Origin of the sequence: Phascolarctobacterium succinatutens (genome assembly GCF_958453765.1) — a bacterium.
GTDB lineage: Bacteria > Bacillota > Negativicutes > Acidaminococcales > Acidaminococcaceae > Phascolarctobacterium_A > Phascolarctobacterium_A succinatutens_B.
In genome coordinates, this window is the sequence record NZ_CAUDZA010000015.1 from 1 (window position 1) to 48,248 (window position 48,248).

The window sequence follows — 48,248 nt, forward strand, 5'->3', positions numbered from 1 at the left end:
TCGAGCACAAAAATTGGACTAGGTCGACCCAACCACAAGTAATGGACTAATGCACTTTTATTTTGTTATTACTGCCTTCAATAAAGCCATTTGAAATATTCTCACTAACAATGTTAGCTATTTCTGTGCTCCAATTAGTGAAAGTAATAATACAATGTTTGAATTCGGGAACAGAAAGTTCGGCAGCCAATAACAGCCAATCTCTTAACTGACGTTTAGCTGCTTTGCGCTCCTTTTCTTTAAAAATTTCATGGAATAATTCTTTCAACAACCAAGCTTTTTCAAGCTCGCGTGAAGAATTTAACATTCTATTTAATTCTATTTTATCCTCGTCTGTCAATTTATATTCAGGTTTAAGAAGCAGTCGGCGGCTTCTCTTAAACCATTTCCTCTTAGCATTATGAAATTCTTTCTGAATACGTTTTCTAGTGTTTTCGAGGCTGTTTGTTACTACCCTGATAACATGGAACTTATCCGCTATTATCTTGGCTTCAGGGAAGATCTTTTTAGCTACAGAACGAAATAATGTACTTAGATCCATAACCACTTTCTTAACTTTAGCTCGTTTTTCATAAGGATAGTCCAAGAAATATTTACACAAATCTGCTGAATCTCTGTTGGGTAATATATCTATGATTTTATGTTCAACGGGGTTAGAAAGATTGCATTGAAATTTTTTGCCGCCAGTATTACCTTTAAACTCGTCGATAGCTATACAGCTTGGTAATTCTGCTTTAGGATAATTGATATTGTCGAACCATCTGATAATGCTTGTTACAGATGTTCCAAACCTTCTGGCTATAGCAGAAAAGCTTTGTAGATTGAAGGTTTCTTTGATGGCTTCAAAATAAAACCTTTGAGGGAAATGACAGTATCTTTTGATATACGGATTGTTTTCTGTAAAAGTAGAGTTACAGTTTTTACAGATGTAGCGGCGTTTGCTGATAGTAACTTTTAACGGCTTTCCAGCTAGAGATAAATCTTTGACTTTCTGTAACCTGTAATCTTTGATATAAGTAGTTATATAACCGCAATGAGGGCAATGATGTTCTTTTACCGGCATTTCGATAAAAGCCTCGTAGCTATTATTGTCCTCACTTTCTCTAAAATATTTTACAGTAACCCCTTTAAAAATCGGTAAATCTTGTGTATAATTGTCTTGAAGCATAAGCTGACTGGTTCTCCTTTGTAGTTGTGATTATTTTAGCCAATGATTATTTTACTACATTTCCAGCACTTATGCTTTATTTTTTTGTCTTTAATAAAAAATAAGTGCTGGTGGTCTCAATCTTATTTTAGACCAAGACCCCAACACTTATTATAGAACCGATAAACAGGTGCTTTGAAATTTATGTTAGATTAGCTTACTCGCCCTCTTCGAGGATAGCGCGCTCAACAAATTCTCACTTCGCAAAGCTCGTGACAAATTGGAGCTTACTTGCCCTCTTTCTTGCTCCCTATTCGGTCGCAAGCGAGGACAGCGCGGCCATTTCGATTTCTCGCTTCGTTACACTCGCGACAAATCGGGTGTCATTTATCCTCTTTCTTGCTCCCTGTTCGGTCGCAAGCGAGGATAATTCGACATTCAGTTTCTCGCGTCGCTACGCTTGCGACAAACTGTGTCTCATTTACCAGTTCTGCCACGTTTGGTGAACGGTATGCCTTTAGCGCACAGCGGGCAGGTTGCCGGATCAAAGGTTTCTACGTTCAGGTGCAGCAGAGCTTCGGTGCGAACGCCGAAGTCTACCTTGCCGCCGCTGCGGTCAACCAGCAGGCCAACGCCTACGAGCTCGCCGCCATGCTCTTTAACTACTTCCATAACCTCTTTAACACTGCCGCCAGTGGTTACGATATCTTCAACAACCAGTACGCGGGTGCCTGCCGGAATTTGGAAGCCACGACGCAGAGTCATTTTGCCGTTTTCACGCTCGGTGAAGATAGCACGGGTGCCCAGAGCCTTGCCAACCTCGTGAGCCAGCAGGATACCGCCGGTCATCGGGCCAACTACCAGTTCAACATTGTCGTTTTCATAACGACGTGCGATTTCCTGGCACAGGCGCTCGGTATATTTAGGATGCTGCAGTACGTTGAATTTTTCAACATACATAGGGCTGTGCAGACCGCTGGTCAGCAAAAAGTGACCATGGAGAACTGCTTCGGTTTCCTCGAGCATTTTCATAACATCTTTTTCTTCTAAAACTGCCATTTGCTTACACTCCTTTAATCTCTTCTACAATTGCCAATGCTGCTGCTTGTCTTGCTTCAGCCTTAGTAATAGGTCTGCCTACTACGATGTGACTGCTGCCGTTTTGCAGAGCGCCTGCCGGTGTTGCTACGCGCTTCTGGTCATCCAAAGAGCTGCCCGCAGGACGCACGCCCGGGGTAACAATCAGGAACTCGGGGCCGCAAGCCTCACGGATAGCTGCAGCTTCCTTAGGAGAAGCAACAACGCCGTCCATGCCTGCTTCCTTAGCCAGCTTAGCCAGGCTGATAACTTGCTCGGCAATGGTATTTTTATAATTCAAATCAGCAAACTGTTCATCATCCATGCTGGTAAGAATGGTTACAGCAATCAGCTTCGGTGCCGGACGGCCTGCTGCCTCAGCAGCCTCATGCACAGCCTTAACAGCCTCTGCCATCATCTTTTTGCCGCCGACAGCATGAACGTTCATCATGTCTGCACCCAAATCGCTGAGTACGGTAAGTGCATGAGCAACAGTGTTAGGAATATCCTGCAGCTTGAGGTCCAGGAAAACATGCTTGCCCTGTTCCTTCAAGAAGCGGATAATTTCGCTGCCTACTGCATAATAAAGCTCCATGCCAACCTTGTAGTAGCTTACTGCGTCACCCAATTCGACAACGCAAGCCTTAGCCTGTTCCAATGTAGGAAAGTCGAGTGCGACTATTAATCTATCATCATGTTGCATGAGAAAATCTCCCTATCAAATATATTTTTTCAGGACGCCGGAGAATAACGTTATAAATCGTCGTTATTCAGCTTCGTTAAACAACGGCATGCTTGCCTTGCCATTCGGTAATGCCAACCCGACAATTTCAGAAATATTCTGCGCGTTGTGTCTGTCCAGATATGCCAGCATACCATGAGCAATGGTTTCAGCGATATCAGGCTGTACAAAGTTTGCGGTGCCAACTGCTACCGCACTTGCGCCTGCCAGCATGAACTCAATTGCATCCTCGGCACACATGATGCCGCCCATGCCAATGATGGGGATATGCACAGCCTGCGCCACCTGGTAAACCAGGCGCACTGCTACCGGACGTACAGCAGGACCGCTGAGGCCGCCGGTTACGTTGCCGAGTACAGGACGCTGACGCTCAATATCAATCTTGGTACCGAGCAGCGTGTTAATCATGGAAATTGCATCCGCACCTGCTGCTTCTACAGCCTTCGCCATCACCACAATATCAGTTACGTTCGGAGAAAGCTTGGCGATAACCATTTTGCCGGTGTTGGCCTTAACAGCACGTACAACCTCAGCAGCTGCTTCCGGCACAGTGCCGAAAACAATACCGCCCTCTTTTACGTTCGGACAGGAGATGTTGATTTCTACTGCATCAACACCGTCTACATCCAGCTTTTTGGCAACAGCGCCGTATTCCTCGGGGGTATGGCCGTAGATGTTGACAATCACAGGTACGTTATATTTTTTCAGCTCAGGCAGAGTGTGCTCCAAGAAGTACTCGCTGCCGGGGTTTTCCAGACCGATGCAGTTCAGCATACCTGACGGGGTTTCTACCGCACGCTGGCCCTTATTGCCTGCCGCAGGCTCTAAGGAAGTACCCTTTACGGTAACAGCGCCAACCTTTTCCAGGTCAAGAAAATCGGTAAATTCCAGGCCAAAGCCAAAGGTGCCGGAGCCGGTAGTAACAGGAGTAGCCATTTTCAGTCCGGCAATATCAACTGCCAGACGGCCATCATACAATGCTTTTACCATTCTCCTACCTCCTCTGCCCAGAATACCGGGCCGTCCTTGCAGACCTTGATGCGCTTGCCGATGCCTTCGCAGGCACAGGACAGGCACGCACCAAGACCGCAGGCCATGTATTTTTCCAGAGATACCTGACATTTTACGCCAGCTTCTAAGCAGGCATTAGCAACTGCGCGCATCATCGGTACAGGACCGCAAACGTATACGCAGTCATAGCCACCCTCTTTCAACAGCTGCGGCAGCAGGGCCATTACAGTACCCTTAGTGCCGACACTGCCGTCATCGGTGGTCAGGTAAATATTTTTGCTGAGGCTTTCATAAAGCTTGGTCCAGAACAATTCCTCGGCACTGCGGCCGCCCATCAGGATATCGGTATTGCCCTCACCGAAGCCCTCTGCCAAAAACAGCAGCGGAGCCAGGCCCAAGCCGCCACCAACCAGCAGCGGTTTTTTGGCGCTCATATCAAAGCCGTGTCCCAGCGGACCGACGATGCTCAGCTCGTCGCCGCTGCAAACGTCAGCCAGAATATGAGTAGCTTCACCAATGATACGGTAGATCATGGTGATGCTGCCTTCAGCCTTGTTAACTCCTGCTACGCCGAAGGGACGGCGCAGCAGCGGAGCAGTATTCTTGCACACCTTCACGTTGACGAACTGTCCGGGGACAGCCTCGGCAGCGATTTCCGGTGCATAAACATTTATTAATTTTGTCGTACTATTTAAAACTCGTTGACCAATTACCTTGGCACTCGCAATAGTTTTAGACATAATCAATCCTCCCAGGTCAGGTCCTGCAGAGCGGTAACGCGTACAACGCTGCGACGACGCATTGCGCTCATAACGTTCAGCAGCTCACGTGCAGTATCCATAGAGGTCAGGCAGGCAATTGCATGCTCTACGGTAGAACGGCGGATTTTGAAGCCGTCACGTTCAGCGTCACGGCCGTGGTTGGTGGTGTTGATAACCATACCGATGCGGCCGCTCTTGATATCATCAATCAGGTTCGGATGACCTTCGCTTACTTTGGTAGCAACCTCAACAGTTACACCGTATTGCTGCAGATATTCCGCAGTCCCGTCGGTTGCGATAACAGTGTAGCCCAGCTCTTCAAAGCCACGGGCAATAGCAACTGCCTCAGGCTTATCCATATCAGCAACGGTAATCAGGATGGCACCCTCGTGCGGTACATTGATACCGGAAGCGATGCAGGCCTTATACAGCGCACGGCTATACTGATAGTCGCAGGCCATAACCTCACCGGTGGATTTCATTTCAGGTCCAAGGGTGATATCTACGTTGCTCATCTTATTGAAGCTGAATACAGGAGCTTTAACAGCATAGTAGTCCGGGAAGAAGCGCAGGCCTGCTTGCAGTCCCTGCTCTTTGAGGCTCATGCCCATTGCGCATCTGGTAGCAACATCTACCATGGATATGCCGGTAATCTTGCTCAGGAACGGTACAGTTCTGGAGGAACGCGGGTTAACCTCGATTACATAGACATGCTCGTCACGAACGATGTACTGAATGTTGATCATGCCCTTAACTTCCAGACCCAAAGCCATCTTGTTGGTGTATTCGATAATGGTACGGATAACACTCTCGCTCAGGCTACGCGGCGGATATACGGCGATGGAGTCACCGCTGTGTACACCTGCACGTTCAACGTGTTCCATGATGCCGGGGATTAATACTTCCTTACCGTCACAGATAGCGTCAACCTCTACCTCAGTGCCCTGCAGGTAATGGTCAACCAGTACCGGATGCTCATGAGAAGCCTTAACGGCATAGGTCATGTAGTTGCGCAGCTCGTCATCGTTATAAACGATTTCCATAGCACGGCCGCCCAGTACGTAGGAAGGACGAACCATGGTCGGATAGCCAACCTTGTGGGCAGCAACCAGCGCACCCTCGGTATCGAATACGGTGTGGCCCTGCGGACGCGGAATATTGCAGCTTGTCAGCAGCTCATCGAAACGTTCACGGTCCTCAGCGCGGTCGATGCTGTCAACGGAGGAGCCCAGAATCTTCACGCCTGCGCGGGAGAGCGGGCCTGCCAGGTTGATAGCGGTCTGACCACCGAATTGAACGATAACACCTTCCGGTTTTTCTTTGTCGATAACGTTGAGAACATCCTCAACAGTCAGCGGCTCAAAGTACAGCTTATCGGAAATATCGAAGTCAGTGGAAACGGTTTCCGGGTTGTTGTTGATGATAATGGTTTCATAGCCCATTTCCTTCAACGCCCATACGCAGTGTACGGAGCAGTAGTCAAATTCTACGCCCTGACCGATACGGATAGGACCGGAGCCGAGTACAACTACTCTCTTTCTGTCGCTTACTTCAACCTCATCCTCGGTTTCGTAGCAGGAATAGTAGTACGGGGTTGCAGCTTCAAATTCCGCAGCGCAGGTATCAACCATTTTGTAGGTCGGCAGAATGCCGTTAGCCTTACGCATATCGCGGATTTCAAATTCAGTCTTGCCTACGCGTTTACCGATAACAGCATCGGCAAAACCCATTCTCTTAGCCTTACGCAGCAGGCTCGGAGTCAGCTCGTGAGTTTCCAAAGCTTTTTCCATTTTAATGATGTTTTGGATTTTGGAAAGGAACCACAGGTCAATCTTGGTGATATCGTGAATCTCTTCCAGAGTAATACCGCGGCGGATAGCCTCAGCAACAACGAAGCAGCGCTCGTCATCAATGCGTTTGATGCGGTCATGGATCTCTTCATCGCTCAAAGCCTTCAGCTCAGGCATTTCCAGATGATTGAGACCGATTTCCAGGCAACGAACTGCTTTCAGCATGGAAGCTTCAAAGCTGCGCTCAATTGCCATAACCTCACCGGTAGCCTTCATCTGAGTACCCAGGGTGCGGTCAGCGGTTACGAATTTATCGAACGGCCAACGCGGGAATTTCAGTACGATATAGTCAATGGTAGGCTCGAAGCAAGCCTTAGTCTTTTTGGTAACAGCGTTTTCGATTTCGTCCAGGTTGTAGCCGACAGCAATTTTGCTGGTAACCTTAGCAATCGGATAACCGGTAGCTTTGGAAGCCAGTGCGGAAGAACGGCTTACACGCGGGTTAACTTCGATTACATAATAGTTTTCGGAGTACGGGTCGAGAGCCAGCTGTACGTTACAGCCGCCAACTACGCCCAGCTCACGCACGATATCGATAGAAGCCTGACGCAGCAGCTGTACTTCTTTATCGCTCAGAGTCTGTGCTGGAGCCACAACGATGGAGTCACCGGTGTGTACGCCAACAGGATCCAGGTTTTCCATAGAGCAGACAGTGATGCAGTTATCAGCAGCGTCGCGGATTACTTCGTATTCGATTTCCTTCCAGCCGGCGATGCTGCGTTCAATCAGGCATTGACCGATAGGGCTGTAGCCCAGGCCCTTTTGCACGATGTCAATCAGCTCTTCCTCGTTTTCAGCAATGCCGCCGCCGGTACCGCCGAGGGTATACGCAGGACGGACAATCAGCGGATAACCGATTTCCTTGCCGAAGTCGCAAGCATCCTTAATGGTTTCTACGATAGTGCTTTCAGGAATCGGCTGATGGATTTTCTCCATAGTTTCCTTGAACATTTCGCGGTCTTCACCACGTTTGATAGCGCTGATCTGAGTGCCCAGCAGACGAACGTTGTATTTGCTCAGAATGCCTTGCTCTTCCAGTTTCATAGCCATGTTCAGGCCAACCTGACCGCCAAGTGTTGCCAACAGGGAATCAGGATGCTCACGTTTGATAATTTTTTCAATGAATTCAACGCTGATAGGTTCAACATATACACGGTCAGCCACATGCACATCAGTCATAATGGTTGCAGGGTTACTGTTAATCAGTACAACCTCCAGGCCTTCTTCCTTCAGAGCACGGCAAGCCTGGGTGCCTGCATAGTCAAACTCTGCTGCCTGACCGATAATAATAGGGCCGGAGCCGATAACGAGAACCTTTTTAACATCTTTAAGTTTCGGCATAATTAACGACCCTCCATCATATCAACAAAATGTTTAAACAAATAATCATGATCACCAGGGCCAGGGCAGGCTTCCGGATGATATTGAACGGTGAATGTAGGATGCTTGGTGTATTCCAGGCCTTCGATAGTACCGTCGTTCATGGAAATGTGGCTGATGTTGATGCCCTTGCCTTCCAGAGATTTTTCATCTACAGCATAACCGTGGTTTTGGGCGCTGATGTAGATGCGGCCGGTTGTCAGGTATTTTACCGGTTGGTTGATACCGCGATGGCCGAATTTCATTTTATAGGTATCAGCACCGTTAGCCAAAGCCATGAGCTGATGACCGAGGCAGATACCGAAAATCGGTTTCTTGCCGATTAATTTCTTAATGTTTTCAATAACCTCAGGCAAATCCTTCGGGTCGCCGGGGCCGTTGGACAGGAAGATACCGTCCGGATCACATGCCAGTACCTCTTCTGCGGTAGCGGAAGCAGGGAATACTGTCAGGCGGCAGCCAAAAGCTTCAATGGATTTCAGGATATTGCGTTTAATACCGAAGTCCATAACAGCTACATGGAGCTTGCCCTCGCCCATAGTGTAAACCTCGTGAGTAGTAACCTGCTCAACCTGGTTGTGTACTGCCGGTAAATCCAGCAGCTTCTGTACTTCATCATCAGGCATTTCTGCCGGAACGATTACGCCCTGCAGTACGCCGTGATTACGGATTTTACGGGTGATAGCACGTGTATCTACACCTGCTAAGGTCGGGATATCCTGTTCAATCAGGAAGTCCTCCAGGCTCTGCTCATTGCGCCAGTTGCTGGGGCAATCGCACAGCTCGCCGATAACGAATCCCTGGAAGAAGCATTTCTTGCCTTGGTTAAACAGCGGGTTGCAGCCATAGTTGCCTACCAGCGGATAGGTCATTACTACAATCTGACCGCAGAAGGACGGGTCGGTCAAGGTCTCCTGGTAACCGCTCATGCCGGTGGTGAATACAACCTCACCTACAGCATTGCGTTTGCCACCATACAGAGTGCCTTCAAAAACGCTGCCATCTTTTAAAACTAATTTTCCTTTCCTTACTTTTTCGTGCATACTACACCATCCCTCATTACAAAATTACCGTGCAGCATAGTGGCAACAGCCTTGCCGGTGCAAGCCTTACCTTCGTACGGGGTGAATTTGCCGCGGGTATAGAATTTGGAGCTGTCAACAGTCCATTTTTTATTCAGGTCCATAATAGTGATATCAGCAACACTGCCCTCTTTCAGAGTACCGCCGGCAAGCTTGAACAGCTTAGCAGGCTCGCAGCTCATTTTGCTGATAATAGTATTCAAATCAAATACATGGGTGTGATATAAGTCAGTCAGCATTACTGCCAGAGAGGTTTCCAGACCGCAGAAGCCGTTCGGAGCATAACGGAATTCAACATCCTTTTCTTCCGGAGCGTGCGGGGAGTGGTCGGTAACGATTGCGTCAACAGTGCCGTCCAGAACAGCCTCACGCATAGCCTGTACGTGGTCTGCACTGCGCAGCGGCGGGTTAACGCGGGTTGCGGAATTGTAATCAGCGCAAGCCTCATCAGTCAGAGTCAGATGATGTACGGTTACTTCACTGGTAACATTTACGCCGCGTTTTTTAGCCTGGCGGATGATGTCGATTGCACCCTTGGAGGCAACGTGGCAGATATGTACATGTGCGCCGGTGTATTCAGCGATGATGCAGTCACGTGCAACAGCGATATCCTCGCTGATTGCCGGTACGCCCGGTACGCCGATACGTGCGGAAACAGCGCCTTCATGCATGTAGCCTTCGGAATCCAGCTCAGGATCAATTGCATGGCACAGCAGCGGTTTGTCAAAAGCAGTTACATATTTGGCAGCCAGCACCATCAGGCGGGAGCTCTTTACATAGTGGCCGTCATCAGAGAAGCCCATAGCGCCTTTTTCTGCCATGTCGCCCATCTCTGCCAGCTCTTCGCCCTTTTCGCCCTTACTGATTGCGCCGATAACTTCAACGTTAGCGTAGCTTTCCTCGCGAGCGCGTTCTTTAATACCGCTTACTACGATGGAGGTATCAATAACAGGCTTGGTATTCGGCATGCAGGCAACGGTGGTTACACCGCCGGCAGCAGCAGCCTTGGTACCGCTGATAATATCTTCCTTAGCTTCCAGGCCGGGCTCACGCATATGAGTGTGTACGTCAATCAGACCGGGAGTTACTACGAGGCCGGTTGCATCAAAAACCTCGTCAGCAGCTTCGGCAATATTCTTGCCCAAAGCTTTAATTTTGCCATCCTCAACGAGGATATCCATTACAGCATCTAATTTTTGGCTGGGATCTACTACCCTGCCGTTTTTAATCAACGTTTTCAATGTGTTTACCTCCTGTCAAAGTCAAGAATAAGAGTGCCATACGTACAGCTACGCCGTTTTGTACCTCAGTACGGATTGCGGCGTTATCGCAGTAACCAACCTCCCAGGAGATTTCCAGACCACGGTTCATCGGGCCGGGATGCAGCACGGTTACGTCAGGCTTAGCCAGCTTCAGGCGGTTTTCGTTAATACCGAAGATACGTGCATATTCACGCGGAGACGGGAACAGGCCCTTTTGCTGACGCTCCAGCTGAATACGCAGGATATCGATTACGTCAGCGCCTTCGATTGCTTCTTCAACGCGTTTGTGTACGGTAACGCCCAGAGAAGCGATGTCATGCGGCAGCAGAGTCATAGGACCTGCAACGTGTACCTCAGCGCCCATTTTAGTCCAGGCAGCAATATTGGTGCGGGCAACACGGCTGTAGAGAATATCGCCGATAATTGCCATTTTCAAGCCCTTCAGGTTTTTGCCCTGCTCACGGATAGTAAACATATCCAGGAAGCCTTGAGAAGGATGTGCGTGTGCGCCATCGCCGGCGTTGATGATTACAGGGTCTGCAACCTTAGCAGCATAAGCTGCAGCGCCTTCAATGGGGTGACGCATAACAATCGCATCACAAGCCATGGATTGTACAGTCAGGATGGTGTCGCGCAGGCATTCACCTTTGACAACACTGGAAGAGGATGTAGTGATGTTTACTACATCGGCACCCAGATATTTGCCTGCCAGCTCGAAGGATGTACGGGTACGTGTACTGGGCTCATAGAACAGATTGATGATAGATTTACCGCGCAGTGAGGGCACCTTTTTGATATCCCTCTTCATAATCTTCTTCATTTCCTCAGCTGTTTTCAAAACCAGCTCGATTTCCTCAACGCTGAGGCTTTCCAGATCCAGTATATCTCTGCCACCCAGAGATACATTTGATTTAGCCATTAGCTTTACCTCCTGTTTTTTATAATAAAATTGCATAATAAAAGGCCTTCTCATCCCATGATGGTGCAAAAAGGCCTTAGGTTTCATAATAACTTATACCTTGCAGTCTCACAGGACCAATTTAAAGGTGCAAATTGATTGTATATATTTTACACCTTAATGAAGAATACGTCAAATATTTCGAGGTAAAATCTTGGCAGGATTTTTTTACTTATAGTATAATAAAGAAGATTAAAAATTAGCGAGGTAATTATGCGAAACACCATTATAGATAATCTGCGTGGCATCTGCATGCTTGGCGTCATCGGTATTCATATCGGCAGCCTGGCACTTGCCCCCAACAACTTTACTCTTTACTTATTACTGGAGATTTTAAGCCGTTACAGTGTCCCCTCCTTTTTCTTTATCTCCGGCTACGGTCTGGCCTGTACGGATAAAGGCCTTTTAAGCGGCAGCCGGCTGAACTATATCGACTTTATGAAGAAGCGTCTGCGGGGAGCAGGCCTGCCCTATCTCAGCTGGTCGTTTTTTTACATGCTCTACTTCTGGCTGATTCTGCCACCGGGCTTCGTCAGCTGGAATCCGCTGCATGTGGCCTATGTTTTATTCTTCGGCCTGGGCTGCTACCATTTGTATTTTATGGTCATCCTGCTGTGGTTTTATGCAAGCTATCCGCTCTGGCGCCGGCTTCTGCGTATAATTATACATCAAAGCATGCCGTTCATGCTAGTGCTTTTATTCATTTTCCAGCTTGCTTTCAACTGGTGGACAACGCATCCGGGCTTGAATACAGCGGGTTGGAGCGTCTTGGCTAAAAATTTCTTTGATTATCGCCTCAACTATCTTCCCTTGCATTATTTACTTATTTTTATAAGCGGCGGCCTGGCAGCCTGCTATTGGGAAAAATTCATCGCCCTCCTGCGCAGATACAGCGCCATGGTATGCATAATTTTTGCTGCAAGCGTTGCCTGGGACGTACAAAGCTGTTACGAAGCAGTTACGGTCAAAGGCTACACGCTGATTGATCTGGCCAACACCTATCACCAGCTCAGCCCGCAGGGACTCTGCTACACCGTAGGCTCACTGCTCTTCTTCTGCCTGGCACTGGATTGGCTGGAGCGCAAGGCGCAGGCAAAAGCACATACAGAGGCTCCCAATGCACTAGATATACATCAAGCAACATCGCATACTGAGGCTCCCCTTGTCGTCGCAAGCGACATTAGCACGACCAACAGCTTGTCGCCGCGCAAGCTCACGACAAGCTGGGTCTTAGCGTCGGGGAGCTGTCACCGCAAGGTGACTGAGAGGGGTTCCCTCGCCAACCTCCTCTATAAAGCCATCAGCATCCTCTCCGCTTATTCTATGCTCATCTACTTTGTGCATCCGTTGCTTTTGGACTGGCTCAGCAGCGCCTATAACCATTTCGGCATCATCATGACCGTTAAAAAGGTAGCCCTTTCCTACGTATTGCTGGTGCTCGGCTCGCTGGCCCTCAGCATCCTGCTGACAAAGGTGTTTGCTAATGCAAGTACCTTAAAGCTGCTGTTTACTGGCAAACGGTGAGTTTAATACAAAGCAAAAAGACGTTGCGTGCTTTTTCAAGCATACAACGTCTACTTTTTTTGCCATTTTAAATTTTACAGCTGAGCCTTCATTAATTTCTTATATACCTCAACGCCGGGCTGGTCAAATGCATCCACATCCGCCAGCTCGCCCTCATAGGCAATCGTCAGCATCAAAAAGTACATCAGCTGACCAAGATAATACTCATTCAGCTTCGGCAGTGTAAAGCGCGCATTGTAACGGTTATCACCCGTCAGCGCCGCTTCATTGGCATTCAGTGCCGCCTTGAGCGCCTTCGCCATATCCATGCCCTCGTATTTATCAAAGAACGGTACATCGGCAAAAGGATTGTGCAAAACTGCCTCAACCTCAGGATTGGCAACCTCCAGGAACTGCACCACCTTATTCAGACGGCCGTCCTGATGCTGCTGTGTCTGTGCATGCATATCCGTTGTGCCGACAGCAACAATCGGCGTTCTTCCGTAGTAAACAGTTGCACCCTCACGGTTACGGCGCTTGCCAAGCGATTCCGCCAGCAGCTGCACATACCATTCGCTCAACGATTTCAGGCGCATGCTGTACGGCATGAACACTTCAATATCACGTCCGCGCTCATAGGCCATGAATTTCAGCAAAGCGTTGAGCAGCGCAGGATTCTCCGCAAGCTCTGCCTGCTGGCAATAGATATCCATATCACGCGCACCGCGCAAAAACTCTTCGATATCTCCGCCCAAGGCAGCCATCGTTACGAGTCCCGGGTCAGTCATAATGCAGAAGCGTCCTCCAATGCCCTCCTTGATGTCAAAGCGCTCCCAGCCAAATTTTTCCGCCAGCTGCAAAAGCGGCGCATTTTCCACCGGAGCCTTTAAATCAGTAACTACCGTGCAGTCAAGGTCGATATCTGCGTTTTTAGACAGATTATCATAGAAATACGTAAAGGCAGAAATTGTTTCCAGCGTAGTACCGGATTTAGAAATCGGCACCAGCATAATCTTTAGCTTCTTGCCTTCTTGCGCACTTACTCCAGCCATACGGCGCATCTTGAACAGCAAGCTGTTGCAGTCCACCGGATCAAGATTATTGCCGGAAAAATAAATGCAGGGCTGGCCTTGGCGCAGTGTTGCACTGGTATTCCAATGATAACCGCCAAAGGCATCAAACAGCACCTTGTTGCCCAAGTAGGAGCCGCCAACGCCCAAAAAGATTACGACATCTTTACTGCGCAGATGCTTGCTGTAGCGCATCAGCTTAATAATCGACTGCTCCGTATTGGGGTTGCCGTCAGCAATATATGGCATCCGCGGAAAGTAAACATGCTCCGGCGTGCCGTCCTTAGATAAATGCTTCTTGGAAAAACCGGTACGGCGCAGCTCGCACACAGCCTTCTCGGCTACGGCTCCCTGCTGCTGCAGTGCCTGCTCCACTTCCTGCGCTTGCAGTCTGCCCGCTCCAACCATATTGCTGAAGTCAAAAACAATACCACTGGGCATAACAATTTTATAATCCAAAATATACACTCCCAAATATTAGTTGCACCTATAATATGCTATTGTACATATGTTATTATAATATATTCATATAGCAAGTTCCATAGACCATAAGAGCAAGTAATATTTTATTGTAAACAAGGCTAAAGCTTTATTTTACCTCTACCAGCTCAATATGGAAGTTCAGTTCCTTACCAGCCATTTCATGGTTAGCATCAAAGGTGATATTGGTATCATCCTTTTCGGTTACCAGTACAGGTACGGGCTGACCAAATTGGTTCTGCAGGTAAACTCTCTGGCCAACGGTCAGGTTTTCGGAACCCGGCAGCTGGGTAATCGGCATGGTGAAGATAGCCTTCGGGTCAGCCTCGCCATATGCTTCTGCCGGCAGCAGATGGATGTCAACCTCAGCGCCGACCTCCAGGTCAGCAACAGCTGCATCAAAGCCTTTAATCATCTGGCCTGCGCCGCAAACAAATTCCAGCGGCTCGCCGCGGTCATAAGAAGAATCAAATTGCTTGCCGTCATTAAAGGTACCTTTATAGTGTACGCGACAGGTTTTTCCTACATTACGTCCGGTTAATTCATTGCTCATTATTAAATCACCTCATAAAAATTTTTGATATAAAGCCTGCATAAGCGTATATCAGTAACAGTTATGTATATTATACTATATATTTCGCCTTATTTCACCTCTAAAAAATGGCAGCCGGTTAAATTCCGACTGCCATAATTATTTTCGGCTCTGCGCAGCAGCGCTTTTATTCACCTTCCTGCAGAAAGATACTGCCTCATCAGACCCTTAAAGCCCTGCTTTTTGAAGTCCTTCAACGGCAAAAATTCAATCTCAACACTGTGATTAGCATATTCAGACCTCATTTCATTGAACTCTTCCACAGTCATGTCCGTTTCCTGCGAAGCATCTGCCTCGCTTCTGCAGGTCATGTTGCGGTAAACGCCAAGACCGTCATCCTTCGGCCAGGTAAAATAAAGCTCATAGCATCCAAGGTTGCCGCCAGGCTGCAAATGCTCAACAGCAAGCACCTGATGCGAAATGCCGGTGCCGCCTCGTGTCACCAGATTGTTATTTGCCATAAGCTGCAGACTGCTGCGGCTCCAGCCCTCCGCAACGTATTTCACTCTGCTATCCGCAAAGGTGTAAATCGCATAAATCTCCTTACCGTAATGCCCCGCGCCGCGTTTTTGGCTAATCCAACCGATAAGCAGCTCCGGAACACCGTCGCCGCTGATATCCTGCAGCGTGTAGCCAAGCTGCTGCAGGGCCGCCTCACGCTTGGCGAAATCCCGCACCTCACAGATGCCTGTTCTGCCCTGCTCAGGCAGGTTATCACTATTACCATTGGCGATAAATTCATAAACGCTGTCCACAACATTCGCATATTCCTGCTCGTAGAATGGTACAGCTTTGGCAGCGGCCTCCGTCTTAGGCAGATTCATCTGCGGTACTACGGCATTTTTCTCTGTGCCGTAACCGGCAAACGCCACCAGAAGCATTGCCAGACACATGCTCTTAAACAGCTTCCGCTTCATTACGCCACCTCCTGTCAAAAGATGTTTTAGCAAAAATTTCTTTGTCCTTTACTTTGCTTAATGAACGTCATGCTCGCAGTAAATAATTTCCGAAATCACCTCTTTAGAATCCAATTTCACATAAAAGCTCTTGTGCAGGAATTTTTGCCCTCTTGCGTTATAGGCATATTTCAACCAGCCGATCATATAATGCGTATCAGAACGGCCTCTGCTCATATAATCATACTCCCAGCCGTTCATTTTCAGGTACCCGTCCAAACGAATCTGGCTGTCAGTATTAAGCAGCTGGCCGACAGCATAGCCTGCCATCATGCCATGAAGCTTATTGATTTTCACCTCACTAACTCTGTTTTTTGACGAATCTATATAGAACAAGCGCGGTCCGACCTGCAGCTTTTTATCAGCATAGGTGATAGTATCATCCGTATTCTTTTCCATACGCCCCAAGTAATAGGCATTCGAAGCAAAAATTTCCGGATCCATAATCCAATCTGCTTCGAGGGCAGCATTAAAGCGTCCTTCTGCGCTGGCAGCTTTCGGTGTTACATCAAGATATTTGCTTGCCATAAAACCAACATGGCCCTTTTCAGTAGTACCAAGAAGCCATTTGTATTCACTGTTTACTACATCCACAACTCTGCTTACATAAAATTTATCTCCCCTTTGCAGCATGGTGATAACATCACAATCGGTGTTAGGCTGTGTTCTGACATTAACATCGGTTGTGTTGCAATATACCTCCAGCGGCCATCCGGGATAAGACCTGAGCTCGTTGGCCAAATAATCTGTATTAACCTCGGCAAAGGCAGTGTTGGCAAATATTGCCAGACCAAGCGCTGCGCTTAAGAATATTTTCTTTTGCATATCCATCCCTCCTATTCCTGCCATCTGCGTTACGGGCAGTTGTTTTCCTGATTATATTTTAACTTGAAAATAAGAAAAGCGCCCCACCCGAAAGCGTGAATTCGGGTAGGGCGAGAGGGAATTGGGGGGAGGAAGGATATATTTTTATGCCTCATCAAGCTCCTGCAAGCGTTTCAGCCATCTTGCAACAGCGCCACTTTCGATAAATTCTAATAACGCACCATCACAAAAGCGCTCTGCCCTAAGAGAAGCTATCAGTAAAGCCAATATGCATTGAGCATCTAATCCAGAAGCATCGGCTTTCATCATGGAATCATAACCCCATTCTATGCCATTAGCATTAAGAATATCTGCATATTTACTCGGTACTATCTCATCACTTTCTTTGGCAAATTTATAGATATCATCTGCCAACTTCTTAACCGTTATAGAATAAATGACGAAAGGAAGGTGCATCGGTCTTTCCGAAGAACCATCATTTTCCTTATCACAACTCCATTCACCAACAATATCATTTTTCAAAAGGTTGATATATTTTGTCAACACAGAGTATTTTTTCATCACACTTCATCCCTCTTCCAATCTCTCCACACTATCATAACACGACAATTCATTTTCATTATCTCTATTATATCATTAAAACCCGAAAACTTTCTTGCCTCATATACCATTTTCAATAATTCAGTGTATAATTAAAGCATAAATAATTTTTCAGAAACGGAGAATCCTCACATGAAATGCTTACTCATTAAAAACGCGGACATATACGCTCCGCAGCCCCTCGGAATAGTCGACATCCTGATCATCAATGACAAAATCGCCAAAATAGGCCCACAGCTTACAGCTCCGCAAGGCTTAAACTGCCAAATTCTTGATGCCCAAAAGCGCAAGGTTGTCCCCGGTTATGTTGACCAGCACGTGCACATCATCGGTGGCGGCGGTGAATCAGGCCCCTACAGCCGTACTCCGGAAATCAACCTGAGCGAGCTGACCAAGGTCGGCATTACTACCGTAGTTGGCGTTTTGGGTACAGACGGCACCTCCAGACACAACGAAAGCCTGCTGGCGAAGGCCAGAGGCCTGACGCATGAAGGCATCACCGCGTACATGCTCACCGGCTCCTACGAAATCCCCCTGCACAACATGACCGGCGATGTGCGCCGCGACATCATCCTGATTAACGAATGCCTTGGCATCGGCGAGGTTGCCTTATCCGACCACAGAAGCTCGCAGCCTACACGCGAGGAGCTGGAAAAGGTGCTTACGCAGGCTCGCCTGGGCGGTATGCTTTCCGGCAAGGCCGGCGTTGTACAGTTCCACATGGGCGTAGGCAAGCGTGGCATGGATGTCCTTCTGGCGATTGTACGCGAAACGGAAATCCCCGCCCGTCATTTTATCCCTACCCATGTTAATCGTGCCTTTCATCTTTTTGAACAGGCCAAGGAATTTGCCCGTCTGGGCGGCTATATAGACATCACCTCCGGCATCAGGGAGCAGGACGGCTTCCCAGCCTGCGTCAAGCCCAGTGACGCCATTAAAATCCTTTATGAAGAAGGCGTGCCGATGGACAGAGTCACCATGAGCTCGGATGCCAACGGCTGCATGAGCGTAACGCTTCCCGACGGCAGCCAAAAGCAACTTGCCGTTTCGCCGGATTCCTTCCAGGAGGAGGTTAAGGATGCTCTGCTTGCAGGCGTTCCCCCGGAGGTTGTGGCAAAGGTTGTCAGCAGCAATCCGGCGCAGGCCAACGGTCTGTATCCGCAAAAGGGCTGCCTGCAGGCCGACAGTGATGCCGATCTGATTATTTACAGCAACAGCTATGACGTAGATACCGTAATCGCCAAAGGCCAAATCATGGTGGCAGCAGGCGAAGCGCTTGTCAAAGGCACCTTTGAAAAATAAACAGTGTAACGAAAAATCCCCTGCACAAGCCTCTGCTTATGTAGGGGATTAATTTTTTATGATATTTTCGTTATAGCTTGACGCACTCAGGCCGTCGCTTATCTGGCAACAGAAAGCTGCTGCTGCATCAGCGGAATCATATCCTCTATGGTTTCATATGCCAGCTCATGATTTACATACTGCGGCTGAACGCACTGCAGAATCTGCTTGGCTGCCGTGGTAGTAAAAGGCTTATGCCGGTCAATCGCCGCAATATGGCGCCAAATAAGCTCCGAATCACAATTAGCCGGCACCTTGCGTTCAAAGCTGCGCAAATACTTGCCGGAAAGCGAGCAGGAAAGATGCACGCCCTTTATCAGCTCAGCATACGGACCGAGCTTGTCCACCGTGCGGCAGACAAAATCCGCTGCCTCCGCCTCTGTGCGCAGACGCGGATTTGTATTCATCAGGTGACCGGTATCAAGCATAATGCCGACGTTTTTGCGTTCAATGCGCTCAAAGAAAAACTTCACCTTGCGCGCATCCGTCAGGCGCAGACCGGGCCACCACAAATTCTCAAACAGCACCGTAACATTGGCAGGAATCTCATCTGCCACAGCATTAAAAACATCTGCCGAAGCAGCCAATACCTCACGGTCATCATAATGGAAATCAAAGGTAAATATTGTTTCTGTATCAGCCTCTGCTACATGCCACACCAGATATTCCGGCTTCTGCGAAATAGCAGCGCAGATATTACGGCGGATTACAGCCAGCCATTCATCACAGCTCATGGCTGTCTTAAAATATGTCTGGCGTTCGTGGATACTGCGGAATTGCTGCTGCAGACGTTTAGCCTTTCTCAGCCAGAAATCCATCCAGTACGGCCAATAATTCAAATGTGCGCCAATAGTCAGCTCCTTGTAATCAGGGAATGTTTCCGGATCTCTGTAAACAAACTGTTCAATACCGTCAACCCCCAGCTGCTGCACTAAACCGGCTAAGGTCATCCCCTTACGCTTCAATTCATCTTCATACCAATCAATCGGACAATAGTTAATAAGATGCTTAGTCATTTCTCACCCTTCTTTGCTACATACTGAACGCTCTTAGCGTAAACCTTGCTTTAAATGTGCTACCGGCAAATAGCTTGAAATTCTTGTTTCTTGTTTCATAAAAAAACTGCGGCGGTAACGCTGCAGTCATAATTTAGCTCACGCAAGCAGCACTACTGAAATACTAAAGATGGTTTTACCATCCTTCCTTTCACCTGTACATCGCAAGCTTGCGGAAAAAACTTTTGGGCATAGGCACTCTGACTAAGCTCATCGCCAGGGCAGCATCTTGTGAGGATATGCGCTGCCAAGCTCACATTACAGTTGCGGTACAGTACCAGATTTGCACTGGTTTTCCTTCTGCTCAAAGCATATTAAGTTTTTATTGTCTTGCTTTCTTTATCTGACGAAAGCTGTGTAATAGTAATCTCTACTATTTATAGTATAATTAGTATATCATCAATCAAAAATTTTGGCAAGAAAGATATGAAAATTTTTCCGTATCCATACTGCAGAAATAATAAACTCCCGCAAGCACTATGCTTTCGGGAGTTTGTTGTTGAATATGCGCCATGACGCAGACAAGGCTTTAGCGACAGTTTTAATAAAACAGGACTTTAGCGACAGACTGTAATTGGTACAAGTGCAGGAAGTCCATTACTGCACGCAAACTCATCCGCCTGCACGCGGAACACATCCGCCAGCAGCTTGGACGTAACAATTTTCTTCGGCTCACCGCTGACTACGAGGCGTCCCGCCTTGATAACGGCAACGTAATCGGCGTATTGAATAGCATGGTTCAAATCATGGATAACCATTACTACAGTCAGTCCCAGCTCTTTGTTGAGCTTATCAAGCAGCTGCATAACCTCCAGCTGGTGACAGATATCAAGATAGGTCGTGGGCTCATCGAGCAGCAGCACCTGCGGTCTTTGCGCAAGCGCCATCGCTATCCAGGCGCGCTGACGCTCGCCGCCGCTCAACGTGTGCAAAAGGCGGTGGCTCATCGACGTCATATTGGTCTGCTCCAGTGCCCAGGCAACGTGCTGTGCATCATCCTTATCACCGCGGCCCAAAAAGCTGCGATGCGGAAAGCGTCCCATTTCAACCAAATCCTGCACCGTCAAATCCGTAGGCGCAACCGGTGACTGCGTCAAAATTGCCAGGCAGCGGGCAAATTCACGGTGCGACAGGCTATGAATATCCTTGCCCAGGAAGCTGATGCTGCCCTTAGCGCACGGCAAGATGCGGGCAATAGCCTTAAGCGTTGTACTTTTACCGCAGCCGTTGGGGCCGATGATAGCGGTAATCTTGCCCTCGGGTATCGCCAGCGACAAATCATGGATGATTGTTTTTTTGTTAATTGCTATATCAATATGCGTTGCCTCTAAAACAGCTTTAAAGGGCGCTGCATTATTTTGTGTCATCAGATTTCCCTCCTTAACAGGAACAAGAAGAAGGGCGCGCCCAAAAAGGCCATAATAATACCAACAGGCAGTTCAATCGGCGCAAAAATTACACGCGCAAAGGTATCACTGAGCGTAACAATGGCAATGCCCAAAAGTGCGGAAGCAGGCAGCAGAAAGCGGTAGTCGCTGCCTATCAGCAGTCGCGCCGCATGCGGCACCACAAGGCCGACAAAGCCAAGCAGGCCGACAACGCTGACAGCGCTGGCTGCGAGCAAGGCTGCAATAGCCGTAAGAATAATGCGCGTTACCTCAACATTGACGCCAAGACCGCGCGCCATCTCATCGCCCAGCTGCAGGATATTCAAATAAGCGGCACTGGCAAGCGCCAGAATCAGGCCGATAACAGCATACGGCAAAATAATATTTACATGCGGCCAGCTGCGTGCGGCAAGACCGCCTACCATCCACATTAAAGCGCCATGCACTCTGTCGCTGTAAAAAATCATCAGGCCGCTGATACCTGCACCCAAAAAGGCAGATACCGCAACACCGGCCAAAATAATACGCACCGGCTTGATGCCGTTTTTCCACGCCAGAATATAAATGCAGACAGCAGCCAGCATTGCACCGATGAAGGCAACAGGCGTAATCAGATATTCCATCGCCGGGAACAAAATCATAATTACAACACCTGCCAGTCCTGCGCCGGAGCTGATGCCGATAATATGCGGGTCTGCCAGCGGATTACGCATAATCGCCTGCAGAATTGCACCGGAAAGCGACAGGTTGATGCCGACCAAGGCACCGACGATGGTGCGCGGCATACGGATGTTCCAGATAATCTGACTGCGCGGATCATTACCGGGATTAAGCAGAATATCGGTAATCTCCTTAATGTTGATAATGCTGGAGCCTTTTGTTAAGCTCAAAAAGCTGCCCAATACTGCCAAGAACAAAAATATTACAAGAATAGTAATACGCCATTTAGTACGGCCGATACCAAAATGCTCCGTCTGCTCTGCAGACTGCTTATTTTCCATTAGTAAAGACCTCCGGATAAACCTGCTGTGCCATAAACTTTACAGCCTCAGGATAGCGCAGGCCTGGGTTAATCAAGAACAGTTTTTCCGGCAGCACATATACTCTGCCTGCTTTTACAGCCGGCAGACTGTTCCATGCGGGGTTATTTTTAAAGTCGGTGCGCAGACGGTTTTCAATTTCCTCAGGCTTACCCATAGAGGTAATAAAGATAATTTCCGGGTTCTGCTCAACCAGTGTTTCCATGCTGTAAGGAGTTTTATTGGATTTTCCCTTGAGCGCTGCGGCTGCAACATTTTCAAAGCCCAGGATGTCGCTTACACAGCCGGCAATGCTGTGCGAGCCTTCTACCGTAACGGCGCTGGCTGTTGCATGCATAATAACGATGCGTTTCTTTTCCTTAGGCAGCTTACCGGTAACGGCGGCAACCTGTTTATCCAACAGCTCATTTTCCTTTTTGGCCTTATCCTGCGTACCATAAATATCGCCCAATGTTTTGATGGTACCCTTTACATCCTCAAAGGTTTGGGTATCAAACTCCACTACGTTGATTTTGTTGGATTGCAGCATGGGAATAAATTTATCATGCTGATTTTTGCTGGCCAGAACCAGATCAGGCTTCAGGCCCACAAGCGCTTCCATATTAATATTGTAGACCATGCCTACCTCCGGCACAGACTTCATAGATTCGGGAATTTTGCCTACCTTGGAGCTGGCGCGACCGACTACGGTGCCGCCGACAGCCTCAATCATACTCAAATATGAAGGGCTGAGGCTTACCACTCTTTCAGGCTTTTTGGCAAGCGAAACCTGTCTGCCTGCAGCATCGGTAAGCTGCAGATAAGCCTTGTCACCGCCAGTCTGCGTTCCTACACCGCCGCAACCGGCAGCAAGCAGCATAGCCGCACATAATAGACCACAAGCAATTTTTTTCAAGATCATGTTAATCACCTCATACTCAACTTACATTGCCCAAGTCCCAAGCTTTGGCAATATATATAACTCTCTGATAAAAAAAGCTTAATAATATCGCCCTCATAATAGCACAAATCAGAAGTGTAGTCAATGAAAGTTGCTAAGAAGCGCTCATAATAGTATAATAAAATGAATAAGCATGTTATAAAAAAAGGAGTAATATATTATGGAAATCAATGCAATGATTAACCGCATAAATGCATTAGCCAAAAAGAAGAAAACTTCCGGTCTGACCCCGGAGGAGCTGGCAGAACAAAAGGAGCTGTACAAGGAATATCTTTCCAACATCCGCAGCCAGCTGAAGGCACAGCTCGATAACATCGAGGTAGTCGACGAGCTGCCGGATAAAAATCAGCTGCACTGATGGCTGCTATCCTATCGCCATCCATGCTGGCCTACGAGGACGATTTTCTGCTGATTATCGATAAGCCTGCAGGCATGCTGGTACACCCCACTGTCAGCGAGCGCGGTACTACGCTTTACGATTACGTAAAGGCGTATTATGAAGCCAACGGCATTAATGCCGGTATACATCCCGTGTCGCGTCTGGACCGCAACACCTCCGGCCTCGTCATTTTCGCCAAGGAGCCTGTAGTCCAACACTGGCTGAGCCAGCAGCAGGTTGAAAAGGAATATCTGGCACTGGCCTGCGGACGCTTTGAAAACAGCAAAGGTATTATCGAAGCGCCTATCGCCCGCAAGGAGGGCAGCATCATCGAACGCTGCGTTGATTACGAACGCGGCAAATACGCCAAAACAGCCTATGAAGTTTTAGCAGCCTACAGCAGCTGCACGCTGCTCAAGGTTCGTCTTTTTACCGGACGCACGCACCAGATACGCGTGCACCTTGCCTCCATCGGCCATCCGCTCGTAAACGACAACCTTTACGGCACTCCCGGCCCCCAAGCGCGCCATGCGCTGCATGCCTATCGTCTGGCCTTTAAGCATCCGGTAAGCGATGTATTTTTAGAAATTACCCGCGCTTTGCCGGAGGATTTACAGAAACTTCTGTACTAAATAAGCAGACCATGATATAATTAGTGTATACTAATGTAAAGACAGAGTAGCTGTAAGGCTACCCTGAATAAGGAGGAATAGACAAATGCCCTTAGTTACATCTACTGAAATGTTCAAAAAAGCTTACGAAGGCCACTATGCTGTTGGTGCCTTCAACGTCAACAACATGGAAATCATCCAAGGTATCGTTGCCGCAGCACAACAGGAAAAATCCCCGCTGATTCTGCAGGTAAGTGCCGGCGCCCGCAAATACGCTAACCACATCTACCTGATGAAGCTGGTTGAAGCAGCAATCGAAGACACCGGTCTGCCTATCTGCCTGCATCTGGACCACGGCGAAGATTTTGACATCTGCAAAGCCTGCGTCGACGGCGGCTTCACCTCCGTTATGATTGACGGCAGCAAGCATCCTTTTGAAGAAAATATCGAAATGACTCGTCGTGTTGTTGAATATGCACACGAAAGAGGCGTTGTAGTTGAGGCAGAGCTTGGCCGACTGGCAGGTGTAGAAGACGCTGTTAAGGTTAACACCAAGGACGCTACCTACACCGATCCCGATCAGGCTGTAGAATTCGTTGAACGCACCGGCTGCGACAGCCTGGCAATCGCTATCGGCACCAGTCATGGCGCTTACAAATTCAAAGGCAAACCGGAACTGGACTTCGCACGTCTGGAAAAAATCACCAACTTGCTGCCTGGTTATCCTCTGGTTCTGCACGGTGCTTCCACCGTTATCCCGTCCTTTGTTGAAGAATGCAACAAGTACGGCGGCAAGCTGGACGGCGCTCAGGGCGTACCTGAAGACATGCTGCTGCAAGCAGGCAAATTTGGTGTTTGCAAAATCAACATCGATACCGACCTGCGCCTGGCAATGACCGCTTCCATCCGTAAGCACCTGGTAGAAAACCCCGGCGACTTCGATCCTCGCCAATACCTGAAACCCGCACGTCAGGCTATCCAAGATATGGTTGCTCACAAAATGCGTGACGTACTCAACAGCAGCAACAGACTGTAAGCTATAACGATTTAAAAACTAAAATGCACCATTCCCTACTGTCAAGGAATGGTGCATTTTTTATTTATGCAAAGCGTATATCATTTTTTCTTACAAATCCTTCAGGATATCATCCATGTACTTATGCAGCTTTTCCAGCTTCTTGCGTACCATAACCGCCTTATCCGGGTTACGCGCCACAATCTGTTCGATTTTGCTGCGCTGCAGCAGATAATCGTGTTCCATACCACGCATGTAAGCACGCAGGTCGATAGCAGCAGGCTCAACCTGAACCATTTCGGATTCATGCATCTGCCACTCGGTACCATTGATTTCGGCGCAGTCACCAAAGTGCGGGATGTAGGTTGCCGTTCCCAGATTGCGTCCCAAAGAATCTGCCAGCTCCATAGCTGCATCAAGCTCGCCGTGTGTAACGAAAAAGGCCTTGGGCACCTCCTTCATGCTGCTATACCAGGCTAACAGCTGCTGCTTATCCGCATGAGCGGAAAAACCCTTCATATTGTAAATTTTGGCGTTGACTCTGATATCCTCGCCCATAATCTTAATGCGCTTAATACCTTCTATCAGCCTGCGTCCGATAGTGCCCTCCGCCTGATAGCCGGCAAAAACTATGCTGCTGTCCTCACGCCACAGATTATGCTTCAGGTGATGCAGAATACGACCGGCATCTGCCATGCCACTGGCCGAAATAACAATCTTGCTGCCCGGAATTTCGTTAATCGCCATGGATTCCTGCACCGTGGCGGTAAAGCGCAAATTATGCATAGACACCAGCCTGCGTCCCTGCATTGCGTAAAGCGCCCGCGCTTCCTCATCATATTCCTCGGGATTCGTCATAGTAATCTGCGTAGCTCTGTTGGCCATAGGACTATCTACATAAATCGGAATCTCCGGAATTTTGCCTTCCGCCTGCAGCTTTTGGAAATAGTACAGCAGTACCTGCGTACGCCCTACAGCAAACGCAGGAATGATAACGTTACCGCCACGCTCGACAGTATCGTTGATAATATTCGCCAACTCGCCCTCTTTATCGTAGGCTTCATGGATGCGGTTGCCATAGGTAGATTCCGTAACAATAAAATCGGCACCGCCTGCTGCCGCCGGGTCCTCAATAATCGGCTGGTTGGGCTGGCCGATATCGCCGGTAAAAATCAAGCGCGTCTTTTTATCGCCTTCGTTAACAGACATTTCTACGAAAGCAGAACCAAGAATGTGTCCTGCAACGCTGAAGGTGACGGTAACACCGGGAACAACATTAAAGGCTTCACCAAAGCTGCGCAGCTTGAACAAATGCAAGGCTCTGGCAGCATCATCAACAGTAAACAGCGGCTCGACAATTTTTTTGCCGGCACGCATGCCCTTGCGGTTGGCGTATTCCGCCTCACCCTCCTGAATGTGCGCACTGTCCGGCAGCAAAATCGAGCACAGCTCCTCTGTCGATTTAGTGCAATAGATGGGGCCGCGGAAGCCTTCCTTGACCAGCTTCGGCAACAGACCGCTGTGGTCAACATGGGCGTGCGTCAATACAACAGCCTCAATCTCTCCCGGATGAAATAAAAAGTCCTTTTCGTTCAGCGCTTTTATCAGCTTGGAGCCTTGGAACATGCCGCAGTCTACCAAAAACTTGTGTCCGCCGACCTCCAGCAGATAGCAGGAACCGGTAACGGTGCGCGTTGCACCTAAAAAAGTTATTTTCATCGCAAAGCCTCCATTCTGCAAGTAGTATTTTCAGTTATATTTTATAATTCTACAAAACGAAGGGAAAATCCTTTTTATTGGGGAAATTAGTGGGATGAGAAAAAAGCACGCTGTTACACGTGCTTGATTAACGATGTTAAATTAGTCTAACAAAAAAGCAGCTGTTCGGATTTCCCGAATAACTGCTTAATATCGATACTATTCTTCTGCTTCAAACATACAATCATGAGGATATGGCCATTCTTTTAACTCTTTAGATTTTTCGAGTTCTTCTTGAATGTCTTTCTCTAATTGTTCAGGTGTAAGCTTTAAGTAATCAGGATTGATATAATCCTTTACATAAGTAACTGTCATTTTAATTCTCTCTACATTATACCGTGGCTTTTGCTAAAAATCTCCATTGTTTTCAAAATAGCCTTCTCACTATCTAAATTATATGGCACATCTTGATATTTTTCAACCATTTTGTCATATCCAGTAGCAGAAAACGGTAGAGCATTTTCTGTCGAATAGATATACTCTTCCATTATGGCAAGCTACAACTCCAAATTTATACCCTCGATAACCAGCTGTAGCAAAATCTGCGCTAGTCGGCGGAATGTTTGTAGCGTGATTATGAATTGATATAAGTGCATTTCTCTTATGTTTTTTGATTTCATCTTTTAGTTTATCGGTATATTTCGTTAAACCATCTTCAGAATTAGTAGTTAAGCCCACCAACTGCTTTCCATCAGCAGTCATAACACATAAATCTTCACTGTATTTTCCACTTTAATGTATAAGCATAGCCTTGCAACGCTCATATACAGCTCTATTTAGCGTCCTATCATCAGACAAAGCATCAAACTTTCTCTTATAATCGGTAGAGTTAATGTATTCTAAATTACAAACTGGGCTTCCCACTCCATGAGAATAACTTCTTTCAAATGTTTGCAGCCTGCTCTCCGCTTCCCGCAGCCCAGCATAACCACGCAACTTGCGCCAATCTTCACTGTCTTCCCACACCTTCAAGCACGCCACAGCACGAGTACCGCACTATTTTTCTCTCCGTTGTCAGCTTCTTCTTATCCACCAGTATAAAATCAATATACCACTAGCTAAACCATGAGCCCATATAACCCACTCATGTAGGCTCATTTGGGGAAAATTTCTTACAGCTTCAACTAGGATGCTAATAGTGAATAACCAAATTAGTATTTTTATTTTTGTTAAAACGTGGTAGAATATAGGCAGGAGGACGATTGCTCGTCCTACCTGCCGCCCTCTTTATTTACGCTTCTTGCTCTTGCGATTTACAGGGGGGCTTTTTTGCTGCTTTTTAATTTATACAGCAACATTCAACATTATATTTTCCAACTGAAGAATAAACTACCATGGAGTAATACGAGAATGCCATAAATAAAGCCTGCTATTTCATTGAGTTGAAAAGCAGGCTTTTTCTAATGCATTCTAAAGTGTTTTAAATAGGCAGTTGGAACAAATATTGGACAAAGCAGTATTTTTCTCATTTTCCTTTCGTCCTTTAAAGCTTCAGCATACAAAAAGAACCGCATTCTCATGCGGTTCCTGAAGTTTTAAATTTGGTCGGGGCGGCGAGATTCGAACTCACGGCCTCTTGTACCCGAAACAAGCGCGCTACCAAACTGCGCCACGCCCCGACATTTGTTGTTGCTGTTCATCAGCAACGAATGTAATTATAAAGCATCTTTAAGCTTTTGTCAACACTTTTTTTGAAAAATTTTATCCTTGGGTAACAACGCGGATGCTGGTAACCTCAAAAGCCTCAGCAATAGCCGGCAAAATCTCTCTTTCAATGTTGGTACGGTGCAGCTCGTTTTCAGCAACAAGCATGATACGGGTATCAGCATAGTTGATGTTGTGCACCTTGCTTACAAGGCGCTTGAAGGTTTCCTCACCGATAATTTCCTTCAGCTTTTGCAGACGTGCAAAAACCTCCGGTTTTTCCTTCTGCATACGTTCTTCCAAGGGAGAGAACGGTACAGTCACAACTCTGGCATCACGGGCCAGGACATAATTCTCCTCGCCTTCGCCAGGTACTACTAAATCGTCACGCATAATTCTTCCTCCATCTCTATATCTAACTAAATGAACCTGCATAACGCAGAATTTATTCCCTTTTATTATATGTCACAAGCACTTTTTCGTCAAGCAGCAGGAAATTCAGCATTAAACGAGAATACTATAAAAAATACATTTGACGAGGGGTGTTCATATATGTCTATGAAAGAAGATTTTAAAAAATTTGCTATGCGCGGTAATGTTATGGATATGGCCGTCGGCGTTATTATCGGCGGTGCTTTCGGCAAAATCGTCAGCTCTCTGGTAAACGATGTCGTTATGCCTCCATTAGGCATGGCGCTTGGCAAGATGGATTTTTCCAATCTGTTTATCAGCCTCAACGGCAAGGAATATGCTACGCTGGAGGCAGCAAAAAAGGCTGGTGCGCCTGTGCTCGCTTACGGCAGCTTCATTAATTCCGTACTTGATTTTCTGATTCTCGCTTTTGTCATCTTCCTGATGATTCGCCAGATCAACAAGCTCACTCCGGAACCGGCGCCTGCACCGGAGCCGCGTCTGTGCCCTTACTGCAAATCCGAGATTGCCGACGACGCAACCCGTTGCCCGCACTGCACATCTCATTTGGAATAACAGTTTACACTTTCGGCTGATATTCGGGATTTTTTCCTGCATATCAGCCATTTTCACTTTTATAAAGTCTTTTTCATTTGCTAAAAACAAGCTTATATTGTATAATGTAGATTATATATATCGCCTAGGCTGTTTTTTACAGCTTAAATTGTAAGGAGGTTATCTGATGTCTGTTTATGACGTGCTTATGGAACGTGGCTTTATTAAGCAAATGTCCCATGAAGACGAGATTAAAGAATTATTAGAGAAGGAAAAAATCACCTTTTATATCGGTTTTGACCCCACCGCGGACAGCCTGCATGTAGGCCATTTCATCGCCCTGATGATGATGAGCCATATGCAACGCGCAGGCCATCGTCCTATCGTACTTTTGGGCGGCGGCACCGGCATGGTAGGCGACCCGAGCGGCAAGGACGAAATGCGTAAAATGCTCACTCCGGAATTCATCGCTCACAATATTGCCTGCTTCAAAAAGCAGATGAGCCGTTTCATTGATTTCGGTGAAGACAAGGCTATCATTGTAAACAATGCCGACTGGCTGTTAGACCTTAACTATGTTCAGCTGCTGCGCGAGGTTGGCGTACACTTTACCGTTAACCGTATGCTGGCTGCCGAATGCTTCAAGAAGCGTTGGGAAAAAGGCCTGACCTTCTTTGAATTCAACTATATGATTATGCAGGGCTACGACTTCTGGAAGCTGCACCATGACCATAACTGCATTATGGAGCTGGGTGGCGACGACCAATGGTCCAACATGCTTGCCGGCGTAGAATTAATCCGCCGCAAGGATCAAAAACCTGCTTACTGCATGACCTGCAAGCTTTTGACCACCAGCGATGGCCGCAAGATGGGCAAAACCGAAAAGGGTGCTCTGTGGCTTGACCCGGAAAAAACTTCTCCGTATGATTTCTATCAATACTGGCGTAATGTTGCCGACAGCGACGTAGAAAATTGCCTGTCCCTGCTGACATTCCTGCCGATGGATGAGGTTCGCCGTCTGAGCGCACTGAAGGATGCAGCTATCAACGAAGCTAAAAAAGTACTGGCCTATGAGGTTACCAAACTTGTTCATGGCGAAGAAGCAGCGCGTCAGGCGCAGGAGGCTACCGAAGCACTCTTCGGCGGCAATGCCAAAGACATGAGCAACGTACCGGCAATCGAAATTACCCCGGAAGATATGACTGCCAAGATTATCGATGTACTGACTGCCGCTAAAGTTTTCAGCAGCAAACGCGAAGCTCGTCAGTTAATCGCCCAAGGCGGCCTGACTGTAGCAGACACTGTCCTGCAGGATGCAGAAGCATGCCTGAGCGCAGACATGTTTGATGCAGACAAGAGCCTGTTAATCCGTAAGGGTAAAAAGAAATATTTCCGTCTGCTGGTAAAATAAGCCTTTAAAAGCCATCTATGCTCCTGACGGACTAGGTGGCTTTTTCTATGATTTCGAAATACAGACTACTCTTTTAATTAAGGTAGTAATAAGGAGCTCTTAATGCAAAACGATAAAATCAATCTTTCATTAATCATCCCTATCGGCCTGATGTTATTTTCCTTCTTCTTCGGTGCCGGCAACTTAATTTTCCCGCCTGTTTTAGGCCAAATGGCAGGCGAAAACATTTCCTGGGGCATGTTCGGCTTCTGCCTGAGCGGCGTCGGCTTCCCGCTTTTGGGCGTACTCGCTATGGCTATGAAGCAAAGCGATAACCCGGACTCCATTGCTATGCCTATGCATCCCCTGTATGCCCGCGCCGTTACCATTCTCTGCGCACTGGCTATCGGCCCGCTGTTCGCTATTCCGCGTACCGCTGCCGTTTCCTTTGACACCGGTATTCACAGCCTGCTGCCTGCTTCCTGCGAAGCTATCGGCCTGCCGGTATACACCGTGTTCTTTTTCGTTCTGACCTATTTCTTTTCTATTAATCCGTCAAAAATTATCGGTCATATCGGTAAATTTTTGTCCCCCATGCTTTTGATTTGTCTGGCAGTTCTCGTGGTCTGCGTTTTCGTAAATCCTACCGGCAGCCTGAAAATGCCTAATCCGGACTTTGCTGCATCTCCGTTCTTCCGCGGCTTCCAGGAAGGCTATAATACCATGGACCTTCTGGCAGCAATTCTGTTCGGTTCTATTACTATCAAGGCTATTGAGGCTCAGGGCATTACCGATAAAAAGGTTCTGACCAAGCTCTGCTCTTATGCCGGCCTGATTGCAGCCTTCTTCCTTGCTATCATCTATGCAGCACTGGCTTACACCGGCGCACTAAGCATCAATGTTTTCGGTGTTATTCCTAACGGCGCTACTCTGCTCAGCAAAATCTGTACCTACTACATGGGCTTCGGCGGTCAGGTTGTATTGGCCTTGATTATCTTCTTCGCCTGCCTCACCACCAGCATCGGTCTGACAACTGCTATCTCCGGTTATTTCTCCGAGCTTAGCAATAATCGTATACAATACGAGCGACTGGTATTCTTCATCTCTGCTTTCAGCCTGGTAGTAGCAAACTTCGGTCTGGAAAACATCATTAAATTCTCCATTCCTGTTATCTGCATGCTCTATCCGATTATTATCGCTCTGGTAATTCTCAACATCGGTCGTGCAATTATCCATGATGATCAGCTGACCTTCCGCATCTGCCTGATACTGACAACTATTTTCGCTGTTTTCGACGGTCTGCGCGTTGCCAACATCCGCTTCATGGCCTTGGATAACTTCCTAGCGCAGAACCTGCCGCTGTTTGACATCGGCTTCGGCTGGGTTGTTCCCTGCTTCGGCGGTATCGCTGTAGGCCTGCTGCTGAAGGCTGTAAGAAAAGCTAACTAATAATTTTATTCATAATCAATTAGAGAGTAAGGTGTAATTTATGTCTAACGAACAACAATGCAGCAATGCATCTTCCTGCGGCCGCAGCAGCTGTGAAGGCTGTCCTTCCGCAGCAGCTGCTGAAAAAACACAGGCAACTGATTTCCGTGCGCAGCTCAATCCGATGAGCAGCGTCAAAAAGGTTATCGCTGTAGTCAGCGGCAAGGGCGGTGTAGGCAAGTCCCTCATCACCGGTCTTTTAGCAAGCAGCATGCAGCGCCGTGGTAAGCGCTGTGCTGTTTTGGATGCTGATATCACCGGTCCGTCCATGGGACATAACCTTGGCGTGAACGGCAAGGCCAAAGCCAACGAAATCGGTATTCTGCCTCTGACTGCTCCCTGCGGTCTGGAGGTGCTTTCTGCCAATATGTTTTTGAAGAATGATTCTGACCCTGTTGTTTGGCGCGGGCCTCTGCTCGCCGGCATGGTAAAGCAATTCTGGAGCGATGCCATCTGGACAGATATAGACTTTATGTTTGTTGATATGCCGCCGGGAACCGGTGACGTACCACTGACCGTCTTCCAATCCCTGCCTGTCGACGGCATCATCATCGTAACCTCTCCGCAGGAGCTTGTTTCCATGATTGTTGCCAAGGCAGTAAAAATGGCACGCATGATGAACATTCCGATTCTCGGTCTGATTGAAAACTACGCTTACTTCCATTGCCCTGATAACGGTAAGGATTACGAAATCTTCGGCCCCAGCCATCTGGCAGAAACTGCTGACGCCTACGGTCTGAAGGTGCTCGCCCGCCTGCCGATTAATCCGTCCCTGGCAGCAGCCTGCGACGCAGGCAAGCTGGCGGACTGCCATGTAGCAGAGCTGGATGATTGCTGTGATTTTTTAGCTGATAATTTTCAGTAAGCATTTTTAAAGGGAGGCTTTTGTCATGTCTATAGAAAAGGTTCGTACATACTTGAAACAATTTAATGCAGATAATCGTATCATAGAGTTTGCAACCTCCAGCGCTACCGTAGAGCTGGCAGCACAGGCAGCAGGCTGTGAGCCTGCGCGCATTGCCAAAACCCTTTCCTTTAAGCTGCATGATGACAGTGTTATCCTCATTGTTACTGCAGGCGATGCCAAGGTAGATAACGCCAAGTACAAGCATTTCTTCGGCTGCAAGGCCAAAATGCTGACTGCTGACGAGGTAGAACCGGATATCGGCCACGCTATCGGCGGCGTCTGCCCCTTCGGCATCAACGACGGCGTTAAGGTTTATCTTGACGTTTCCCTCAAACGCTTTGTAACCTTCTTCCCTGCCTGCGGCAGCCACAACAGCGCTATTGAGCTTACTCCGAACGAATTGGAGCAGTACAGCGCCAACTGCCAGGGCTGGGTAGATTTGTGCAAGGGCTGGCAGGAATAAGCCTTTATAACAACATCAAATTCAATCTTTAATACGCAGCAGATTCAGCGTCCGCTGCGTTTTTTACGCATAAAAAGACCTCCTGTAAGCAGATTTTTTCAACTGTTTACAGGAGGTCATTTTTCATATGCTTGTAAATTTTTCACAAGCTATTTTTTCATTTTGCAAATCATCTGCGTCATAGTACCCATCGGGCAAAAGGTACACCAGGTTCTCGGCTTGAACAGCGCCATTACTGCCAAGCCAAGCAGCATAGAGGTCAGCATTACGCTGTAAAAGCCAAAGGCATACTGCGCAACCCACGCCGAAGAGCTGCCGGCAGTGTAGGCCCACGCCCAAGGAAGCTTAAACGTCCAGAGCAGCGTCACAACCTCACGCAGAGACTGCGCCTGCGTTGCTACAAGATAAGTCTGCCACAGCATGTTGCCAAACATAGCCATAAAGAAGCACAGAAAGCCGAAGCGGAACCATTTGGCGACCAAAAGCTCCGGCGTAGCGCGATTACGTGACCACTTCCACTCGCCGCCCAGCTTTGCCAGCAGCAAGCCGCGTCCGCAGTAACGGTTGCAGAACAGCTTGTTGCCGCCAAACAGTGCCAACAAAACAGGCACCATAAAATCAATCATTCCCAGCCAGGCAAAAAGGATATTGAAAAAGCCCAGGACAAAAAAAATTATCGGCCATAGCCAAAGATAATCATACCAATGCTGCGTTTTTTTAGCCATCTGTTGCCACCCTGATGCTGCCTGCAGGACAGGTCTTGGCGCAGAGGCCGCAACCAACGCAGCGCTCCTTGTCTACCCTTGCGAAGCATCCCTTATATACACTTATCGCCTGACGCGGGCACACCTGCGTGCAGGCACCGCAGGAAACGCATCTGTCCTCGTTTACCAACGCAAATCTTTTCATAACGCCACACGTCCTTTAACGCAAATACGCAAGCGCGCTCTGAGCCGCAATAGCGCCGTCATTAGTAGCCGTCACAACCTGACGCAGCACCTTGTCGCACACGTCACCGGCGCCATACACACCGGGAATTGCAGTTGACATATCGCTGTGCACAACAAGATAGCCCTTGTCATTGGTAATACCCAAATCACGGCAGAACTCTGTAACAGGATCCGCGCCGATATACGGGAATACGCCTTTTGCAAGCATCGTTTCTGTTGCTCCCGTCTGTTTGTTGAGCACCTTGAGGCCCGCAACGCGATTATTTTCGATAATAACCTCCTGCGGTACACGCCATGTCAACACCTCAATCTTCGGATTAGCAGCCACCTTATCCTGCGTAATCTGCTCTGCGCTGATGACATCACGGCGCGCCAGAATCGTAACCTTCGATGCAAATTCCGCAAGATACAGTGATTCCTCAAAGGCAGCATTGCCTGCACCCACGATAATCACCGGCTTATTGCGGTAGAACGCCGCATCGCAGACAGCACAGAAACTGATGCCGCGGCCGATCATCTCCTGCTCACCGGGAATATTCAGCAAGCGCTCCACTGTACCGGTAGCGATAATCACAGCAGGCGCCGTAAACTCCGCACCGCTTTCACAGCGCACACGTCGTTCCGTTCCCTCAATCTCCAGCGCTGCAACCTTCTCATAAAGATAGGACGTGCCCAAAGCCATCGCCTGCTCATAAATATCGTAGGCCAGCTGTGAGCCATTGACGTTCTTGATACCGGGCCAGTTTTCAATCTCAAAGGTTTTTATCAGCTTGCCGCCGGGAGCGAAGGATTCCAGCACCAAAGTCTTCAAGCCAGCGCGGCGCGCATAAACAGCTGCCGTCAGGCCGGCAGCACCGCCGCCGATAATAATCAGATCATAGCTTCTATCGGGAGCCTGCTCCACCGGCGGCTCGTTGCCCAACAGCTTTTCCAGTCTTGCCTGCAGGCGCTCCTTCGGCAGAAAGCCGGCATAGCGCGAAGCAACCTCGCCGTTTTTAATAAAGAACAGACCGGGAATAATGGTTATGTCCATTTCCTCCGTCAGCTCCGGCTCCTTATCTATATCAATCTTGACGATGTCTATACGCTCGCCCATCTCCTTAGAAATATCCTCCAGCACGTAACTGAGCATCTTACAAGGACCACACCAGGTCGCATAAAAATCTGCCAAAAACGTTTTCTTCTCGGCCAGCATCTGCTTGAACTCTGCAGCCGTCGGGTTTACAATAATCGCCATTTAAATCAGGCCTCCTTTGCGATGAAGTTTTCGTAGTTTATCTTATATCAGTGATGTCCGCCGCAGCCATGCTCGTGACCCTCGCCGTGCTCACCGTGGTGATTGCATTTAACAGCGGGGTTGTAGTCCAAATTACCTGCCAGCAAAGCCTCTACCGCTGCGTCTGCGCTGCCGCTTACGCCGCCGTACAGCTTAATGCCTGCAGCAGCCAGCGCCATCTGCGCCCCGCCGCCGATACCGCCGCAAATCAGAACGTCTGCCTTCAGCGCGGCCAATACACCTGCCAAAGCACCATGACCTTGGCCGTTGGTATCCACAACCTCGGACGCAACAACTTTGCCGTCCTGCACATCATAAACCTTAAACTCCTCGGTATGTCCGAAATGTTGAAAAATCTCGCCGTTTTCATAGGTTACTGCAATTCTCATGATATCTTCTCCCTTTTCCTTGTATTTTTCATATAATTTTTGCTTAAAGCAATCCACGCAGCCGCAGCCTGTACTGCTGCCGTTACAGAGCCGGAAATCGCCGCCTTCGATACGCAGCGGCCGTCCTTCTACAACAAAATCCGCCAGCTTCTTGCGCGCCGTTTCGTAAATGCGCTGCACTGTCGTCCGCGCAATCTGCATAAAGGCCGCGCACTGCTCCTGACTCATGCCGCGCCTGTCAATCAGGCGAATCGTTTCATATTCGTCAACAGTAAGAACAATCGGCTCCTGCTCTGCATTATTGTTTTGCGGTAAAAACTCCAGCGTTTGCGGATAATGGCAAACCTTTCTGCATTTCACTTTTCTAGGCATCTGATTTCCTCCTCTCTAAGTCCATTATATAAGCGAAACGGGCATATGTCAATTATATTTTTGACATATGCCCATTTAAATTTTACACCAGCAAATATTCTACTCTTCTTCCAGATAAAATTCCCACGCACAGCCGTCAGGACTTTCCGTACAATCAGGGAAGCAGCTCAGGCAACGGCATTTAATGCGCGCGTCAATCGTAGCTGCAAAGCCGCTGTATTCGTAAATGCCGACCGATTTGCAAGGATGATACGGCATACCCTTGCGGCTGCGCGCCGTCTGCACACGGCAGTCGCGGTTGCGGTAAACAAGACTGTTGCCTTCACGAATGCATTCATGCTCGTTCAAATTGCCGTAAAAGCGATAGTGCAACGCCTGCTCCAAGCCCTCTAAGCCGGGATTCTCCGGCAGCTGCAAAACTCCTTGATGCGCTTGGCTTCAATCACAGTAAAGCGCTTCCATGCCTCCTCATCATGGTACATGGCCTCTGCCATGCCTGATTTGCGTTCAATCGACTGGAACCAAACGCCGTCATGCGCCAGCCAGTTTTTCGCATAAAGCTCAATCAGCTCCAAAAGCTGTTCTTTGCTCAGCTCTGCAAGATATTTATTGTACATGATGAATAACCTCCTTTGTGGGGGGATTGTAATTTTAAAACAACGGTTTCATCTTTCCTTCTTTATCATCCAAGCACCTCTCCGCCATCTCTTTCAACGTATACTCTTCAAGATGCTCAAAGAAAAATGCCCGCTTAGGATTTAGCGGTAGCGACTTGCTCACCGCCACGTTATATTCTGCTCCCTTGGCAAAGTCTGTTGTCAAAAGCTCCGCCTTGTCCTTAACCTGCGCCAGCAATTCCGCTCCGGCTTCACTGTTCACCAGCACCAGCGTAACGCCCTTATCATCATCAAATTCCGGGTACTGTTTATCAATGCCCCAATAATCGGCAATCGTGATATCCGCCAGGCTGCGCTTATTATTAAACGCGCACTCACCGCAGGACGGACGTATGCTGATATTATTCAGGAAAAGGCGCATATAGGTTTCCTGCCGCTTGCTTGCGCCAAAGCGCTGATGCTCGGTAAAGAACAAGGTCTCGCCCTGCTTCCAACCCTTCGCCTTATCGCGGAATTTCACCTGCACAACAGGCTCGCCTGCCTCCTGCGCCAGCTCCCGCAAATGCTTTTGATAAACCTTGGGACTAGGCACACCATGACAAACAACATCAACCGTCAAAAGATTCTCCGACGGCTTTACCATATATCTTTTCAGACCGGCAATCTGGCACGGCGTACCGCTGAACAGAACCTTTCTGCCTGCACGTAAAATTTGCCGTACCTCACTGTAAATCTTGCCGATTTTGCTCTGTACATACTTCGAACCGCGCAGCTTAGGCAACTCGTCAAGGCTGTTCACCAACACATGCTGCACATTAAGCTGCTCATCCAGCGCAGCGCCGACCACAACGCCTCCCTGCTGCAGGATTTCTTCGGCAAAAAGCGTAAACATTCCTCCGCTGGAGCTGGTAAAGCGCACAGCATCATCGTTATTCTTGGCGCCATACACAGCAAGCAGCTCATGCTGCTGTGGCTTGTGCAGCATAGGGCAGACATTTTCACATAAACCGCAATCCATACACATTTCTTCGTTGATCTTGGGATACAAAAAGCCTTCCTCGTCCGCAGTCATTCTTATACATCCACGCGGGCAGATATTGGCGCAGGCACTGCAGCCTGTACAGTTTTGTTTGCTGCTCAGCTCAATCATGTCTTTAACCTCCCTATTGCTATCGCTTGTTATAACGTTTATTTCGGCGTAAAGCTCCGCTTAAGTGATTTTTCTTTTATTATATCACAAAAAAGCCCTCTTGCTTGCACTATCTGCGATTCTGTCACTATGCGCTGACGCTGCTTGACAGCGTAATTTCTAGCGCACAAAAACAGAGCTGACTTTCGCAATTCGCCAAAGTCAGCTCTTATTTTTTACTATTCTCTTGCCAATCCAATCTTACTCACAAAAATCTGCCGGTAATGCTGTTTGCGTTTGCCTTAATCTCCGCCGGCGTTCCGCAAGCCACAATGCGTCCGCCTGCATCACCGCCGCCAGGTCCCATATCGATAATATAGTCAGCGTTACGAATAACGTCTAAATCATGCTCAATGACAATAACCGTTGCCCCATTATCCAAAAGTGCCTGAAAAACCTCCAGCAGCACCTGCACATTCAAAGGATGCAGACCAATCGAAGGCTCATCAAAAACAAAGACAGAATCATGCTGCGTTCTTCCGATTTCGCTGGCCAGCTTCAAGCGCTGCGCTTCACCGCCCGATAAGCCGGGAGTTTCCTCACCCAGCGTTAAATAGCCAAGACCAAGCTGACGCAGAACATTCAGCTTTTGGCTGATGCCTTTCATATTTTTACAGAACTCAAGAGCAGTATTTACGTCCATAGCCATCAACTCCGGCAGCGAAGCACTCTCCCCCGCCTCGTTCGTCAGCCTGATATCATAGGCCGCCTTCGCGTACCGCGAACCGCGGCAGTCCGGGCAGGGTATATCCACGTCCGGCAAAAATTGTACGTCCAAACTGACAACGCCTGTTCCGTCACAGCCTTGGCAGCGAAGTGAGCCTGTGTTGTATGAAAAAGCACCGGCCTTATATTCATGTGCTTTGGCTTCCGGCAATTTGGCGTAGAGCTTACGCAAATCATCATGAATGCCTGCATAGGTAGCGACAGTAGAACGGACGTTGATTCCGATAGGTGTCGCATCAATTAGCTTAACGTGCTCAATCCCCTCAGCATTAACGGCACGGATATGCTCAGGCAGCGTCTTGCCGTCAATCGCCGCAGCCAGCGCAGGCACAAGGCTTTCCAAAACCATTGTGGTTTTACCGGAACCCGATACGCCGGTAACAACTGTCAGCCTGCCCTTCGGAATATCTATTTTCAACGGTTTAACGGTATGTATCGATGCGGTAGCAAGATGAATGGTGCCGTCAGCAAACAGCTCCTGCTTACGAGCGCAGCTTTTCCGCTTTGCCGCTGCCTTTCCGGCAAGGAACGGGCCGATTTGCGAAGCAGGATTTGCTTCTATCTCCGCTATTGTTCCCTGCGCAATTACATGGCCGCCGCCGGCGCCTGCCTGCGTTCCCATTTCCACAAGCCAGTCCGCCTCCTGCAAAATCTGCGTATCATGGTCCACAAGGATTACAGAGTTACCGTCTGCCACCAGGTCATGCATTACGCCGGTCAGTCCCACGATATTGGAAGGATGCAGACCGATTGACGGCTCATCCAGCACATAAAGAACTCCGGTAGTACGATTGCGGACAGCACGCGCCAGCTGCATCCGCTGCCTCTCTCCCGTAGAGAGCGTAGCAGCGGAGCGGTCAAGCGTAAGATAACCTAATCCCAAATCCATTAACCGCTTTGCTGTGCCGGTAAATGCTTCGCAGATGCGTTCCGCCATCGGATGCATTGCCTCCGGCAGGCTTTCGGGAACACGCTGCACCCATGTCACAAGCTGTGCCAACGTCATGCTGCAGGCCTCGTCCAGCGAAATCCCCAACAGCTCCGGCGCACGCGCAGCTACGGAAAGACGCGTACCGTGGCAGTCGGGGCAGATATCTTCCTTCAAAAACTTTTCTACGCGCTTCATGCCCTTTTCATCTTTTACCTTAGGCAACGCATTTTCGACTGTATAAACAGCGTTGAAGTAGGTAAAATCAAGCTCAGCAAAATCGTTGGAGTTGCTTTTCTTCGGATGGTAGAGAATATGCTTCTTTTCAGCAGGACCGTGATAAACGATATCCTTCTCCTGCTCCGTCAGCTCGCGAAAAGGCACATCTATACGCACACCCATCTCCTTGCAGACATCCGTCATCAGTGACCACATCAGGCTGTTCCACGGCGCAACTGCGCCTTGCTCGATTGTAAGCGATTCATCCGGCACCAACGTGCTTAAATCTACCGTACGGACGCTGCCGGTACCGCCGCAGGTTTTGCAGGCGCCCTGCGAATTGAAGGCCAGTTCCTCGGCAGACGGCGCATAAAACTGTTCGCCGCACTCCGGGCAGGTCAGCTTCTTGCCTGCAGCAACCAAAAGCGTCGGCTCCAAATAATGTCCGTTGGGACAGCGATGGCTGGCAAGACGCGAATACATCAGACGCAAGCTGCTCAGCAGCTCCGTGCCTGTGCCGAAGGTACTGCGGATTCCCGGCACACCGGGGCGTTGGTGCAGCGCCAAGGCAGCAGGAACATACAGCACCTCATCTACGGAAGCCTTGGCAGCCTGCGTCATGCGTCGGCGCGTATATGTCGAAAGCGCCTCCAGATAGCGGCGTGAGCCTTCGGCGTACAGCACGCCAAGCGCCAGGGATGATTTGCCGGATCCGGATACACCCGCAATGCCGACAATTTTCCCCAAGGGAATATCTATATCAATATTTTTCAGATTGTGGACCTTCGCTCCACGAATAAGCATTTTATCAATCATTTTTTTGCTCCTGTATGAATTAAATTGCTTCTAAAATATACATGATATGTTTAATTTAGTCTAACACTATAACAATACAAGTGCAACTTGTGCGCAAGCTTTTTTATTCTTCAAATTTAAAGCGCGCAAAAAAGCATAATAAGCTGCATTATCACAGCTTATTATGCCTTTGTTATTTTTCTCATCTTATAAAACAGACTTCCGATTGCCTAAAAGTTTTATACGCAGGACTAGCGCTTTGCAAACAGCTTTCTCAAAGAAATTATATCCGTCGCAAAGGCATACGTCCCATCACTCTTGCGCAGAGGATAAATCTCCTCCTGCAGCCACTGATAAAACTCCCTGCTAAGCTCATCATTCAGCTGCCACTTGGCCTTTACAGCGCCATGACGCAGCGTAGCCTCCGCCACCCGGCGCAATCTTTTCCACTTCGAATAGTACGCCAGCTTCAGCTTCGTCATAAAATGCCTGCCGTCCTCGATAACAAAGCCTTCAATATGCTGACCGTTATACAGATAATCCTCCTGCATAATCGTTTTCAGCCACACCTGCAGTTCATCCCAAGATGCCAGCGTGCAGGCCTGCTCTTTAACCTCAACCTGCAGCTGCTCGCCCAAAGCAATCAGCTCCGCATACGGACGATGCGCAAAACTCAGCTCGTTTTCAATAATCTCCAGCAGTACGACCTGTGGCTTCCTGTATTCGATAATATGCGGGTCCATCTCCGGCTCAATGCACTCAAAGATAACCGAGCAATTATTAGTCTTAACAAAATTCTCCAAAAGCTGCATGCGTTCCTTAAGCTCCGCAGCCAAGGTATTTTTGAAAATCTTCGCATATAAGCCGTACATATCACCCTTAGAGGTTACAAGCAGCTTTTTCTGTGCGCTGTCATAACCGACAATGCCAAGAAAACCATTGACCTTCACATAGGCCTGCACCGGAAACTGCAGATTGTGCCTCAATGCGTTCAGCTTCGTTTCCGGGCGCTCATCAAGATTAAAAAATTTATCATAGCTGCGTGCGACAATTTTTTCTGTCCGCTTGTTGATGTACAAGCCTCTTGCCTTGCAGGTAACATCATCCCATGCCTTGTTGTAAAAAGCGTCACGGGTAAAGTTAAAGGAAGAAATTACACCGAAACTCTTCTCTTTAATCAACGGATTACCGGCAAAGTTGGCCAAAAGCTGCTGCACATTCTCAATCTTGGCATTTGCTTTGCTGTCCTTTGCGCCCTTCTTTTTATCAAGATACTCTAAAGCGTTACCGACAGTAACTACGGCAAAGCCATCCTCGCTAAGCTCCAGCGCCCGCAGCTGACCGCCCATTTCCACCGCTCCGTCCAGATTAAAGCAATGCTCGTTAACCTCCGCCGGCACACCCTCATAATTGCGGTGTCCGTGAACCTGATACTCGTTTGCAGCTGCGTGCTTGGCAAAAGACATATCAACATCCAAAGCATCCTCATACACGCCAGTGCCGTAAATCAGCTCCGCTGTCGCTACCAAGGATAAATTCTCCGGCATCCGCGCCAATCCGCCATGACTGACCAAAACCTTTTTTCCCTGATATGTATAGCAGAAGCACTGCGACAATTTCCTGTAAAAATTATACACTGCTTTCCTGCTCAGTCCTGCTTGCGCCAGCTCCGATGCCGTCTGCATGCGGAACTCCTTCGAAGCAACGCCATCTGCCAAACCGTAATCCCGCAAATTAGCTTCATGGTTACCTTCCAGCAACGTAACGTTATCTAATGCGGCAAGCTGCAACAGTAATTGCAGAACCTCGGCATTCTCGCTGCCCCTGTCGATATAATCGCCAAGGAAAATATAGTAGTTCTGCGGATTTATTTCCTCAAGATATTCCTTCAGCGGCTTATAACAGCCATGAATATCACCGATATGAATTACCTTTTTATAGGCAGATAAATCGCGTGGCTTGTACCAAATTTTCAAAAGCTCCTCCGGTTTAATTACGGTAATACCGGACGGAACCTTATTATCCGCCAGCTGAGCATACATTCTCTCAATAACATTTTCCGGAACCTGTTTGTATTCCTCACGCAGCATATTCCTTTTCTTTGCTTCTTCCAATGTAATATCAGTAAAATCAACCACATAAATGCGATATTTATACTCATTGGCGAGCTTTTTATACGCAGTCATATCTCTGCCACGGATGTTGGTGGCATCTACGACCGTAAAGCAGCCACGCTTCATGCGCTCCTCCAGCGTCTGCAGCAAAAAAGGCCACATCTGCTTATCAAAATGCGGGCTGATGCACCATCTGCCTGCATTATCCAGCATCGGCGAAGCATATAACAGGCGTAACCCATCTGCGCTCAATGTATAAGGCTCCAGCCCCTGCTCTTTTATAAACGTGCTCTTGCCAGAGCCAGGCACACCACGCATCAATAATAAAATTCTCATATCAATCACCTTACTTAACTAATACTTTGCAGCTAAAAAACTGCCTATAAATGCCGAATATTTTTCAGCTATGGGCAATTCATAGTCTGCCTCAAAGCTCTTTCTTTTTACGGATACTACTTTTTCTGAAACCGGATTATAGCCTTGGCGAATATACTCCTTGCTGTATACACCGATGCCTCTTTTCTGCCATTGCGGTACATCGTTGTAGTTTATATTCCTTGCAAAGAGAAGCTCATTTTTGAAGGCAACACTTTTCGCCCGCAAATACTGCGTAGCCTCATTTTTCGACTGGCCTTCCTTACGTAACGTCCAATAACACCAGGAGTTCAGCGCATTGCGATTTGCGTCCTCCTGCCGCCATAAAAAATAATCCTTTACGAGTTCAATATTAGGCAAAGGCACCACTCTGCAATCAAAGCAGACCGCCTTACCAAGTGCCAAGGAAAAGTAACCGCTAGCCTCACCTGCTAATATAGTATTTATTTTGCGTACTTTGTTAGCAAAAGCGCTGTTATCGGGACTGAACAGCAAGGATATTTCATCACTTTCTGTATAACCGTACAAAACCTTGAAACCGCAATTCATAATATGCTTTGTCGTATCAACCATCAAATCACGAAAGCGTGAGTCAAAGGGTGCCTCAATTTGCATATCTCTCGCGTTAATTTAGTAAAACTGCGTCCGTCCAGCCTTGCTGCTATATACATTCCCGGAACTATATATTGATCAATGCTCTGTTCATACACTCGCATCCGTTTATCAAAATCATCAAATTTCATTATCTAAAGCTCCTTCCATTCGCGTAAAAATTTTCTTGGTACGCATTCTGTTAACCACACACCGTTTATCGAAAGGTAAAACTTATAGCCCGCTCTCGCCATATCGCCTGCAAGGACTTCGTAGATAAACGGCTCTCCATGTCTTTTGCCTACATTATGCGCTGTTTCGACATTCGCCGATAAATGCACATACAGCCTTTGCTTGGCGATAAGTCCCTGTCTGTTGATGCTCGCAACATATTTAACGCCAGTCCCGTGATATAAAAGCTCCGGCGGCACAGCCTCCCGAAGCTCCACATCAACCCTCACGGAATGCCCTTGATTTGCTCTGATTCTCTTCTTATCCTCGCTGAATGCGAAACGTTGCTTATCATCTTCAGCAACAATATGCTCCAGCATAAGCATATTAAATGCTTCAATACGATTAAAGGCAACAAGCAGCGCCTCCACCTGCGCCCAACCATGCACATCCAGCTCAATGCCGACTGCTTGCGGTTTATGTCGCAGCACCAGCGCCAAAAATCTTCCCCATTCGTTTAAGCTTTTGCTCATAGCATTTCCCCGCCTTATAAAAAAGCAGAACTCCCGAAACTATAGCCATAGTCCCCGGAGTTCTGCTTCTTCTTACGATTATAAATTTTTGCCGAAGCCTTGACCTTAGTAATCGGCTTCACATTTCCCCAGTTGCCTCGTTTGGAGGCGTTGACTATCTTTTGCTGTTTTTTCGACATTTTCTCATAGCTTACAAATCTTTCCATATGCTTATTCCTCCATTATCTGTTCTGTTTTATAAAAATAGCTTGTTGCTATGTTAATCTTAACACAGCAGCAAGCTATAATCATGGAAAAAAACATGCGCACTTAAAATTCTGCGCTGCATTGCATTTGCTCTCTTAGCTTTTTCCTGATAAGCTCCTTAAAGTCCTCCGGCTCACGAACCTTAACCGTCGGTCCGAAGCTCAGCACACGGAAAAGCATTTCGGTTTCATCGCCCTTATCATACCTCACTGTTAAAAGGTAATGCGACTCGTCAAGCTTTTCCGTTTCCTTCGCCAGGTCGGAAAAATGCATCAATGCGCGCACCATCGTACTGCGTTCATCCTCAATTTCCAGAACAAGAGTCTGCTTGGAAAGCTCTCCCTTCTTCAAGTTTTTTATATGCTCAACTGCCTCTCCCGCTTCTACGGATATTATTCTGCCTAAATTCAGCGTCACCTGCTTACGCTCGGCTATTGCCTGCAGGCGAAACTTATCGTCCTTGGCCGAATATTCCAAAGACACCGGCACCAAATCCGTCCAGACAATAATCGTTCCCTTATTGCTCCGGTACGAAGCATTCAGATAACGCTTTTCCCGCACGGCATGAAGAATTTCCCGGAAGTTTGCTCTATATTTAGGATTGGTATAAGCATCGCCATCCACAAAGCGGTCGAAAAAGACAAACTGCTCAGGCCTGTACAAAGGCTCTACAGACTGCAAAGCAGCCTGCTGCCTCGCAATCTCCTCATCAGAAAAGAATAAGCTGATTTTTTCATCAAGGAGCAAGGTTTTCAGCCATCTTTTCTGCAGAGCAGTCAAAGGCATCGTCGGCTTATTTTTCAGCGGTGTCCCAAGTTCCGGCGTCAGCAGTTTCCATGTACCGTCAGCAAGTGCAGGCAAAAGCTGCAGCATGCTGTCACCATAAGCACCCTCGCTGACAAGCTGTTGCATGCTTGCTGCAGACAGTTTTCCGTCAAGCGCTTGTGTCAGCACCTTCGCCACAACATTATAATATGTTCCGTAAACCTCGCTGAACACTGTGCTCATCTACGCTTCACCTGCTTTCTTCACGCCATACATGGCGTACACCTCTGCCAAATCCTGCCAAAACTTTTCTTCCACAGCCTTATTGCTGCAGTAAAAGCTTTCAATACGACCGATAAAGGTACGCAGCCAGGGCAGCATTTCGCCTGCATCATGCACATCGGCAATAAAACGATAATGCTCGGCATCTGTTTTTTCCACTCGTCCGCAGCGCTTTTCCCGCTCCAGACATTGCAGAATATACGGCTCGTCACTGCTGATGCGCACGACAAGCTCTACATGCTCCAAGGCATCAGCATCGGCAGGCCCTCTGTTCATAGATACTCCCCACAAATGCTGTTCCATCTGCTCAGCCATGGCGCAAAACTTGTCGTAATCGTGCACAGGCTTCGCTTCCAGAACACGTTCCAGATTATCCAGACGGCAGAAAATAATCCTATGTGCCTTAAAGAACCAGCACATCACATAACGCCGGCCGCTTTGCGTGCTTACATAAATCTTCAGCGGCAGCACGCGAAAAGAAATGTTCTTGCCTCTGGAAGAACAGCTTTCAATACGCACGCACTGCCTGCGCTCCATTGCCGCCAGTAAATCAAGCAGCACATCACTCTCCAAAGCATGCAGCAGATAATGATGCTTATAGGAAAATACACTGCTGCCCGTAGCAAGCTTATCCTCTATAAAGCTGCCTACAACACCTATCTGATTAGTTTCGGCAAAAAAGCTCACGGCCTCACGCCAAGCATCTAAATCGACCTCATCCTTGCTGCGCTCATAATATAACTCCCGCCCGCACTTTTCATTTTCTATTAAACCAAGCTCTGCATATTCTGCCAATTTCTTGCGCACAGTGGAAATATCCAGCGCCACTGGTTCGTCAAAACAAGATAAATACGCTGCATCCAGCCTTTCCATAAGCTGACGCAGAGTAAATTTTTCACCAGGCTGCAAAATATCCAGCAGGAAAAAATGCAGCATGATATCATTAGCCGTAAAGCTCTTGGCTTTTAATGCTTTATAAAAAGGATTATGCCGGATTTTTCTGCTGTCTACGGAAATAAAGCAGTTCTTACCGCCGGCATTCTGGCGGAAATACATATACTCACCCAGCCAGCTTTCAATGCGTCTGCGCTCGTTGTCATAGCTACGAGCGCTTTTATCCGCAAAATCAGCTCTGCTCTTAAAGCCAAAGACATAAAAATCACGCATCAGCTGCCGTATATTATCAAAGTTTTTTATTAACTCATTAAAAGCCACGGCCAGCACCCTCCTTCCGCAGCAATTCCGCTAAACAGTATTTCCAAAAATACGCTGATAATTCAGTGTTGCTTTTTTACTTAAGCACTGATTTATCCTTAGTATATCACACACCAACGACAGATTTTGTCTATGTCAAATAAGTGAATACACTCTAAAATAAAAAAGTAAATACGTTTTTTTCTGCATTACAAGCAACAAGAAAAGCGCAGCTATCAGCATACTTTATGCATGTATAACAGCTACGCTTTTTTTGCCATTGATAAAAACTTACGCACTTGCGAGCTTAAAGCTTATGTGCGGATTTTGCCGAAAGCCTCAGCCCTCATCCTTGATATTTTCTATTTCGTCCTGCACATCATTACGCCGCTCTTCCAAATCGTCATAGCTTTCACCGTTAGCCTGTCTTTCTGCTATTTCATCCTCTATATCGGACTTTTCTTCTTCAAGATTCAACAGCTCTTCTCTCGAAGCATACGCATAATTATCTTGAGAAAAAATAAACGGCAAGACAGCAAACAACGACATACTCAGCAGCGCTTTAGCTATAATACTTTTTATTTTCATAATTGCACCCTCACGATAAATTATCCTCAAAGCGTTTTGCAAAATTCAGCTAACATGTAAGTTATTATTTACCACTCCAAGGTCAAGCCAACCCCGACCTCCTCAATGATATAAACTGCTTTTTATTTTCGTCAACTTCTAGAATTTTCATACAACTTGTTACCCCATCAATTGCCATCTGCTTTATTTCATCAAACTGGAATTTTCAAATTAGTCTTTGCAAATAACCTTTGAACCTTCACCATCA

General features: G+C 47.8%; 44 protein-coding genes, 1 tRNA gene and 2 pseudogenes. 10 read left to right on the forward strand and 37 right to left on the reverse strand.

What is annotated here, in order from left to right:
• Window positions 1–46 precede the first annotated feature (46 nt).
• From Q7Q81_RS07020 to Q7Q81_RS07060, 9 genes are all read right to left on the reverse strand, one after another.
• The gene (locus Q7Q81_RS07020) at window positions 47–1,168 is read right to left on the reverse strand and encodes an ISL3 family transposase (RefSeq protein ID WP_304274790.1); all 1,122 of its coding nucleotides are present in this window, start codon (window positions 1,166–1,168) and stop codon (window positions 47–49) included.
• 456 nt (window positions 1,169–1,624) lie between these two features.
• Window positions 1,625–2,206, reverse strand: a complete 582-nt coding sequence (gene pyrE / locus Q7Q81_RS07025) for an orotate phosphoribosyltransferase (RefSeq protein ID WP_293392852.1) — start codon at window positions 2,204–2,206, stop codon at window positions 1,625–1,627.
• 4 nt (window positions 2,207–2,210) lie between these two features.
• Window positions 2,211–2,927, reverse strand: coding sequence for an orotidine-5'-phosphate decarboxylase (gene pyrF / locus Q7Q81_RS07030; protein WP_021719580.1), 717 nt, complete (start codon window positions 2,925–2,927; stop codon window positions 2,211–2,213).
• Window positions 2,928–2,990: 63 nt separating this feature from the next.
• Window positions 2,991–3,956: a dihydroorotate dehydrogenase gene (locus Q7Q81_RS07035; protein WP_293809504.1), complete on the reverse strand. Its 966-nt coding sequence runs from the start codon at window positions 3,954–3,956 to the stop codon at window positions 2,991–2,993.
• The gene (locus Q7Q81_RS07040) at window positions 3,950–4,717 is read right to left on the reverse strand and encodes a dihydroorotate dehydrogenase electron transfer subunit (RefSeq protein ID WP_304077061.1); all 768 of its coding nucleotides are present in this window, start codon (window positions 4,715–4,717) and stop codon (window positions 3,950–3,952) included. The genes Q7Q81_RS07035 and Q7Q81_RS07040 overlap by 7 nt, the downstream gene beginning before the upstream one ends.
• A gap of 2 nt (window positions 4,718–4,719) precedes the next feature.
• Window positions 4,720–7,929 (reverse strand): carbamoyl-phosphate synthase large subunit, encoded by a 3,210-nt coding sequence (gene carB, locus Q7Q81_RS07045; protein ID WP_304274795.1) that lies wholly within the window; start codon window positions 7,927–7,929, stop codon window positions 4,720–4,722.
• A gap of 2 nt (window positions 7,930–7,931) precedes the next feature.
• The gene (locus tag Q7Q81_RS07050; RefSeq protein WP_304274799.1) at window positions 7,932–9,011 is read right to left on the reverse strand and encodes a carbamoyl phosphate synthase small subunit; all 1,080 of its coding nucleotides are present in this window, start codon (window positions 9,009–9,011) and stop codon (window positions 7,932–7,934) included.
• Complete coding sequence (locus Q7Q81_RS07055; protein WP_304274802.1) at window positions 8,996–10,291, reverse strand: dihydroorotase; 1,296 nt, start codon at window positions 10,289–10,291, stop codon at window positions 8,996–8,998. Before Q7Q81_RS07055 ends, Q7Q81_RS07050 begins: the two co-directional genes overlap by 16 nt.
• Window positions 10,275–11,231 (reverse strand): aspartate carbamoyltransferase catalytic subunit, encoded by a 957-nt coding sequence (locus Q7Q81_RS07060; RefSeq protein WP_040564652.1) that lies wholly within the window; start codon window positions 11,229–11,231, stop codon window positions 10,275–10,277. Before Q7Q81_RS07060 ends, Q7Q81_RS07055 begins: the two co-directional genes overlap by 17 nt.
• 252 nt (window positions 11,232–11,483) lie before the next feature.
• On the opposite strand from Q7Q81_RS07060, the gene Q7Q81_RS07065 reads away from it, so the two are divergent.
• Complete coding sequence (locus tag Q7Q81_RS07065) at window positions 11,484–12,794, forward strand: acyltransferase (RefSeq protein WP_304274804.1); 1,311 nt, start codon at window positions 11,484–11,486, stop codon at window positions 12,792–12,794.
• A 74-nt stretch (window positions 12,795–12,868) separates the two neighbouring features.
• On the opposite strand, the gene Q7Q81_RS07070 is transcribed toward Q7Q81_RS07065, so the two are convergent.
• The 5 genes and pseudogenes from Q7Q81_RS07070 to Q7Q81_RS07090 all read right to left on the reverse strand — a co-directional run bounded on the left by Q7Q81_RS07070 (window position 12,869) and on the right by Q7Q81_RS07090 (window position 17,257).
• Window positions 12,869–14,284 carry a glucose-6-phosphate isomerase gene (locus Q7Q81_RS07070; protein ID WP_368502118.1) on the reverse strand — a complete coding sequence of 472 codons (1,416 nt, stop codon included), beginning with the start codon at window positions 14,282–14,284 and terminating at the stop codon, window positions 12,869–12,871.
• Between the two features lie 148 nt (window positions 14,285–14,432).
• Window positions 14,433–14,864, reverse strand: a pseudogene (locus Q7Q81_RS07075) (FKBP-type peptidyl-prolyl cis-trans isomerase); the annotation flags it as partial.
• 182 nt (window positions 14,865–15,046) lie between these two features.
• Window positions 15,047–15,832: a hypothetical protein gene (locus Q7Q81_RS07080; protein WP_304274809.1), complete on the reverse strand. Its 786-nt coding sequence runs from the start codon at window positions 15,830–15,832 to the stop codon at window positions 15,047–15,049.
• Between the two features lie 57 nt (window positions 15,833–15,889).
• Window positions 15,890–16,696 (reverse strand): SH3 domain-containing protein, encoded by an 807-nt coding sequence (locus tag Q7Q81_RS07085; RefSeq protein WP_304274811.1) that lies wholly within the window; start codon window positions 16,694–16,696, stop codon window positions 15,890–15,892.
• A 144-nt stretch (window positions 16,697–16,840) separates the two neighbouring features.
• Window positions 16,841–17,257, reverse strand: coding sequence for a DUF6508 domain-containing protein (locus tag Q7Q81_RS07090; protein WP_304274881.1), 417 nt, complete (start codon window positions 17,255–17,257; stop codon window positions 16,841–16,843).
• A 171-nt stretch (window positions 17,258–17,428) separates the two neighbouring features.
• Between Q7Q81_RS07090 and iadA the strand changes: the two genes are divergently transcribed.
• Window positions 17,429–18,598 (forward strand): beta-aspartyl-peptidase, encoded by a 1,170-nt coding sequence (gene iadA / locus Q7Q81_RS07095; RefSeq protein ID WP_304274813.1) that lies wholly within the window; start codon window positions 17,429–17,431, stop codon window positions 18,596–18,598.
• Between the two features lie 98 nt (window positions 18,599–18,696).
• On the opposite strand, the gene Q7Q81_RS07100 is transcribed toward iadA, so the two are convergent.
• From Q7Q81_RS07100 to Q7Q81_RS07115, 4 genes are all read right to left on the reverse strand, one after another.
• Window positions 18,697–19,653, reverse strand: a complete 957-nt coding sequence (locus Q7Q81_RS07100) for a TIM barrel protein (protein WP_304274815.1) — start codon at window positions 19,651–19,653, stop codon at window positions 18,697–18,699.
• A gap of 596 nt (window positions 19,654–20,249) precedes the next feature.
• Complete coding sequence (locus Q7Q81_RS07105; protein WP_304274817.1) at window positions 20,250–21,059, reverse strand: ABC transporter ATP-binding protein; 810 nt, start codon at window positions 21,057–21,059, stop codon at window positions 20,250–20,252.
• The gene (locus Q7Q81_RS07110) at window positions 21,059–22,081 is read right to left on the reverse strand and encodes a FecCD family ABC transporter permease (protein WP_304274820.1); all 1,023 of its coding nucleotides are present in this window, start codon (window positions 22,079–22,081) and stop codon (window positions 21,059–21,061) included. The genes Q7Q81_RS07105 and Q7Q81_RS07110 overlap by 1 nt, the downstream gene beginning before the upstream one ends.
• Window positions 22,071–23,021, reverse strand: coding sequence for an ABC transporter substrate-binding protein (locus tag Q7Q81_RS07115; protein ID WP_303707459.1), 951 nt, complete (start codon window positions 23,019–23,021; stop codon window positions 22,071–22,073). The genes Q7Q81_RS07110 and Q7Q81_RS07115 overlap by 11 nt, the downstream gene beginning before the upstream one ends.
• Window positions 23,022–23,220: 199 nt before the next feature.
• Here Q7Q81_RS07115 and Q7Q81_RS07120 point away from each other — a divergent pair, with 199 nt between their 5' ends.
• The 3 genes from Q7Q81_RS07120 (at window position 23,221) to fba (ending at window position 25,086) form a co-directional block, all read left to right on the forward strand.
• Entirely contained in the window at window positions 23,221–23,418 is a 198-nt protein-coding gene (locus Q7Q81_RS07120) for a DUF896 domain-containing protein (RefSeq protein ID WP_304274822.1), read from the forward strand.
• The gene (locus Q7Q81_RS07125) at window positions 23,418–24,071 is read left to right on the forward strand and encodes an RluA family pseudouridine synthase (RefSeq protein ID WP_304274825.1); all 654 of its coding nucleotides are present in this window, start codon (window positions 23,418–23,420) and stop codon (window positions 24,069–24,071) included. Before Q7Q81_RS07120 ends, Q7Q81_RS07125 begins: the two co-directional genes overlap by 1 nt.
• Before the next feature lie 85 nt (window positions 24,072–24,156).
• Entirely contained in the window at window positions 24,157–25,086 is a 930-nt protein-coding gene (gene fba / locus Q7Q81_RS07130) for a class II fructose-1,6-bisphosphate aldolase (RefSeq protein WP_021719683.1), read from the forward strand.
• 90 nt (window positions 25,087–25,176) lie between these two features.
• Here the strand turns inward: fba and Q7Q81_RS07135 are convergent, their stop codons facing one another.
• The 5 genes from Q7Q81_RS07135 to Q7Q81_RS07155 form a co-directional block, all read right to left on the reverse strand.
• Window positions 25,177–26,784 carry an MBL fold metallo-hydrolase RNA specificity domain-containing protein gene (locus Q7Q81_RS07135; protein WP_304274828.1) on the reverse strand — a complete coding sequence of 536 codons (1,608 nt, stop codon included), beginning with the start codon at window positions 26,782–26,784 and terminating at the stop codon, window positions 25,177–25,179.
• 198 nt (window positions 26,785–26,982) lie between these two features.
• Window positions 26,983–27,138: a hypothetical protein gene (locus tag Q7Q81_RS07140; RefSeq protein ID WP_304274831.1), complete on the reverse strand. Its 156-nt coding sequence runs from the start codon at window positions 27,136–27,138 to the stop codon at window positions 26,983–26,985.
• A 114-nt stretch (window positions 27,139–27,252) separates the two neighbouring features.
• A complete protein-coding gene (locus tag Q7Q81_RS07145) occupies window positions 27,253–27,525 on the reverse strand; it encodes a hypothetical protein (protein WP_304274834.1) in 273 nt (90 codons plus the stop codon).
• An 840-nt stretch (window positions 27,526–28,365) separates the two neighbouring features.
• Window positions 28,366–28,442, reverse strand: a tRNA-Pro gene (locus tag Q7Q81_RS07150).
• A gap of 82 nt (window positions 28,443–28,524) precedes the next feature.
• The gene (locus Q7Q81_RS07155) at window positions 28,525–28,860 is read right to left on the reverse strand and encodes a hypothetical protein (RefSeq protein WP_021719333.1); all 336 of its coding nucleotides are present in this window, start codon (window positions 28,858–28,860) and stop codon (window positions 28,525–28,527) included.
• A gap of 165 nt (window positions 28,861–29,025) precedes the next feature.
• Between Q7Q81_RS07155 and mscL the strand changes: the two genes are divergently transcribed.
• From mscL to Q7Q81_RS07180, 5 genes are all read left to right on the forward strand, one after another.
• Complete coding sequence (mscL, locus tag Q7Q81_RS07160) at window positions 29,026–29,454, forward strand: large conductance mechanosensitive channel protein MscL (RefSeq protein ID WP_363316984.1); 429 nt, start codon at window positions 29,026–29,028, stop codon at window positions 29,452–29,454.
• Between the two features lie 166 nt (window positions 29,455–29,620).
• Window positions 29,621–30,844 carry a tyrosine--tRNA ligase gene (gene tyrS, locus Q7Q81_RS07165; protein ID WP_021719331.1) on the forward strand — a complete coding sequence of 408 codons (1,224 nt, stop codon included), beginning with the start codon at window positions 29,621–29,623 and terminating at the stop codon, window positions 30,842–30,844.
• 102 nt (window positions 30,845–30,946) lie between these two features.
• Complete coding sequence (gene brnQ / locus Q7Q81_RS07170; RefSeq protein ID WP_304274836.1) at window positions 30,947–32,272, forward strand: branched-chain amino acid transport system II carrier protein; 1,326 nt, start codon at window positions 30,947–30,949, stop codon at window positions 32,270–32,272.
• A gap of 40 nt (window positions 32,273–32,312) precedes the next feature.
• Entirely contained in the window at window positions 32,313–33,176 is an 864-nt protein-coding gene (locus Q7Q81_RS07175; RefSeq protein WP_304259899.1) for an Mrp/NBP35 family ATP-binding protein, read from the forward strand.
• A 25-nt stretch (window positions 33,177–33,201) separates the two neighbouring features.
• Complete coding sequence (locus tag Q7Q81_RS07180; protein ID WP_293725239.1) at window positions 33,202–33,681, forward strand: YbaK/EbsC family protein; 480 nt, start codon at window positions 33,202–33,204, stop codon at window positions 33,679–33,681.
• 149 nt (window positions 33,682–33,830) lie between these two features.
• Here the strand turns inward: Q7Q81_RS07180 and Q7Q81_RS07185 are convergent, their stop codons facing one another.
• The 14 genes and pseudogenes from Q7Q81_RS07185 to Q7Q81_RS07255 all read right to left on the reverse strand — a co-directional run bounded on the left by Q7Q81_RS07185 (window position 33,831) and on the right by Q7Q81_RS07255 (window position 48,001).
• On the reverse strand, window positions 33,831–34,406 hold the full coding sequence (locus Q7Q81_RS07185; RefSeq protein WP_304274838.1) for a 4Fe-4S binding protein: 576 nt from the start codon (window positions 34,404–34,406) through the stop codon (window positions 33,831–33,833).
• Window positions 34,399–34,590 (reverse strand): 4Fe-4S binding protein, encoded by a 192-nt coding sequence (locus Q7Q81_RS07190; protein WP_304274840.1) that lies wholly within the window; start codon window positions 34,588–34,590, stop codon window positions 34,399–34,401. The genes Q7Q81_RS07185 and Q7Q81_RS07190 overlap by 8 nt, the downstream gene beginning before the upstream one ends.
• A 15-nt stretch (window positions 34,591–34,605) precedes the next feature.
• Window positions 34,606–35,868, reverse strand: coding sequence for an FAD-dependent oxidoreductase (locus Q7Q81_RS07195; RefSeq protein ID WP_304274843.1), 1,263 nt, complete (start codon window positions 35,866–35,868; stop codon window positions 34,606–34,608).
• 47 nt (window positions 35,869–35,915) lie between these two features.
• Entirely contained in the window at window positions 35,916–36,668 is a 753-nt protein-coding gene (locus Q7Q81_RS07200; RefSeq protein ID WP_304274845.1) for a NifB/NifX family molybdenum-iron cluster-binding protein, read from the reverse strand.
• Between the two features lie 171 nt (window positions 36,669–36,839).
• Window positions 36,840–37,285, reverse strand: a pseudogene (locus tag Q7Q81_RS11080) (DUF6125 family protein); the annotation flags it as partial.
• A 34-nt stretch (window positions 37,286–37,319) separates the two neighbouring features.
• A complete protein-coding gene (locus Q7Q81_RS07215) occupies window positions 37,320–38,435 on the reverse strand; it encodes a Coenzyme F420 hydrogenase/dehydrogenase, beta subunit C-terminal domain (RefSeq protein ID WP_304274856.1) in 1,116 nt (371 codons plus the stop codon).
• A 244-nt stretch (window positions 38,436–38,679) separates the two neighbouring features.
• Window positions 38,680–41,163, reverse strand: coding sequence for an excinuclease ABC subunit UvrA (locus Q7Q81_RS07220; protein ID WP_304274859.1), 2,484 nt, complete (start codon window positions 41,161–41,163; stop codon window positions 38,680–38,682).
• 230 nt (window positions 41,164–41,393) lie between these two features.
• Window positions 41,394–43,592, reverse strand: a complete 2,199-nt coding sequence (locus Q7Q81_RS07225) for an RNA ligase (RefSeq protein ID WP_304274862.1) — start codon at window positions 43,590–43,592, stop codon at window positions 41,394–41,396.
• Between the two features lie 18 nt (window positions 43,593–43,610).
• On the reverse strand, window positions 43,611–44,246 hold the full coding sequence (locus Q7Q81_RS07230; RefSeq protein WP_304274865.1) for a tRNA(His) guanylyltransferase Thg1 family protein: 636 nt from the start codon (window positions 44,244–44,246) through the stop codon (window positions 43,611–43,613).
• 131 nt (window positions 44,247–44,377) lie between these two features.
• The gene (locus Q7Q81_RS07235) at window positions 44,378–44,926 is read right to left on the reverse strand and encodes an RNA 2'-phosphotransferase (protein ID WP_304274867.1); all 549 of its coding nucleotides are present in this window, start codon (window positions 44,924–44,926) and stop codon (window positions 44,378–44,380) included.
• A gap of 14 nt (window positions 44,927–44,940) precedes the next feature.
• Window positions 44,941–45,132 carry a hypothetical protein gene (locus Q7Q81_RS07240; RefSeq protein ID WP_021719738.1) on the reverse strand — a complete coding sequence of 64 codons (192 nt, stop codon included), beginning with the start codon at window positions 45,130–45,132 and terminating at the stop codon, window positions 44,941–44,943.
• 103 nt (window positions 45,133–45,235) lie between these two features.
• Window positions 45,236–46,180: a WYL domain-containing protein gene (locus Q7Q81_RS07245; protein ID WP_304274870.1), complete on the reverse strand. Its 945-nt coding sequence runs from the start codon at window positions 46,178–46,180 to the stop codon at window positions 45,236–45,238.
• Window positions 46,181–47,434, reverse strand: coding sequence for a WYL domain-containing protein (locus tag Q7Q81_RS07250; RefSeq protein ID WP_304274873.1), 1,254 nt, complete (start codon window positions 47,432–47,434; stop codon window positions 46,181–46,183).
• A 318-nt stretch (window positions 47,435–47,752) separates the two neighbouring features.
• Window positions 47,753–48,001, reverse strand: coding sequence for a hypothetical protein (locus Q7Q81_RS07255; protein ID WP_304274876.1), 249 nt, complete (start codon window positions 47,999–48,001; stop codon window positions 47,753–47,755).
• Window positions 48,002–48,248 lie beyond the last annotated feature (247 nt).

Coding starts and splice junctions, on each gene's coding strand:
- Q7Q81_RS07020 (WP_304274790.1), bottom strand. CDS start 1,168: ATGCTTCAAGACAATTATACACAAGATTTACCGATTTTTAAAGGGGTT.
- pyrE (WP_293392852.1), bottom strand. CDS start 2,206: ATGGCAGTTTTAGAAGAAAAAGATGTTATGAAAATGCTCGAGGAAACC.
- pyrF (WP_021719580.1), bottom strand. CDS start 2,927: ATGCAACATGATGATAGATTAATAGTCGCACTCGACTTTCCTACATTG.
- Q7Q81_RS07035 (WP_293809504.1), bottom strand. CDS start 3,956: ATGGTAAAAGCATTGTATGATGGCCGTCTGGCAGTTGATATTGCCGGA.
- Q7Q81_RS07040 (WP_304077061.1), bottom strand. CDS start 4,717: ATGTCTAAAACTATTGCGAGTGCCAAGGTAATTGGTCAACGAGTTTTA.
- carB (WP_304274795.1), bottom strand. CDS start 7,929: ATGCCGAAACTTAAAGATGTTAAAAAGGTTCTCGTTATCGGCTCCGGC.
- Q7Q81_RS07050 (WP_304274799.1), bottom strand. CDS start 9,011: ATGCACGAAAAAGTAAGGAAAGGAAAATTAGTTTTAAAAGATGGCAGC.
- Q7Q81_RS07060 (WP_040564652.1), bottom strand. CDS start 11,231: ATGGCTAAATCAAATGTATCTCTGGGTGGCAGAGATATACTGGATCTG.
- Q7Q81_RS07065 (WP_304274804.1), top strand. CDS start 11,484: ATGCGAAACACCATTATAGATAATCTGCGTGGCATCTGCATGCTTGGC.
- Q7Q81_RS07070 (WP_368502118.1), bottom strand. CDS start 14,284: ATGCCCAGTGGTATTGTTTTTGACTTCAGCAATATGGTTGGAGCGGGC.
- Q7Q81_RS07080 (WP_304274809.1), bottom strand. CDS start 15,832: ATGAAGCGGAAGCTGTTTAAGAGCATGTGTCTGGCAATGCTTCTGGTG.
- Q7Q81_RS07085 (WP_304274811.1), bottom strand. CDS start 16,696: ATGCAAAAGAAAATATTCTTAAGCGCAGCGCTTGGTCTGGCAATATTT.
- Q7Q81_RS07090 (WP_304274881.1), bottom strand. CDS start 17,257: ATGAAAAAATACTCTGTGTTGACAAAATATATCAACCTTTTGAAAAAT.
- iadA (WP_304274813.1), top strand. CDS start 17,429: ATGAAATGCTTACTCATTAAAAACGCGGACATATACGCTCCGCAGCCC.
- Q7Q81_RS07100 (WP_304274815.1), bottom strand. CDS start 19,653: ATGACTAAGCATCTTATTAACTATTGTCCGATTGATTGGTATGAAGAT.
- Q7Q81_RS07105 (WP_304274817.1), bottom strand. CDS start 21,059: ATGACACAAAATAATGCAGCGCCCTTTAAAGCTGTTTTAGAGGCAACG.
- Q7Q81_RS07110 (WP_304274820.1), bottom strand. CDS start 22,081: ATGGAAAATAAGCAGTCTGCAGAGCAGACGGAGCATTTTGGTATCGGC.
- Q7Q81_RS07115 (WP_303707459.1), bottom strand. CDS start 23,021: ATGATCTTGAAAAAAATTGCTTGTGGTCTATTATGTGCGGCTATGCTG.
- Q7Q81_RS07120 (WP_304274822.1), top strand. CDS start 23,221: ATGGAAATCAATGCAATGATTAACCGCATAAATGCATTAGCCAAAAAG.
- Q7Q81_RS07125 (WP_304274825.1), top strand. CDS start 23,418: ATGGCTGCTATCCTATCGCCATCCATGCTGGCCTACGAGGACGATTTT.
- fba (WP_021719683.1), top strand. CDS start 24,157: ATGCCCTTAGTTACATCTACTGAAATGTTCAAAAAAGCTTACGAAGGC.
- Q7Q81_RS07135 (WP_304274828.1), bottom strand. CDS start 26,784: ATGAAAATAACTTTTTTAGGTGCAACGCGCACCGTTACCGGTTCCTGC.
- Q7Q81_RS07140 (WP_304274831.1), bottom strand. CDS start 27,138: ATGACAGTTACTTATGTAAAGGATTATATCAATCCTGATTACTTAAAG.
- Q7Q81_RS07145 (WP_304274834.1), bottom strand. CDS start 27,525: ATGACTGCTGATGGAAAGCAGTTGGTGGGCTTAACTACTAATTCTGAA.
- Q7Q81_RS07155 (WP_021719333.1), bottom strand. CDS start 28,860: ATGCGTGACGATTTAGTAGTACCTGGCGAAGGCGAGGAGAATTATGTC.
- mscL (WP_363316984.1), top strand. CDS start 29,026: ATGAAAGAAGATTTTAAAAAATTTGCTATGCGCGGTAATGTTATGGAT.
- tyrS (WP_021719331.1), top strand. CDS start 29,621: ATGTCTGTTTATGACGTGCTTATGGAACGTGGCTTTATTAAGCAAATG.
- brnQ (WP_304274836.1), top strand. CDS start 30,947: ATGCAAAACGATAAAATCAATCTTTCATTAATCATCCCTATCGGCCTG.
- Q7Q81_RS07175 (WP_304259899.1), top strand. CDS start 32,313: ATGTCTAACGAACAACAATGCAGCAATGCATCTTCCTGCGGCCGCAGC.
- Q7Q81_RS07180 (WP_293725239.1), top strand. CDS start 33,202: ATGTCTATAGAAAAGGTTCGTACATACTTGAAACAATTTAATGCAGAT.
- Q7Q81_RS07185 (WP_304274838.1), bottom strand. CDS start 34,406: ATGGCTAAAAAAACGCAGCATTGGTATGATTATCTTTGGCTATGGCCG.
- Q7Q81_RS07190 (WP_304274840.1), bottom strand. CDS start 34,590: ATGAAAAGATTTGCGTTGGTAAACGAGGACAGATGCGTTTCCTGCGGT.
- Q7Q81_RS07195 (WP_304274843.1), bottom strand. CDS start 35,868: ATGGCGATTATTGTAAACCCGACGGCTGCAGAGTTCAAGCAGATGCTG.
- Q7Q81_RS07200 (WP_304274845.1), bottom strand. CDS start 36,668: ATGCCTAGAAAAGTGAAATGCAGAAAGGTTTGCCATTATCCGCAAACG.
- Q7Q81_RS07215 (WP_304274856.1), bottom strand. CDS start 38,435: ATGATTGAGCTGAGCAGCAAACAAAACTGTACAGGCTGCAGTGCCTGC.
- Q7Q81_RS07220 (WP_304274859.1), bottom strand. CDS start 41,163: ATGATTGATAAAATGCTTATTCGTGGAGCGAAGGTCCACAATCTGAAA.
- Q7Q81_RS07225 (WP_304274862.1), bottom strand. CDS start 43,592: ATGAGAATTTTATTATTGATGCGTGGTGTGCCTGGCTCTGGCAAGAGC.
- Q7Q81_RS07230 (WP_304274865.1), bottom strand. CDS start 44,246: ATGCAAATTGAGGCACCCTTTGACTCACGCTTTCGTGATTTGATGGTT.
- Q7Q81_RS07235 (WP_304274867.1), bottom strand. CDS start 44,926: ATGAGCAAAAGCTTAAACGAATGGGGAAGATTTTTGGCGCTGGTGCTG.
- Q7Q81_RS07240 (WP_021719738.1), bottom strand. CDS start 45,132: ATGGAAAGATTTGTAAGCTATGAGAAAATGTCGAAAAAACAGCAAAAG.
- Q7Q81_RS07245 (WP_304274870.1), bottom strand. CDS start 46,180: ATGAGCACAGTGTTCAGCGAGGTTTACGGAACATATTATAATGTTGTG.
- Q7Q81_RS07255 (WP_304274876.1), bottom strand. CDS start 48,001: ATGAAAATAAAAAGTATTATAGCTAAAGCGCTGCTGAGTATGTCGTTG.